A 55,676-nucleotide genomic window follows, 5' to 3' on the forward strand; every position below is an offset into this window, starting at 1 on the left:
CATCTGGATCGAGCTGACGGTCAAGAAGCCGCTGGTAAAGCTGCGGCTGCTCACTCAGCGCAATTTCGGCATCGGCGTGCTGGTCAACGTTCTGGTCGGCGTCGCGCTCTTTGGCACAGTCTATATCCTGCCGCAATATCTCGGCCAGGTGCAGCGTTATAATGCCGAGCAGATCGGCAACGTACTCGCCTGGACCGGCCTGCCGCAGCTGTTGCTCATTCCGCTGGTGCCTGTTCTCATGAAGCGTTTCGACGCCCGCTATATCGGCTTCCTCGGTATCTCGATCTTCGCGATCAGCTGCTTCATGAACATCATGCTTTCGGCTGACAATGCCGGCGACCAGTTCTGGATCCCGAATATTGTCCGTGCCGTTGGCCAGGCCCTGGTGCTGACCCCGATCACAGCCATTACGACGGCCGGCATTGCTCCATCAGATGCCGCCGCCGCCTCTGGCCTGACCAACATGCTGCGCAATCTTGGCGGCGCGGTCGGCACCGCCTCTCTCGGCACCATCCTGACGAAGCGCGAACAGTTCCATTCCAATATCATCGGCCAGTCGATTACGCTGAGCCGTGACGAAGTTCGCGATCGCCTGGGCAAGCTTACCGGCTACTTCATCCAGCATGGCGTCACCGATCCGGCTGTTGCATCGCAAAAGGCGGTCGTTGCGATGGGTCAGATCGTCAAGCGCCAGGCATTGATCTTGGGCTTCAGCGATACTTTCGCTATCATCGGCGTGGTGCTTGCAGTGGCGGCATTTGCCCTGCTCCTCACCAAAAAGCCTCAGGCCGGCGCCGGTGCGGGCGCCCATTGAAACCCGGCGGACGCCGCAGGAAGATCCTCCGTAGGGAAAGCCCCCTTTGCCGTCATGCGAAGGGGGGCTTCACACGTGAACGCTAATGGCCGATCTCGACCGTGAAGGCGAAACGCGCAACAGCGCCCGGTGCAAGCAGCGTCGTCGAGGGCCGCTTCGACAACTCGCTCGATGCTCCGGCTTGCGCAGCCGTGCCATGCCATGGCTCGACGCAAAGGAAGGGCGCGCCCGGCTTGGTCCAGAGAGCGAGGTTGGGCAGGTTTTCAAAGCGGAACCGCAGGATTGGCCCGCCTTCGGCCCCGTAGCGCAGCCCTTCGCCCGCACCCTTGGGGAAGATCATCGCATCCTGCTCGAAAAGCGCGTGATCCAGAACCAGACGTCCGGCATGAAACGGCGAAGGCAGCGCTGGGGGATTGATAAGGCCGCCCGCCAGCCGCACGAGTTCCGGCTCGCCCTGATTGTCGAGCGTGATGATGTGGGCGCGTCCGGTAGCGCCGGGCAGCGGCCAGGCGAAGGCGGAGTGGAATCCAAGCCCGAAGGGCATCGTCTTCCGGTCGCGGTTGGTCACCTCGGCGCTGACCGTCAGCGCCCGGCCTTCCACCGCATGCTCCACGGCCAGCAGGAATTCGAACGGATAGACCGCCCGGGTACTCTCCGAGGCGGCAAGCTCGTACCGACACATCGTTGCCGCGGATGCCGCGAGGGAAAACTCGCTGCGGCGGGCAAAACCATGCTGGGCCATCGGATAGATCGTGCCGTCGATTGCGATCTTGTCGTCCGGGGCCTTGCCGACGATCGGAAACAGGATCGGCGAACGCCCGGTCCAGAAGGCGGCGTCGCCCGTCCATAGCCACGAGCGTCCGTCGCTTGATTTAAGTGCCTGCATCTCGGCGCCGAGGGAGGAGACATCGACGGTGAGGTCCTGATTGCCGATCCGGATTGAGGCTGGCATCGCAATTTCTCTTTCGTAGGTTGGTACCAAGTCATCTCATTTCCGCACCGTTAGTTTCGACTCAATCGGTGAGGGTGGTAATCACACGCAAGCTGGCGCTCATTCGTTACTTCCGTATCGCGCCCAACCTTGCGATCACTTCGTTCGGAATTCCGTAGCGCTGAATGGCGTCGCGGTTATTTTTCATTCCGCAGATTTCACGCTGGATGAAGAATGCCCAGACCGCGTCGGAGGCGTCATTGAGAAGTCTCTCGCGCTCCGCACTTTGGCGTTCGCCGGTCCAGGCTTTCAAGGCGGCGAGGGCCGCCTCCACCTTCAGCCCGTGACGCCCGAGTGAATCGGCGCGCTCCGACATCAGCTCGTATTCGAGGACGCTGAGGCCGTTCCTATCCTCCTGGGATTGTCTGAAAGACTGCGGGGGCCGAACGCTCATGGGCACGGATTCCTTATCAGCGTAGGCGACAACCTTATCCAATCCGGTCTTTGAGATCGAGAGGGCAGGGGAACGGACCTTTCCCGCCATTTCCCGGCGTGGTAAGGGCGCCGTAACTTTCTTTCAGGCCCATAGCAGACCATGATTCGTATCGAGAATATCAGCAAGCAGCTCAGCCACCGGATCCTCTTCATTGAGGCGTCGGCCGCTCTTAACAAAGGCGAGAAGATCGGCCTCGTCGGCCCGAACGGCGCCGGCAAGACGACGATCTTCCGGATGATCAACGGTGAAGAGCAGCCCGACGAGGGACAGGTCTCCTGCGAGAAGGGCGTCACCATCGGCTATTTCGACCAGGACGTCGGCGAAATGTCAGGCCACAGCGCCGTCGCCGAAGTGATGAACGGCGCCGGGCCGGTCAGCATCGTTGCCGCTGAACTGCGGGAGCTGGAGGCGGCCATGGTCGACCCCGAGAGGGCCGGCGACATGGAGGAGATCATCGAGCGCTACGGCGAGGTGCAGGCGCGTTACGAGGAGCTGGACGGTTATGCGCTCGACGGGCGCGCCCGCGAAGTGCTTGCGGGCCTGAGTTTCAGCCAGGAGATGATGGACGGTGACGTCGGTGCGCTGTCGGGCGGCTGGAAGATGCGCGTGGCGCTTGCCCGCATCCTGCTGATGCGTCCCGACGTCATGCTGCTGGACGAACCGAGCAACCACCTGGATCTCGAAAGCCTGATCTGGCTCGAAGAGTTCCTGAAGGGTTATGAGGGGGCGCTGCTGATGACCTCGCACGACCGCGAGTTCATGAACCGCATCGTCAACAAGATCCTCGAGATCGACGCCGGCTCGCTGACCTCCTATTCCGGCGACTATGAATTTTACGAGCAGCAGCGGGCGCAGAACGAAAAGCAGCAGCAGGCCCAGTTCGAGCGCCAGCAGGCGATGCTCGCCAAGGAAATCAAGTTCATCGAGCGGTTCAAGGCGCGCGCTTCGCATGCTTCGCAGGTGCAGAGCCGCGTGAAGAAGCTGGAGAAGATCGACCGGCTGGAGCCGCCCAAGCGCCGTCAGTCGGTCGCGTTCGAATTCCAGCCAGCGCCGCGCTCCGGCGAGGACGTGATCAGCTTAAAGAACGTCCATAAGAAATATGGCAGCCGAAGCATCTATGAGGGGCTGGATTTCATGGTACGGCGGCGAGAACGCTGGTGCATCATGGGCATCAACGGCGCCGGCAAATCGACGTTGCTGAAGCTGGTGACGGGCACCACGACGCCCGACGAAGGCAGTGTCGCTCTCGGCGCCAGCGTCAAGTTGGGCTATTTCGCCCAGCATGCGATGGATATTCTCGATGGCGAGCGCACGATCTTCCAATCGCTGGAAGATCGCTTTCCCCAGGCAGGGCAGGGGCCTTTGCGCGCGCTCGCCGGATGTTTCGGCTTTTCCGGTGACGATGTCGAGAAAAGGTGCCGGGTGCTGTCGGGCGGCGAGAAGGCCCGGCTGGTCATGGCTATGATGCTGTTCGACCCGCCGAACCTGCTCGTGCTCGACGAGCCGACCAACCATCTCGACCTCGACACCAAGGAAATGCTGATCAAGGCGCTCGCGCAATATGAGGGCACCATGCTCTTCGTATCCCACGACCGGCATTTCCTAGCTGCGCTCTCCAACCGCGTGCTGGAACTGACCCCGGAGGGCGTCCATCAATATGGCGGCGGCTATACGGAATATGTGGCGCGCACGGGTCATGAGGCGCCTGGCCTGCGCAGCTGACGGCTATTTTTCCGGCGGCACGGCGAAACCATTGAAATCGAAACGACCAGCAGAGCGCGTCCGCATATTGTTGGACGGCCGGCGCTTTATCGGCGGTTGTGAAAGCCGTTTATGTGAACGAAGAAGAGCGCCGGCCGACATTGCCGGCGCTCTGCCACGATGATGACCCATTTCCATGGTGTTCGGGCCTTCTTCAAACAATCGGGGCGGGCACATCAGCATGGACTGGATCAATCGTCATATCGATCAGCCGTTATTGAACGGCGCGGCAGGCTTGCTGCGGCAGTGGCACATTCGTACACGGCAGTCGCCGGAGCTGCTGGAGCCGACGTGGAACCTTGTCGTGCTATCCTTTCTCCTTATCGCGAGCGGACAGGTCATGACGGGCAAGCCTTTCGCGCTCAGCATTGCCGCGCTGATCATGCTGGCCCTGCCTTCAGCCAAGAAGTTGCTTTCGGCGGTCAAGGCAGGGGGAAGCGCCTATGGCGCCCGGGAATACAAATCGTCAAGGGCGCGCGCCGTCGCCAAACGGGAGGCGGAATGGTCGGTGCGGATCATCGTGCTGTTTTCATCCGCCTGCCTTCCGTTCATCGCCCGCATCGATGATCCGGTGGGCGCCTGTTTCATGCTCGGGGCAAGTGTCTGGTTCGTGCTGACCGGGCCGCTCAAAACTTACCTCGATGCGGCCGAACCTCCCGAACCGACCGAGGGCGACCGGATGTACAGCGGCGTCTTTCATTTCGGCTGAAAGCCGCCGATGCGACGTTCCATCGGCCGGCCATGAGAGTGAGGGAACCAAACCGGGCGGTCGCCGTTATCTCCGCAGCAACGTAAAAGGAGATTGCGATGCTTTACTACGCTCTGGTGTTTCTCGTTGTGGCCTTGATTGCCGGCGTCCTCGGATTTGGCGGCATTGCAGGGGCTTCAGCTTCCATTGCCCAGGTTCTGTTCTTCATTTTCCTGGTGTTGTTCGTCGTCTCGCTTGTCATGCGCTTCATGCGCAGAGTATAGTGAAGATGGTTCAAGTATAAAAGCCCGGTGATAATTATCGCCGGGTTTTGCTTTCCTTGATGGTCCCGCAGTGGTCGGTGAAACTCGCTTCGAGCGAATGTGCTTTTCGTGCAACCATCCCTAACAAGATCGTGAAAGACTGCATGCTGGTCGCATGTGCCTTCGAAATGTCCCAATGGGGCTGAACCGTGGGGCTGTCGCTTGCGCCTTCCCACGCGCTTTGACACGCGACGCGAAAACGGCGCCGTCCGGGATTGCACTGCGGTCCCCTCCGATATCCGGTGCCGCCAGCCGGGTGGTTCCCGTCACGATTTGAGAAGGAGAGACTTATGAAAAAAACTCTTGCGGCGGCGTTTGCCGCGGTATCGTTGACGTTTTTCGGCGCGGGGGCGGCCAATGCCGCCGACCCTGTCACCAGAACCTATGAAGAGCCGGACCTGCGCAATGGCGTAAAGATCGGTTATCTCACTTGCGATATCGGCGGCGGCACGGGATATGTGCTCGGTTCGTCCAAGGAAGCCGATTGCGTCTTTCAGTCAATTGTCGGCAATGAGCTTTTCGATCACTACACCGGCGAAATCCGAAAGCTTGGCATCGACCTCGGCTTCACCACGCGGAGTCGCTTGATCTGGGCGGTGTTTGCGCCGACGGCTGGTTATCATCGTGGGTCGCTCGCCGGACTTTATGTCGGCGCCAGCGCAGAGGCGACGGTCGGCGCCGGCGTCGGCGCCAACCTCCTGGTCGGTGGCACCTCCGGTTCAATCCATCTGCAGACGGTCAGCCTGACGGGCCAGCTCGGCCTGAATGTCGCGGCCGGCAGCGCGTCGATGACACTGACCCCGGCGGATTGACGGGTTTTGTCGCCCCCTGCCGCGACGCGGCGGGGGCGTCACGAGATTATTGGGCTGGCTTGCTGGCGACGAAACGATGGATATCCGAATTGCAACGCCGGGCGAGGATGAGATCCTGGTCGGCCACTATCTGAAAATCTGGGACAGCTATGGCACGCCGCCGGAACATTACAGGCCGGATGCGGCGGCGCGGATATTGGCGTTTTTGAGAAGCGGTCGCCAGGAGCGACGCCTCGCCTCGTTCCTCGCCGTTGTGGACAATGAAATTGCCGGTTCCGTATCTTGTCAGCTGCACCAATCGCCGTTTCCGGAAGTCATTCGGCCGGAGCAGCGGTTGCACGGTTATATCTGGTCCGTCTATGTCGCCGAGGCTTTCCGCCGGCGCGGCATTGCTTTGGCGCTGACGAACAGGGCCGTTGATTATCTGAAATCCATCGGCTGCACGACTGCCGTCATTCATGCCTCGGATGTGGGGGAGCCAGTCTATCGCAGCGCCGGCTTCGAGCTGGCGAAGGAAATGCGCCTGAAGTTTCCTGTGGAGTGAGCCGCATAGCCGAAGCGCCTACACACGGCTGAGGCATGTGCGCGGCGGCGCGTTTTCTGTTTACGCTTTCGGCTTGCCGGGCGCGATAAAGGCGTTGATCGCCGTCTCGTCATGGCCGGCTTCGCGTAGGAAGCGGCTGGCGAATTCGATGGCAGGACTTCTCAATGCATCGTCCGGCCGGATCAGGTGAAAAGCGACATGGGAATCGAGGGTGCGCTGTGACACTGCGACGACGCGCCCGGCGGCAAGCGCAGCATCCGACAACGGCGGCCGCGCAAGCGCAATGCCGAGCCCTTGCGCGCAGGCATCGACCACCAGATTGTAATCTTCGAAGCGTCGGTCCTGGCCACGCGGCGTATAGTCGACGCCCTCACGCGCTAGCCAGCGCCGCCAGCCCTCGATATTGGAGTCGTGAAGAATCGGCAGATCGAGCAGCGAAAGCGCATCCGAGCGTTGCCCGAGTCGTGCTGCCATTGTCGGTGAGGCGATCGGAAAAGATTTCTCCTGCCACAGCGGCAGGGCGCGCACGCCCGCCCATGGTCCCTTGCCGCAGCGGACGGCAAGGTCCGTGCCTTCGCCGAAGTCCGCCAGGCGGTGTTCGAGCGTCAATTCGACATGCAGCTCATTTCCTTCGAGCTTTGCCAGGCGCGGAAACAACCATAGAGAGGCGACGGACGGAGTAACGGAAAGGCGCACCACCGCCTTGTTCGGCCGTGGCAGCCAGCGCTCGCCGGTGTTCCCGAGCAGGGAAAGAGCTTCCTCGGCACGTGCGAAGAACCGCATGCCCTCCGGGGTGAGGCGCACACCGCGAGCTTCACGCGCGAAGAGCCGCACGCCCATCCAGCGCTCGAGCCGCGAGACCTGCCGCGATACGGCGCCATGGGTGATCCCGCTTTCCTCGGCCGCGGCCGAAAACGATCCGAGCCGAGCGGCGCGGGCAAAGGTCTCGAGCGTATCGAGCGGTGGGAGCACTGGCGAGCTGTGAACCATGCGCACATTTGATCATCGATTGCGGTGCTTTTCAAGCATGTATCGAAGCCCTAATTCGTTGTCGCACGCACAGAGGCGAAAATGAGCATGGCGGCAAGCGCACCGGTTTCGGCAAAACAGCAAGGCGGCTTCGATCTGATCGCCTTTGCGGCGATTGTCGTCACCATTCTCTTCTGGGCCTCTTCCTTCGTGGTGATCCGTATCTGTCTCGGGCCGCTGACGCCGATCGAACTGGCAACGGCGCGTTATGTGGCGGCAGGCGTCCTCGCCCTTGTTTATCTCGCCATCTACCGGCCGATGCCGGAAAAGCGTGAATTCGTCCGCCTCTCGGTCGCTGCCGTCCTCTTCATCGCCGCCTATGCGGTTCTCCTGAACACCGGCGAGCAGACCGTGGCGGCGGGGCCGGCGAGCTTCATCATTAATACCATGCCCGTCTTCACCGCCCTGATTGCCACATTCGCGCTCGGCGAGCGTTTCGGCCGCTGGGGCTGGGTTGGCACCGCGGTTTCCTTCGGCGGCGTGGCGCTGATCGCCGTCGCCTCCGACGGCGGCTTCACGCTCGATCCGAACGCTGTGCTGATCCTCGGTGCGGCGCTCTGCTCGGCGATCGCCAGCGTGTTGCAGAAACCGCTGCTCGCTCGCCTGCCGGCGCTTGCCGTCACCGCCTGGATCCTGCTGATCGGCTCCGTGCCACTGTTTCCGGCCGTCCCGGCGACGATCCGCGCGCTGGCGGCGGCGCCGGCAGAGGTCAATTGGGGCGTTGCCTATCTCGTCATCTTCCCGACTGCGATCGGCTATCTTACCTGGGCCATCGCCTTGAAGCGGCTGACGGCTGCGCGCGCCTCGAATTTTCTCTACGGCGTCCCGCCGGTCGCAACGCTGATCGGGTTCGTCGGGCTGGGTGAGACGCCGACCGCACTGGGTGCTGCCGGCGGCGTCATGGCGATCCTTGGCGTGCTCGTGGTCAACGTGATGCGGAAACGATAACCGTATCGCGCTGCCGCCACGTTCGGAGTGCCGCAGTCGGGCAACTGACAAATAGGCATTGCGCCGCCGTTCGCTTTCTTTAAAAACGAAAGCAGAGCGAAAGGGGCGCGGATGTTCTTGACCGACCGACAAACTGAAATCGTGGCGATTGCGAAATCGAGCGGCAGGGTCCTGGTCGAGGAGCTCGCCTCCCGCTTCTCGGTGACGCCGCAAACAATCCGCAAGGATCTGAACGATCTCTGCGACGCGCAGGTGCTGACGCGCATTCATGGCGGCGCGACATTTCCGAGCGGAACGGAGAACGTCAAATACGAGGCGCGGCGGCAGATCGCCGCTTCGGAGAAGCAGGCGATCGGTATGGCGGCAGTCGAGCTGATCCCGAGCGGAGCCTCGCTTTTCATCAACATCGGCACGACGACCGAAGCGGTGGGCGAGGCGCTCGCCAATCACCACGAGCTGATGGTGATCACCAATAATATCAACGTTGCCAACAGGTTGCGTCTCTTTCCGGCCATCGAGGTGGTGATCGCCGGCGGCGTCGTGCGCGGCTCGGACGGCGGCATCGTCGGCGAAGCGGCGGTCGACTTCATCCGGCAGTTCAAGGTCGATTATGCCGTCATCGGCGCATCGGCAATCGATATTGACGGTGCGCTCCTCGATTATGATTTTCGCGAAGTGAAGGTCGCGCAGGCGATTATCGCCAATGCCCGGCATGTCATCCTCGTTGCCGATTCGACGAAATTCGAACGCACCGCGCCGGTCCGGATCGGCCAGCTTTCCCAGGTCCATACCTTCATCACCGACCACTGTCCGGTGCCGTCCATCCGCAATCTCTGCCTCGAAAACAATGTGAAGCTGATCGAAACGAGCACCAGATCGCGCTAGGTCACGCGAATGGAACAAACATTCGTTTGACATTCGCATTCCTTTCGTTTTAACTGTTATCACTTTCGCAATCGCGCAAGTTTTGTGCGATGCGAAATCAGCAGTGGGCTCGGAGGGGCAATTGGGCCGGGAGATACACGACATATTCGTCATTGGCGGCGGCATTAACGGCTGCGGCATTGCGCGCGATGCCGTCGGGCGCGGCTATTCCGTCGCGCTGGCGGAGATGAACGATTTTGCCTCCGGCACGTCGTCCGGCGCCACCAAGCTGATTCATGGCGGCCTGCGTTATCTCGAGCATTACGAGTTCCGGCTGGTGCGCGAATCGCTGATGGAGCGCGAGATCCTCTGGGCGATGGCGCCGCACATCATCTGGCCGCTGCGCTTCGTATTGCCTTATCACAAGGGCGGCATCCGCCCGGCCTGGCTGATCCGACTCGGCCTCTTCCTTTACGATCATCTCGGCGGCCGCAAGCTGCTGCCGGCGACGTCGGTACTCGACATGCGCAAGGACCCGGCCGGCAAGCCGCTGAAGGCGCTGTTCACGAGGGCGTTTGAATATTCCGACGGCTGGGTCGATGATGCCCGCATGGTCGTGTTGAACGCCCGCGACGCAGCCGACAAAGGGGCGGCCATCCTGCCGCGCACCAAGGTGGTGTCGGCGCGGCGCGAGAATGGTCTCTGGCACATTGAAACGACCGATACGGTGACTGGCCGCAATGACAGCCATCAGGCCCGCATGCTGATCAATGCCGCCGGTCCCTGGGTCGATCATGTCATCCGTTCCGCCTTCGGCCAGAACGAGGCCCACCACGTTCGTCTCGTTCAGGGTAGCCATATCGTCGTCAGGAAGAAGTTCGACGACCCTCGTGCCTATTTCTTCCAGAATCCTGACAACCGCATCATTTTCGCCATTCCCTATGAGGGCGATTTCACCCTGATTGGCACCACCGACCGCGACTACACCGCCGATCCCAAGGACGTCCGGATCTCCGAGGAAGAGACCGTCTACCTCTGCAACGCGGCTTCGGAATATTTCAAGGAACCGGTGCGGCCGGAAGATATCGTCTGGACCTATTCGGCGGTCAGGCCGCTTTATGATGACGGCGCCTCGAAGGCGCAGGAGGCGACACGCGATTATGTGCTGAAGCTGGAAGCCGAAGGCGGGGCTGCGCCGCTGCTCAACGTCTTCGGCGGTAAGCTCACCACCTATCGCCGGCTTTCCGAGCATGCGCTGGAGAAAATCGGTGCCGCGATCGGGGTCAAGGGCAGCCCGTGGACGGCAAAGAGCCATCTGCCGGGCGGCAATTTCGCGGTCCAGGGTTATGAGGGCGAAGTCGCCAAGTTGAAGCGGCGTTACCCCTTCCTTGCCGATCCGCATGCGCGCCGGCTGGTGCGCCGCTACGGCACCAGGGCCGAGACGCTGCTCGGCGATGCCCGCGGCATTGAAGACCTCGGGCAGCTGTTCGGCGCCGATCTTTACGAAGCCGAGGTCAAATACCTCGTCGAACATGAGTGGGCCCGGCACGCCGAAGACGTGCTGTGGAGGAGAACAAAGGATGGTCTGCGCCTTTCGAAGGAACAGGCTCAGTCACTGGAGGAGTACATGGCTGCCATACCGGCGATGGCCGGATAAGGTGGCGTGTGGTCCCCGCTGCGTGGAGGCACGGGAATCGGAATGCTGGAACTGCGAAACGCCGCCAAGATGGTGGGCGCGGACTATCATATCTATCCGACCGATCTGGTCCTCGAGCGCGGCACGCTGAACGTCCTGCTCGGGCCGACGCTGTCGGGCAAGACGTCGCTGATGCGGCTGATGGCCGGGCTCGACCGTCCGACCGCCGGCTCCGTCCGTTTCGACGGCGCTGATGTCACTGGCATGCCGGTGCAGAAGCGCAATGTCGCCATGGTCTACCAGCAGTTCATCAATTATCCGGCGCTGACCGTATACGAGAACATTGCCTCGCCGATGCGCATATCGGGCAAGGATGCCGCCACCATCGACCGCGAAGTGCGCAAGGCGGCCGAGCTTCTGAAGCTCACGCCCTATCTTGATCGCACGCCGCTCAACCTGTCCGGTGGCCAGCAGCAGCGCACTGCGCTGGCGCGCGCGCTCGTCAAGAATGCCAGCCTCGTGCTGATGGACGAGCCGCTTGCCAACCTCGACTACAAGCTGCGTGAGGAATTGCGTGAAGAGCTGCCGAAGATCTTCGCCCAATCCGGCGCGATCTTCGTCTATGCCACGACCGAACCGTCCGAAGCGCTGCTGCTCGGCGGCAACACGGCGACATTGAACGAAGGCCGGGTGACCCAGTTCGGGCAGACGATCGATGTTTACCGCCGGCCTGCCGACCTCGCTACCGCCGGCATCTTCGCCGACCCGCCGCTAAACACGCTCGACGTCACCAAATCCGGCAATGCCTTTACGCGTCCGGGCGGGGCAGCCCTTCCGGTTCCCCCGCATCTGGCCGTCGTGCCGGACGGGCCGGTGACGGTCGCTTTTCACCCGCATCATCTCGGCTTCAAGCCGCAGACGGGTGACGCGGCCTGCCTGCAGGCGCGCACGCTGGTTTCGGAGATCACCGGTTCGGAGAGCTTCGTTCACCTGGAATATGATGGCGTGCGCTGGGTAATGCTGGCGCACGGGATTCACGACATCGATCCCGACATGGAGATCGAGGCCTTCCTCGACATGCGCCACCTCTTGGCCTTCGGCGCCGACGGCCGCGCCATCGCTTCGGCCGGCCGCGATGCCGCAACGACCGGAAAGGCATAGGAGAGCACAATGGCACGCATTACGCTCGACCATATCCGCCACGCCTACGGAGCCAATCCGCAGACGGAGAATGATTATTCGCTGAAGGAAGTCGACCACGAGTGGAACGACGGCGGCGCCTATGCGCTGCTCGGTCCTTCCGGCTGTGGCAAGACCACGCTGCTCAACATCATCTCCGGTCTGTTGCAGCCTTCGCATGGCCGCATCCTCTTCGACGGCAAGGATGTGACGAATCTTTCGACGCAGAGCCGCAACATCGCGCAGGTCTTCCAGTTCCCTGTCATCTACGACACGATGACCGTTTACGACAATCTCGCCTTCCCCCTGCGCAACCGCGGCGTGGCGGAAGCCGATGTCGACCGGCGCGTGCGCGACATTCTCGAAATGATCGACCTTGCCGGCTGGGCCAAGCGCAAGGCGCAGGGGCTGACGGCCGACCAGAAGCAGAAGATCTCTCTCGGCCGCGGCCTGGTGCGCAACGACGTCAACGCCATTCTGTTCGACGAGCCGCTGACCGTTATCGATCCGCATATGAAATGGGTGCTGCGCTCGCAGCTGAAACGGTTGCACAAGCAGTTCGGCTTCACCATGGTCTACGTCACCCATGACCAGACCGAGGCGCTGACTTTCGCCGAGAAGGTCGTCGTCATGTATGACGGCCAGATCGTTCAGATCGGCACGCCCGCCGAACTCTTCGAGCGGCCGAGCCACACCTTCGTCGGCTATTTCATCGGTTCGCCGGGTATGAACGTCATGCCGGCGCAGATCGACGGCAGCGCCGTCAAGGTCGGAGACGAGGTGCTGGCGCTCGATTACGCGCCGAAGACTGCAGGTAGCTCCAAGACCGAGCTCGGCATCCGCCCGGAATTCATCCGCCTCGGGCGGGAAGGCATGCCGATCACCATCACCAAGATCGAGGATATCGGTCGACAGAAGATCGTGCGCGCTCGCTTCGCCGGCCAGCCGATTGCGATCGTCGTGCAGGAGGATACGGACATCCCCACGGATGCTCGCGTCACCTTCGATCCGTCCGCCATCAGCATTTACGCCGACAGCTGGCGTGTCGGCAGGGAGGCCTGAGCCATGCAGAAGACGTGGAACAACAAAGCCTGGTTTCTGGTCCTGCCGGTGCTGTTGCTCGTGGCCTTCTCGGCCGCCATCCCACTGATGACCGTGGTCAACTATTCGGTGCAGGATACGTTCGGCAACAACGAGTTCTTCTGGGCAGGTACCGACTGGTTCGTCCAGACGCTGCATTCCGACCGCTTCTGGGAAGCGCTCGAGCGCAACCTGCTCTTCTCCTTCATCATCCTGGCGCTGGAAATTCCGCTCGGCATCTTCATCGCGCTCAACATGCCGAAGAAGGGTATCGGCGTTCCGGTCTGCCTCGTTCTGATGGCGCTGCCGCTGCTCATCCCGTGGAATGTCGTCGGCACTATCTGGCAGGTCTTCGGACGTGTCGATATCGGCCTCCTCGGCCATACGCTCGAAGGGCTCGGCCTCGATTACAACTATGTCCGCGATCCCGTCGATGCCTGGGTCACCGTCATCGTCATGGATGTCTGGCACTGGACGAGCCTCGTCGTGCTGCTCTGCTATGCCGGCCTCGTCTCGATCCCCGACGCCTATTATCAGGCCGCCAAGATCGACGGCGCCTCGCGCTGGTCCGTATTCCGCTACATCCAGCTTCCGAAGATGAAGCGGGTGCTGCTGATCGCCGTGCTCCTGCGCTTCATGGACAGTTTCATGATTTATACCGAGCCCTTCGTCGTCACCGGCGGCGGCCCCGGCAACTCGACGACCTTCCTGTCCATCGATCTCGTGAAGATGGCCGTCGGCCAGTTCGATCTCGGCCCCGCCGCGGCGATGTCGATCATCTACTTCCTGATCATCCTGCTGCTGTCATGGATCTTCTACACGGTCATGACCAGCAGCGACGCCAACGCCTGAGAAAGGAGAGATCCATGGCTGCGACAATGAAATACAAGCCCGCCGGAAATTTCTCCTGGGTGGTCACGACGCTCTACATCGTCTTTCTGCTCCTGCCGATCTACTGGCTGATCAACATGAGCTTCAAGGAGAATGCCGAGATCACCGGCGCCTTCTCGCTGTGGCCGCAAAACCCGACGCTCCGGAACTACGCCGTCATCTTCACCGATCCGTCCTGGTATAGCGGTTATATCAACTCCATCATCTACGTGGTGATGAACACTGTTATCTCGGTGCTTGCGGCGCTGCCGGCGGCCTATGCCTTCTCGCGCTACCGGTTCCTCGGCGACAAGCACCTGTTCTTCTGGCTGCTGACCAACCGGATGGCGCCGCCCGCCGTCTTCGCACTGCCCTTCTTCCAGCTCTATTCCGCCTTCGGCCTGATCGACACGCACATCGCGGTGGCGCTCGCCCACTGCCTGTTCAATGTGCCACTGGCAGTCTGGATCCTCGAAGGCTTCATGTCTGGCGTGCCGAAGGAGATCGATGAAACCGCCTATATCGACGGCTACTCCTTCCCGCGCTTCTTCGTGAAGATCTTCATGCCGCTGATTGCGAGCGGGATCGGTGTCGCCGCCTTCTTCTGCTTCATGTTCTCCTGGGTCGAACTGCTGCTGGCCCGCACGCTGACGACGACCGCGGCAAAGCCGATCTCGGCGATCATGACACGCACGGTTTCGGCGGCCGGCATGGACTGGGGCGTACTGGCGGCAGCCGGCGTGCTGACCATCATTCCCGGCGCGCTCGTCATCTATTTCGTTCGCAATTACATCGCCAAGGGCTTTGCCCTGGGCCGCGTCTGAGGAGGAGACGGCCATGAATTTTTCCTGGATGGCTTGGACACTGCCGACGGCGCTGTTCTTCCTGACGATCCTGGCGCTGCTGATAGCCATGAGCGTCTGGGAATATTTTTCGCCGGGCGGCACGCCGCGCACAGGCGTGCTGCGGTTCGAGACGACGCGCGGCGACCGGCTTTTCATTTCGCTGCTTGGGGCAGCATTCATTCATCTTGCATGGCTTGGGCTCGCTGGGCCCAACCTGTGGTGGGCTCTTGCTATTTCCGTAGTCTACGCCATTGGCGTGTTCCGCTACGTGTAACGGCAGGGAGAAGACAGATGGCCGGGGGTACTGGCCGCCTGAGACGTGACTGCAATCGCAAACCCTGGGAGGATATTATGCGACGGCACTTATTGACGACGACAGCAGGCTTGCTGCTGGCGATGACAGCATCGGCCTATGCCGGCATGGACGAGGCCAAGACGTTCCTCGACAAGGAAGTCGGTGATCTCTCGACGCTTACCCGCGCCGACCAGGAAAAGGAAATGCAGTGGTTCGTCGATGCCGCGAAGCCCTTCGCCGGCATGGACATTAAGGTCGTTTCCGAAACGATCACCACGCATGAATATGAATCGAAGGTGCTGGCTCCGGCCTTCACCGCGATCACAGGCATCAAGATCACCCATGACCTGATCGGCGAAGGCGATGTGGTGGAAAAGCTGCAGACGCAGATGCAGTCGGGCGAAAACATCTACGACGCCTACATCAACGACTCGGACCTGATCGGCACCCATTGGCGCTACCAGCAGGCCCGCTCGCTGACCGACTGGATGGCCAATGAAGGCAAGGATGTCACCAATCCTGGTCTCGACGTCGACGACTTCATCGGCAAATCGTTCACGACGGCGCCTGATGGCAAGCTTTACCAGCTGCCGGACCAGCAGTTCGCTAACCTTTACTGGTTCCGCTACGACTGGTTCAACGACGAGAAGAACAAGGCGGACTTCAAGGCGAAGTACGGCTACGATCTCGGCGTGCCGGTCAACTGGTCGGCTTATGAGGATATTGCCGAGTTCTTCACCGGCCGCGAGATCGACGGCAAGAAGGTCTATGGCCACATGGACTACGGCAAGAAGGACCCGTCGCTCGGCTGGCGCTTCACCGACGCTTGGCTTTCGATGGCCGGCAACGGTGACAAGGGCATTCCGAACGGCAAGCCGGTCGACGAATGGGGCATCAAGGTCGACGAGAACTCCCGTCCTGTCGGTTCGTGCGTCGCACGCGGCGGCGACACCAACGGCCCGGCAGCGGTCTATTCCATCCAGAAGTATCTGGACTGGATGAAGGCCTATGCACCGGCCGCCGCTCAGGGCATGACCTTCTCCGAATCCGGACCGGTCCCCTCGCAAGGTGAAGTCGCCCAGCAGATGTTCACCTACACGGCCTTCACGGCCGACTTTGTCAAGGAAGGCCTGCCGGTCGTCAATGCGGACGGCACACCGAAATGGCGCTTCGCACCAAGCCCGCACGGCGTCTACTGGAAGGACGGCATGAAGCTCGGCTATCAGGATGCCGGCTCCTGGACGCTGATGAAGTCCACACCCGTCGATCGCGCCAAGGCGGCCTGGCTCTATGCCCAGTTCGTCACTTCCAAGACTGTCGACGTGAAGAAGAGCCACATGGGCCTCACCTTCATCCGCCAGTCGACGCTCGATCATAAGTCCTTCACCGATCGCGCGCCGAAGCTCGGCGGCCTGATCGAATTCTACCGTTCGCCGGCCCGCCTGCAGTGGTCGCCGACCGGTACGAACGTTCCTGACTATCCGAAGCTCGCGCAGCTGTGGTGGCAGGCGATCGGTGACGCCTCTTCCGGCGCCAAGACGGCGCAGGAAGCGATGGACTCGCTTTGCTCCGAGCAGGAAAAGGTGCTGCAGCGCCTGGAACGCGCCAAGGTCCAGGGCGATATCGGTCCGAAACTCGCCGAAGAGCATGATCTCGCTTATTGGAATGCGGATGCGGTAAAGAAGGGCAACCTGGCACCGCAGCTGAAGATCGAGAACGAGAAGGAAAAGCCGCTGACCGTCAACTACGACGAGCTCGTCAAGAGCTGGCAGAAGAAGTAAGGCGGACCCGGCCGGAGGCGACGAGGCCTCCGGCCATCACTTCCTGCCACCGGCAGCAAGCCGGTGGCATCCCACAATCTTTCTCTCATCAAACCCGGCGTCCTGCCGCTGAGCGGCAGGCTGAGCGGTTTCGTGCGAGCCGGAGATGGATGTATGAGCGGCTATATTCTTTCGATCGACCAGGGCACGACGTCTTCACGCGCCATCATCTTCGATGGCGACATGAAAATGGCCGGCTCGGCGCAGGCGGAGATCACCCAATATTATCCGCAGCCCGGATGGGTGGAGCATGACGCCGCCGAAATCTGGCAGTCCGTCGTCGACACGGTGCGCAGCGCGATCGCCGATGCCGGCATGAACGCCGCCGCGATCGCGGCGATCGGCATTACCAATCAGCGTGAGACGGCAGTCGTCTGGGATCGCAAGTCCGGCGCGCCGCTTCACCGCGCTATTGTCTGGCAGGACAGGCGCACGGCCGAAATGTGCGAGAGCCTGAAGGCCGACGGATATGAGAAGCTGTTCAGTGCCAAGACAGGCCTGCTGCTCGATCCCTATTTCTCCGGCACGAAGCTGCGCTGGCTGCTCGACAATGTCGATGGCCTGCGGGAAAAGGCGGAGGCGGGCGAGGTCTGCTTCGGCACGATCGACAGCTGGCTGATCTACAAGCTGACTGATGGTCGCGTGCACGCTACCGATGCGACCAATGCGTCGCGAACGCTGCTCTATAATATCGATGACGGGGCATGGGACGAGGAGCTTCTCGGCATTCTCGGCATTCCCTCCGCCATGCTGCCCGAGGTCAGGGAATGCGCCGATGATTTCGGCCGAGTCGACGAGGCGCTGTTCGGCGCCGCGCTTCCGATCCTCGGTGTCGCCGGCGATCAGCAGGCTGCGGCCGTCGGCAATGCCTGTTTTGATCCTGGCATGATGAAATCCACCTATGGCACCGGCTGCTTCGCTCTGCTGAACACCGGCCGGGATCGCGTTTCCTCCTCCAACCGGATGCTGACGACCATTGCCTGCCGGCTCGACGGCGAAACGACTTATGCGCTCGAAGGCTCGATTTTCATTGCGGGTGCGGCCGTGCAATGGCTGCGCGACGGCCTCGGCATCATCAGCCAGGCTTCCGAGGCAGGGGTTCTTGCGACCAAGGCGGACCCCGGCCAGCAGGTCTATATCGTTCCGGCCTTCACCGGCCTCGGCGCGCCCTATTGGGATCCAGCCGCGCGCGGCGCGATCTTCGGCCTGACGCGCAACAGCGGGCCGGCGGAATTCGCCCGCGCCGTGCTTGAATCCGTCGCCTACCAGACGCTCGACCTGCTCGTTGCGATGAAGAAGGACTGGGGCGCCAACCAGTTGGAAACCGTCCTGCGTGTCGATGGCGGCATGGCCGCGTCCGACTGGACGATGCAGTGTCTGGCGGACATCACGGGAAATCCCGTCGACCGCTCGGCGATCCGCGAGACGACGGCGCTGGGAGCCGCCTGGCTCGCCGGCTCGAAGGCCGGCATCTGGCCCGGCAGGCGGGAGTTTGCACAGGCCTGGGCCTGCGACCGCCGCTTCAATCCCTCGATGGAGGAAGGCGAGCGGCAGACCAAGATCATCGGTTGGAAGAATGCCGTGTCGCGCATGATTTCGGACACGGCGGCAGGATAGCGGCGAGATCGATGCCGTGGGTGTCAAACCACCAATCCGCACTCATGGCGGAATAGCGGTCGCGAAGGCGCAGATATTTAACGCGGAGCCGCTTCTGGCGTTCGACTTCGTCCTTAAAGAAGGGATGGTCGAGCGTGCCGCCCATCTTATGGATGCGGCGGAGCAATTTCCGCAGAACATATCCCTGTTCCTTGTTGCCCGGCCGATAGCCGCTTTCCACGATTGTCGTGACGGTCTCGCACAATGTCTCCAGCGCATCGCTTTGCGGCGTGCCGTTGACGATCATATCGAGACGTTCCCCGCCGAAGCCGACGTCTATGCAGCTTCTGAGCGGATTGACGATGTTTCCGATCTCGACCCCATCTTTGTAGAACGCGGTGCAGTATCCCGTGATGCTGCCATCGCTCCAGATGCATTGCGAATCTGGAACGACGGGCACGCGCCCACTATAGAACGGCGTCCATTCAAGCAGGTGGTCCGGATGGATCGTTACGTGATCCGGCGTGATGCCCAGTGGTCCAGAAACGCAAGCCAGAAGTCGATGGCATCGCCGACTGTCATTTCTCTAAGCGAAAAAAGGCCAAGCATGGTGAAGTGGAGAAGATGAGTCCCGTCTGGATCAGGCGTCCCGCGGTGACATAGGCAACCTCCTTCGCTGTTCGTGTCTTTCTGCAACATAGCGGTATGACGCGCATGCAGACAGGCTATTGAACATTGGCTCATTTGAGACTAAATATAACCTCAAGTGAATTGGAGCCAATTGCATGACCGGATTTGCAGTCGTTGCCGATGTTCTCGGCTTGCCAGCCAGGGAGCCGGCCTCGCGTTCGGCCTTCGGGCTGCTTTCCAGCATCGAGGAGGGATTGCCGGTCAAGGCGCTTGACCGGATGGCGCTGCTTCTCGCCCCGAGCGATGCGCAGTTCAAGTACCGACTGGTGCCGAAGGCCACCTATGAGCGGCGCAAGTCCAAGCATCGGCTTTCCTCCGACGAGGGCATAAAGCTCGCTCGCCTCGCGCGCGTCTGGGGGCTGGCGCTCGATGTCTGGCAAAGCGACATCGAGGCGCGAGATTTCCTGTTCCGCCCCCATGCGATGCTGGAGGACAGGCGGCCGATCGACGTCGTTATCCAGAGCGAAATCGGCGGCGAACTCGTTCTCGATATCCTCGGAAGCCTGAAATACGGCAGTGCTGCGTGAGCGCGCAACGCCTGGATCGCACGCTGACATCTGTCCGCATCGGAGATCCTGACGGAACCTATCCGATCTTCGACGCCACCGGCTCGACCATCGCGCCGGGGCGGTGGAATACGGCGGGCAGCCCGATCATTTACACGAGCGAACACTATTCGACGGCGCTTCTCGAAAAGCTCGTGCATGGCAGCGGGCGGCTGCCGCCCAACCAGCATTATGTCACCATCACCATACCGCGCGGGGTTAGCTACGAGGTTTTCTCCGAGCCCGCGCTCTCGGGCTGGGACAGCATGCCGGCCAGCGTTAGCAAGGACTTCGGCGAAGGCTGGTGCCAGGAGAAGCGCAGCGCTATCCTGCTGGTGCCGAGCGTCGTCGCCCGCGTCGACCGCAACGTGCTGATCAATCCGGCGCATCCGGAATTCTCCTCGATCACGGCGAGTCTCCACGAGCCAGTGTTCTGGGATCGCCGTCTGTTCGGCATGTGACGCGGCAGCAGGAAAACGTTTCCCCCGAGCAATGGCGCTGTCGCTCCTCTCTAATGTTGCGATCAGGTCTTCTGGCGCGGCGAGCGGGCCATCAGCCTGGCATAGGCAATAGCCGACAGCATGTTGACGTGATTGGCTTTGCCGGTACCGGCGATGTCGAAGGCGGTGCCGTGATCGACCGAGACGCGGTCGATCGGCAGACCGAGCGAGACGTTGACGGCCGTATCGAAGGCAACGAGCTTGATCGGTATATGGCCCTGATCGTGATACTGGGCAATGACCAGATCAAAGGCGCCGTTATAGGCGCGGGCGAAGACCGTGTCGGCGGAGATCGGGCCGACAACGTCGATACCCCTGGCCTGCGCCTGCTCGACGGCCGGCGCCAGGAATTCCATGTCCTCGGTGCCGAACAGGCCATTTTCGCCGCAATGCGGATTGAGGCCAGCGACGGCAATGCGGGCCTTCTTGCCGAGGCGCAGGAAATGCCTGTGGCCGGCTTCGATGGTGGCGAGCACCCGCTCGGTCTTGGCGCGTTCGATCGCGCCCTTTAGCGAGATATGGGTCGAGACATGGATGGTGTTCAGCCGCTCGGAAGCAAGCAGCATGAAGGAGCTCTTCGAGCCTGTGAGGTGTGCGAGAAGCCCGGTATGGCCGTCATGGTGATGGCCGGCAAGGTTCATCGCTTCCTTGTTGATCGGGGCGGTGACGATGACATCGGCCTGTCCCGACATGGCGAGATCGACGGCGCGGGTGATGTAGCGTACCGAGGCATCGCCGGCGACCGGGCTCACCTTGCCGATCTCGGGCAGGGCGGCGCCGAGCGAGACCTCATCGACCGCGATCCTGTCGCCGGCGGCCTCGGCGGGTCCGAATTTCAGGCCCGAGCCGGTAACACGATCGGCCCGCTCCAGCGCTTCCACATTGCCGACGATAACGAAATCGCGACGCTCTTCGCTTGGAAGAGCCGCCAAGGCCTTGACGATCACTTCGGGGCCGACGCCGGCGGGATCACCGAGTGTCACGGCGACTTTCGCATTCCTGTCCATCAATCGAGTTCCTTCTGAAACCGTTGCTTAGGTCCGAAGCATGATGTCGAAAACCGCCCACTCTTTTCGGCATCATGCTTTAAAAGGCGGCCGCGTAAATCGAGCGAATGTCGGCGCGGGTTAGATCGCGCGGATTGTTGTCGAGCAGCCGGCGAATGGCAAAGGCGTCATCGACCATCGCATCGAGATCGCTTTCCGGCACGCCTAGGCCGGAGAGCTTCATTTCGATGCCGAGTTCGGCGCAGAAAGCGTAAGCCGCATCGAAGACGGAGGCGATGTTTTCCGCGGTTTCGTAGCCGAGCGCTGCCATCACCGCTTTCGTCTTCTCCGCGGCTGCCGGCGTGTTGAAGGCGAGAACATGCGGGAAGATCAGAGCATTCGCGGCACCATGAGCCACGTGCCAGCGCGTGCCGAGAGGGTAGGCGAGAGCATGGCCGCCGGCAGTATTGACCGGGCCGAGACAGAAGCCGCCGTAAAGGGAGGCGAGCGCGAGACCGGCGCGCGCCTCCGCGTCGCCGCCGTTCTTGACGGCACGGGCAAGATATCTGCCGACGAGCCGCGTTCCCTCGATCGCATAGATGTCGACCATCGGATGGGCTTTGCGGTTGGTGAAGGCTTCGACACAATGGGCCATGGCGTCGACGCCGGTTGCGGCGGTGGTGCGCGCCGGCACGCTGAAGGTCAGCGCCGGATCGACGATGGCGATGTCGGCCAGCATATGAAAGCTTTCAACGGCGAGCTTCGCCATCGTCTTGGGATCGGTGACGAGCGCGCGGATGCCGGCCTCGCTGCCGGTGCCGGACGTCGTCGGCACCTGGGCGAGCCCGACTTTGCGCGGGCCGTTGACCTTGTTCGGACCGACAACCTCGTGCAGCGTCTGCGTCGAGCCGGCAAGAACGGCGGCGAGCTTTGCCAGATCCATGGCGCTGCCGCCGCCGAAGCCGACGATCAACTCGGCATCGGCGGCGTTAGCCACTCCCAATACTTTGTCGAGGTTGGCCGTATCCGGCTCGGGCGTCACCTCGGAAAACACCGTGACCTCGCCCTTCAGTTCCAGCACATCGATGCGCGAAGCGTTGAACGCATCCGAGATCACAAGCGTGCGCCTGTAGCCCTTTTCGGCAGCCCATCTGCCGAGCTTTCCCGCCGTGCCGATGCCGAACTCGATCAAATGCGGCCGAACTATCGTGATTGGCGAACCCAAGCTGGCCATGAATCAGTCCTCCCTGCGGATCTTGCGGCAACAGTGTCGCCCTCTTTAATGTAAAGTTGTAATGTCAATGTCAAGTCGGCATTCCAGAGGGCTGAAAATTTTGTCGCCTGATATCGGAACGTTGAAGCTCTCATGCGGAGAGAATATACATAAACATCAGTTAAATCTGCAGGTTATCGGATCTCTGTCTTTGAATTCCAATAATCCGCTCAGGCCGAACCTGCCTATCGTATGTTCGAGGAGCCAGTCGAACTTGTTATCAAGCTCAAGCCGTTCGACCGGTCGAAGCCGTTGAATCCCGCGTTCTTCTCCCTCTCCGGACGCAGATTTACAATTGCTCAGCCGCCGCCTCGCTTACGGCAAGGATTGCGGGGCGAGGCGCACATATTTGATGGCGCGCCGATAGTATGTGTAGGCGATATGGAGTGTGCCGTCGCCGCCTTGGACGACTGAGGGATAGGAGAATTCGCGGTTCAGCGAATCCTTGGAATTGTTGCTGAGGCAGAAGCCATCGCCGGTATCGAGATCCATGCGATGCGGAAAGCTCTTGCCGCCATTCCTCGATATCGCGAGGCTCAGCGGCGCACGCGGGACACCCCAGACCGCCTTGCGGCCGACATCGGAAGCAGGAACGGTAGCTGTCGCTCCGGCCTCGTCGCCCTCGATTTCATCGTAGAGAGACTGGCGCCGTGCATCCGACATGGCTGCATTCGAATGGTTATAAACCATTGCAATCGCTCCATCATCCAGGACTGTGGCCTGGATCGAGGAATTGTTGTTCGGCAGGTCCGTGGGCTCCGGAGCGCTCCACGTCCTGCCGCCGTCGTTCGATCGGCTGGAAAGAACGGTCTCGGCGAAACGGTTGCGGTAGAAGGCGATCATCTCGCCGCCGCCGAGTGGAAGGATGTTCATGTGCACGGCGCCGATGCTGTCGGGAACGTCGTTCATCTGCCAGCTCGCGCCGCCGTCGCGCGAGATCAACACCGCTGCCGTATCGGCGTCGCCGCTCCAGCGCCGGCCGTCGAGGCCGACGCAGCGGAAGATTGGGAGCAGCCATTCGCCTCTGTCGTTCACGACGATCTGCTGGCGAACGAAGGTACCGGGGCTGTCGCAGAGGATACGGACCGGGCCGAACGTCCGGCCGCCGTCATCGGAGATCCGGCATTTGACAACGGAGCCGTCCTGATTGCCCGAGGTCTGCGAGGTAAAAAGCAGCCATGTCTTTCCGTCAGGAGCATTGAAAATCAACGGGTTCTGCTCGGATTTCTCCGGATCGTCGCTCATCTTCTCCGGTTCGGACCAGCGCTCGGAGCCCGGCGCCAGCCGCGACATGTAAATGGAGATATCGCCCATGCCCTCCATAGTTCCGCCGAACCAGACGCAGGTCAGCGCGCCATCGGGCAGAAAGGCGAGATTTGCCGCGTGGTTCTGGATGCAGGGCGAGGGCAGATAGGTGTCTGCGCGGCCCTCGACAGCGGGGTGGGCTGTGATGGCCCCGGTCATCAGGGCGGGAACGGCTTCGGGGGGCAGTCCGGTAAAGCGCATGGCGGGTCTCCTCAGGGCAGCTTGGCGTAGCTCTCGGCGAGTGCGGCATAATCCGCTTCGCTGAGCGGCATTAGTGGTGCGCGGGTGCGCCTCCATGCGGGATTGCCCGTCTTCAGCCCGACCATTGCCTTGATGGCCGGGATCTGGACGTAGGAGTTGGAAAGTGTGCGGTAAGCATTGATGCGCGCCTGCGCCGCCTCGACTCCGCTGGCGCGCCTCTCGTCGTGGACATGGTCGTAGACCGTGCGCAGTGAATCTGCCACGAGATTGGAGGTCGCAGTGATGCAGCCCGCGCCGCCGGCCTTCAAGAGCGGCAGCAGCAGGGGATCGGCGCCCGCCAGGACGGAAAAGCCGGGATAGGCAGCGATAATGGCCTGCATGTTGTTGAAATCGCCCGCAGATTCCTTGATGCCTACGACGGTTTCCGGGAAAGCGGCAATCAGCCGGCCGATCAGCGGAATGGAGAGCGGCACACCCGAGACCTGCGGGATATGATAGAGGATGACCTGCAGTCGCGTGTCGGCGACTTTCTCCAGCACCTGCGAATAGGCGGCAAAGAGGCCGTCGTCTGAGACGCCCTTGTAGTAGAAGGGCGGCAGCATCACCACCTTGGTGACGCCGAGCGACAGGGCGTGCCGGGTCAGTTCGACGGTCTCCGGAATGGCGACGACGCCCGTTCCCGGCAACAGCTTGTCGGAAGGAATGCCGGCCTCCAGCGCCGCTTCCAGAATGGCGCGCCGCTCGCCTCCGGAAAAGGAATTGGCCTCACCCGTTGTGCCGAGCAGGGCCACGCCATGACATCCCTCGGCCAGCAGCCGTCGGCAATGATCGGTGAAAAGGCTGAGATCCGGCGTATTGTCCGCGGTCAGCGGCGTTGCGGCCGCGCTGAAAACGCCTGTAATCCTGTGATGGCTCATTCCGCCCTCCCTTCGGCGCGCCTTGTCTTGCCGATCCGTCGAACCGTCCGACAGCACATGCGATTGTCATTTGTCTGTGGCGATGGAGTGCAAAGAACTTTTCCATCGCGGCGCTTTTGTCAAGAAGACAAAATGAGTGACTGCGGAGGCGAAATATTATCTAACTGTAATTATAGTGTTATTTTTATCAGATAATTTTCGTCGGATTAAAATCGCGTTTTTTTGTTGACATATTTACAATAACGAGGGAACGATATGACAGGGATTATGCTGCGCCTGGAGGGTGCAGGGAGAGTGCTGCCGATTAATTGTGGGAGGAATGCATGTCTTTTGATCAATCTGACAAAACCAATCTATCACGTCGCAATGCGTTGAAACTCGGCCTCGCCGCCGGCGTCGGCCTTACCGTCTTCGGGATGAATGCCCGCATCGTGCTGGCGGACGAAGGCCAGGTCCTGAAAGTCGCGCATCCGGCTTTCGACCAGGACTGGTCGCCGCTGCGTGGTGGCGGCAGGACCTTCCGCTGGAACGCGATCTGGTGGGCTTCGCCGATGTATTTCGACAGCCAGGGCAATCTCAAGCCCTATGTCTTCACCAGCTGGGAATCGGCCGACAACATCGTCTGGACCTTCAAGATCGATCCCAAGGCCGTCTTCTCCGACGGCAGCAAGATTACCTCGGCCGACGTCAAGGGGTCGTGGGAAGTCGCCTCGATGCCGAACACCAAGAGCCAGCGCGCCGACCAGGTGCTGAGCAAGGTCAAGGGTTATGCCGAGATCGCCGCCGGCTCCGGCAAAGAGCTGACCGGTGTCGCGACTCCCGACGAAGGAACGGTCGTCGTGACGCTCGCCGGCGCCGATCCGATCTTCTTCATGCGCCTGGCAAACCACATCGCGCCGATCACCAAGGCGTCGCAGTCACGCGGTAGCGACGGCGAGGAGGTCATCGATTGGTACAAGCCCGACAGCAAACCGGTCTTCTCCGGGCCTTTCAAGCTGACGAGCCTCGATATCGACGCCGGCAAGCTTACTTTCGAGCCGAATGAACATTTCTTCGGGCCGAAGCCGAAGCTTGCGCGCATCGAGATCACCTCGATCGAGGACAATGTCACCGCGACCTCGCTGATCAACTCGGGCGAGTTCAACGCCCATACAGAGCTCGTCACCTCGACCATTATTCAGGACCTTGGCCCGGAATTCTCGGCCGGCCCGCTGATCCCGACCAGCCAGCATTTCTGGTTCAATATCTCCCGCGCGCCGATGGACGATCCGAAGGTCCGCCAGGCGCTGATCATGGCGGTCGACCGTGATGGCCTGTTCAAGGCTTCTTATCCCGATGGGCCGCACAAGAAGGCCGACCAGATCCTCAACTCGGTTCCAGGCGCGGAGAATTCCGGCTTTGAACCTTTTCCCTACGACCCGGAAGGCGCCAAGAAGCTGCTCGCCGAATCGAGCTACGGCGGTCCGGAGCGGCTGCCGAAGATCATGTTCGTCGGCATTTCGGCGCCGGCGATTGAGGCGGCGGCCCAGTTCATCGCCGAGCAGTGGCGCCAGAACCTCGGCATTACAGCGGTTGACATGAAGCCGCAGCAGGACGCCTACGCCGGCCCGGACCAGAACTCGGTCCAGATCTTCCGCGACGACGTCGGCACCCGCGTTCCCGATGCCGTTTCCTATCTCACGGGCTGCATCGCCTCGACCTCGTCGAATGCGCAGAACAAGCTCGGCGGATACAAGAACGACAAGGTCGACAGCGCCCTTGCCGAAGCGGCGACCAAGGCTGCGGACGATCCGCAGCGCATCGCTCTCGCCCAGCAGGCGCAGAAGGCCTTCCGCGACGATTGGGCCTTCATTCCGTGGTATTCTCAGGCGATGTCGCGCTGGGCCACCAAGGAGGTCAAAGGCCTCGATAAGAACCTCGACTGGCAGGTTGTCGAACCCTGGAACATCTCCATCGGTTGATCTCGGAAAGCCCTGTTGGAATTGACAATGAGCGCGCGAGGGCCTTGCGGCCTTCGCGCAAGTTTCAAGAAGAGATGCGATCCGTCAGGCTGATGAGGGAAACGCATCGTATAACAGGTGGGAGGTGGCCTTGCTGCGCTACGTGCTAACCCGGTTTGCCATCTGGATTCCGTCCGTTCTCGTGGTCATGCTGGCTGTCTATGCGCTGGCTTTTTACGGCGCCGGCGACCCGATCAAGCTGATCTTCCTGCGCGCGCCGGGCGATGTCGCCTACAATCCGCAGCGCATCGAAGCCATTCGCGAAAGCGCGGGTCTCAACAGGCCCTTCATCGAGCAGTTCGGCCTTTACATCTGGAACCTGCTGCACGGCCAGTTCGGCAACTCGCTGACATCGGGCCGCGCCGTCTGGGCGATGGTCTCGGCCGCTGCGCCTGTCTCCTTCCAGCTTGCCCTCTGTTCCATCATTCTGACCGCCGTCGTCGCGATCCCGCTCGGCATGATCGCCGCGCTGAACCAGAATTCGCGCCTCGACTACGCCATTCTGGGCTCCGCGCTTTTCCTTTGGGCGATCCCAGCCTATGTCGCCGGACCACTGCTGATGGTCGGCCTCATCGTGCTGCTGCCGGGCGTGAAAGTGCCCTATGGCTGGGGCGGCATCCTCGATATCAGAATCCTGCTGCCGCTGATCGTCCTCTCCTTCCAGCCGATCGCACTCATCGTGCGCCAGACCCGTGCCGCCGTCATCGAGGTGCTGTCGGAGGATTTCGTCAGGACCGCCCGGGCCAAGGGCGTGCCCGAAATCATCGTCGCGCTGCGTCATATTCTGCGGCCGGTGCTGACGCCCGTCATCACGCAGCTCGGCCTGATCATGATTACGATCGTCAACGGCGCGATCTTCGTCGAACTCGTCTTCGGCCTGCCGGGTCTCGGCCGGCTGACGGTACAGGCGCTGATCAATTCCGATTATCCCGTCATCCTGGCGATCACGCTGATCGGATCGTTCCTGGTGATGGTGTCGAACCTGCTGGTGGACGTGCTCTATCCGCTGCTCGACCCACGCGCCAACGATGCAAGAAGGAGCCGCTGACCATGTCCGCCATCCCTCTTTCCACCGCCGAAACCGTCGACGAGCCGCCGGTCAGCCTGTGGCGCGATGCCTGGCATCGGCTGCGGCGCAACAAGCTCGCCGTCTTCGGCCTCGTCATCGTCCTGATCCTCGCCTTCACGGCGATCCTCGGGCCTTATCTCACGCCCTATGATTATCTCAGCCAGGACCTCAGTGCCCGCAACGCGCTGCCGTCGATGAGCCATCTCTTCGGAACCGACGACCTCGGTCGCGACGTTTTCAGCCGCGTTGTCTTCGGCACGCGGACCGCGTTCCTCGTCGCCGTCATCGTCACCTTCTTCGCGGTGCTGATCGGCTTGACGCTCGGCGCGGTGGCCGGTTTCTTCGGCAATCCTTTCGATCGCGCCATCATGTGGCTGACTGACGTGACGATGTCGGTTCCCAACCTGCTGCTCGTCGTCGTCATCAACGCGTCGCTGAAATCGCCGATCACCCGGTGGATGGAGGCGCGCTACCTCGAGACCCTCAACCCCTTCTACCGCCAGACCATATGGGTGGACTTCATCCTCGTCTTCGGGTCGATGGCGCTGATCTCCTGGCCGCCTTATGCCCGTCTGGTGCGCGCCCAGGTGCTGTCGATCCGCAGTCGGCCCTACATCACCGCGGCCCAGGCGCTCGGCCTGTCGAACTGGATCATCATCAAACGTTATGTCGTGCCGAATGCGCTTGGCCCGCTGATCGTCTCGGTCAGCGCCGGTCTCGGCACAGCGATGGTGCTGGAAAGCGCCTTCAGCTTCTTGGGTGTCGGCGTCAATCCGCCGACGCCGAGCTGGGGCAACATGATCTCGGACGGCCTGCGCGTCTGGCAGCATTATCCGCATCTTCTCGCCGCTCCGGCGGCCGTGCTCGGCCTCGCCTCGGTTGCCTTCAGCTTCCTCGGCGACGGCCTCAACGACGCGCTCAACCCGCGGGGCGGCAAATGATGGATACGAAAAGCACAGAACGCCTGCTCGATGTCAGGGGTCTTACCGTCGAGATCGATGGCCGCAACGGCCCGGCCGTCGTCGTCGACGGCATCGATCTCCACGTTGACAAGGGCGAGACCCTCGGCGTCGTCGGCGAATCCGGCTGCGGCAAGAGCCTTACCATGCTGAGCCTGATGCGGCTCCTGCCGAACAAGATCAAGGTCGCCAGGGGATCGGCGACCTTCGACGGCCGCGACCTGCAGACGATGTCGAACGGCGAGCTGCGCAAGGTGCGCGGCGGCGATATCGGCTTCGTCTTCCAGGACCCGATGACCTCGCTCAATCCCGTCATGCGCGTCGGCGACCAGATCTGCGAGCCGCTGATCTATCACCGCAAGATGAAAAAGGCGCAGGCCCGCGCCCGCGCCGTCGAGCTTCTGCGCCTGGTCGGCATTCCCGGTCCGGAAGAGCGCCTGCAGGCCTTTCCGCACGAACTATCAGGCGGCATGCGCCAGCGCGTGATGATCGCCATCGGCCTTGCCTGCAATCCCAAGCTCCTGATCGCCGATGAGCCGACGACGGCACTCGACGTCACCATCCAGGCCCAGATCGTCGGTCTGGTGAAGGATCTGCGCGCCAAGCTCGGCATGTCCGTCGTCTGGATCACCCACGACCTCGCTTTGATTGCCGGTCTCGTCGATCGCGTCGCCGTGCTCTACGCTGGCACCGTCGTGGAAGATGCGCCGGTGGACGAGCTCTATGCTCGTCCGAGCCATCCCTATACGCGCGGTCTGCTGTCCTCGATCCCGAAACTGTCGGATCCGCCGGCAAGCCGGCTGCGCTCGATCGGCGGCACCCCACCGGAGCCCGGCCGCCGGCCGAAAGGTTGCCCCTTTGCGCCGCGCTGTCCGCTTGTAGAGGCGGTCTGTCACGAGAAGGTGCCACGGCTCGAACCGCTGAGCGGCAGCAGCAATCATCGCGCCGCCTGTTTCGTCGTCCAGAGAATGCAGGAGGCTGCGTGATGACTGTTCAACCGCTGCTCAAGATCGAAAATCTGGTCAAGCATTTCCATGTCAAGCTCGGTGCTTTCGGTGAGCGGTCGGCGACGGTCTATGCGCTCGACAATGTCGATCTCGACATTATGGAAGGCGAGACGCTGAGCCTTGTCGGCGAATCCGGCTGCGGCAAATCGACGACCGGTTTCACCATCCTCAATCTCTATAAGGCGACCAGCGGCAAGGTCGTCTACAAAGGCCAGGACCTGGCCACCCTCGACGAGAAGCAGATGCGGCCTTTCCGCCGCGACCTGCAGATCGTCTTCCAGGACCCGTATTCGACGCTCAATCCGCGCATGACCGTGGGCGAAGCGATCGGGGAGCCGATCCTCTTCCATAAGCTCTGCGCCAAGGCCGAGCTGAAGGAGAGGGTGGCGACGCTGCTCACCGATGTCGGCTTGCCCACACGCTTTGCCCAGCGCTATCCGCACGAGCTTTCCGGCGGCCAGCGTCAGCGCGTGGTCATCGCCCGCGCGCTCGCCTGCCAGCCGAAATTCATCGTCTGCGACGAGGCGATCTCAGCACTCGACGTGTCGATCCAGGCGCAGATCATCAACCTTCTGCTCGATCTGCAGGAGAAATACGGGCTGACATACCTCTTCATCGCCCATGATCTCGCTGTCGTGCGCCACATCAGCACCCGCGTCGGCGTCATGTATCTCGGGCGGCTGGCCGAACTCGCCACCCGCGAGGAGCTCTTCGACAATCCGCTGCATCCCTATACCAAGGCGCTGCTGTCGGCCGTTCCGGAGACCGATCCGGAACTGGAGCGCACCCGCCAGCGCCAGATCCTGCAGGGCGACGTGCCGAGCCCGCTGAACCCGCCGGCCGGCTGCCGTTTCCACACGCGCTGCCCGATCGCAATGGATGTCTGCAGCAAGGTCATCCCGGCCTGGAAGGAAGCCAGGCCCGGCCATCTCGTTGCGTGCCACGCCGTCAACACGGAGCAAATCGCATGACGCTGAAGGCTGCGATCATTGCCGACGATTTGACCGGCGCGCTCGATACCGGCACGCCCTTCGTCGAAGCCGGCCTTTCGGTCGTCGTCGCGATTGATATGGAGGCGGCCCGGGAGGCGGTCGCCATCGGTTGCGATGTCGTCGTCGTCAACACCGCCTCCCGCGCGCTGGATGAGCGTGAAGCCGCCGAACGAGTACACTCGGCGGCGGAGGTCTTTCGTGGCGAGAAGCCGGCGGTCGTCATGAAGAAGATCGATTCCCGGCTGAAGGGCAATGTCGCGGTGGAAAGCATGGCGCTGGCGAAGGCATTCGGCCTTAAGACCGTCCTCGTCGCGCCCGCCATTCCCGATCAGGAGCGTTTGACCTACCGGGGCTGTGTCGTCGGCCGCGGCATCAACCGGCCGCTGCCGATCGCTGAGCTGTTCAAAACTGGCGCGGACCGCATTGTCGTTGCAGATGCCGAGGACGATGTCGATCTTGACCGGATCGCCGAGGGTCATGACTGGCAGACGACCCTTGCGGTCGGCGCACGGGGTCTTGGCGCCGCACTTGCGCGCCACCTCGGCGAGAGAGGTCCATCGACCAAGAGGGAATTTGCAGCAAGCCCGCGGACCCTGTTTGCCTTCGGATCGCGCGATCCGATCACTGCCGCTCAGATGAACCGGCTTGAAAGTGCAGGCGCCTTGCGCATGGTAGTGGACGCGCCGATGGGCGAGATCGAATGTGGAGAGGGTCTGGCGCTGCCGGTGCTGTTGCGTTGCACAGGCGATATGGCGGCCGATGCGCGGCTCGTCGCCCGCAGCTTTGCGGCAGGCGTCAAGGCTGTCATCGACGACACGAGGCCGGATATGCTGATGGTCGGCGGTGGCGATACGGCTCTTGCCGTTTTCCGTATACTGGGTGTGAGGGTATTGACGCCCAAGGGCGAGATCGAGGCGGGCATTCCCTGGTTCGATGTGACGGCCGCCGATGGCCGGCTATTTCGGTGCGCCGTCAAGTCGGGGGGCTTCGGCAAGCCTGATAGTCTGCTAAAACTGGTTCTTCGGAATCAGGCGGCATAGAACAGGATGATTTAGGCCAACCAGCCTAAATCATCCTGTTCTAAATTCTGTAGTGAGAGCATGATGTCATCCGAAAACCGCTCACACTTTTCGGCGTCATGCTCTAGTAAGATACCGTCGGGGAGAATGACGTGGTTGAAGCGAATAGCGAATCTTTGAACGCGGAAGCCGGCCCGCCGGGCAAGCCCGAACGCGGCAAGGCCGTCAAGCTGGTCGATCGTGTCTTCGACCAGCTGCTCGAGCGGATTCGTGGCGGAAACTACCCACCGGATTCACGCCTTCCCGGCGAACATGAACTTGCTGCGATGCTGGGGGTTTCCCGGCCGATCGTCCGCGATGCGCTGGCGCGGTTGCGTGATCAGGGCATGGTCTATGCCCGACAGGGAGCTGGGACCTTCGTCAGCGCGCATGGATCGCCGACGACTCAGCTTGCCTATTCGCCGGTCAAGACGATCGCCGATATTCAGCGCTGCTACGAATTCCGGCTGACCATCGAACCGGCCGCGGCCTATTTCGCCGCCAAACGCCGCAATGAGCAGGCGATCCAGAAGATCGCCAGCGCCCTTGCGGATCTGCGCGAAGCGACCAGCCATCAGCTTCACCGCACCGACGCCGATTTCATCTTCCATCGCGCGGTGACGGAGGCTGCCAACAACCATTACTACACCGCCTCGATCGATGCGCTGAAAGCCCATATCGCCGTCGGCATGCACCTTCATGGTCTTTCCCTGCTCGGCCCCCGCCAGGGGCTGGAACAGGTCTATGAAGAGCATAACGCCATCTACAAGGCGATCGCTGATGGCCGGGCTGATGATGCACAACGGCTGATGAAGGCACATCTCGAAGGCTCCCGGGACCGTCTGTTCGAGGGCAGGGTGCTGGATCTTTCCTTCTGAGACGCCTTCGGGATTGGATCAGACAATTCGTAACGGTGAGAGACAATGTCGTCAGCTACCGTCGCGACAGGATGCCGGCAAAGAGCTGGCGGAAGGTACCGGCAATGACGCCCGTCTCATGCGGATCCCCCGTCATCAACGCCGAGGTGAGATTCCGCATCTGCTCGAAGGTGATGTGCGGCGGCAGCGGCGGCACTTCCGGGTCGGTCTTCACCTCGAGGATGACGGGGCAATCGGAGGTCAGGGCTGCTTCCCATGCGGCGCTGAGCTGAGCCGGCCGATCGACGAAAATGCCGCGCAATCCGATGAGGTCGGCGAACTTGTGATAGGCTATGTCAGGAATGGACTGCGACGCGTCGAATTTCGGATCGCCCTCCATCACCCGCTGCTCCCACGTCACCTGGTTCAGATCCTGGTTATTGAAGACGCAGATGACGAAAGTCGGATCGGCCCAGTCCTTCCAGTATTTGGCAACGGTGATCATCTCGGCGAGATTGTTCATCTGCATGGCGCCGTCGCCGACCAGGCCGATGACGGGGCGATCGGAGTGAGCGAATTTGGCGGCGATCGCATAGGGCACGGCAGCTCCCATCGAAGCCAGTCCGCCGGAAAGCGATCCCTTCATGCCGCGGCGCATCTTCAGGTCCCGGGCATACCAGTTTGCGCAGGAGCCGGAATCGCTGGTGACGACGGCGTTTGCCGGCAGCCGCGGCGACAGCTCGCTGACCACGCGCTGCGGATTGACCGGATCGGCGTCGACGTGGGCGCGCTCGTCCAGGGTCTTCCACCAGAAGGCGACGTCTTTCTCGATCGTTTGCCGCCAGCTGCGATCCGGATTTTCCCGCAAGAGAGGCAACAGCGCCCTGAGCGTTTCGGCCGCATCACCGGTCAGGTTGAGCTCCATCGGATAGCGCAGCGACAGCATGTCGGGATTGATGTCGATCTGCACGCCGCGCGCCCGGCCTTCCTCCGGCAGGAATTCGGAATAGGGAAAACCGGAACCGATCATCAGCAGCGTGTCGCAGTCACGCATCAGGTTCCATGAGGGTTCTGTTCCGAGAAGGCCGATCGAACCCGTCACCCATGGCAGGTCATCCGGCAGCGCGGCCTTGCCGAGCAGGGCTTTGGCAGCGCCCGCCTGGAGGCGGTCCGCAACGGCAATGACTTCGTCCGTGGCGTTGAGCGCGCCGGCGCCGACGAGGATCGCCACTTTCTTCCCAGCGTTCAGAATATCGGCCGCAGCCTGAAGATCGTCTCCATGCGGAAAGACCCGCGGCGGGTGGTAACCCGGACCCGAATGCACGGTTCCATGCTTTCGCGCTGGCTCCTCATAGGGCATTTCCTGCAGATCGTTCGGCAAAATGATCGCTGTCACCGTTCGGTTTGCGAGCGCGATGCGAACCGCGCGGTCGATCAGATGGCGCACTTGCGCCGGAGCGGAAGCCTGTTGCACGAAATCGCTCGCGACGTCCTTTAGGAGGGCGGCTAGGTCGAGTTCCTGCTGGTAACGTCCGCCGAGCGCGCGACGCGCCTGTTGGCCGACAATGGCGAGAACTGGCTGATGGTCCATGCGAGCGTCGTAAAGACCGGTGATCAGATGGGTGGCGCCAGGTCCCGAGGTTGCGATGCAGACGCCAAGTTCGCCTGAGAACTTCGCATAGGCGCTGGCCATGAAAGCCGCCATTTCCTCGTGTCGTGCCTGGATGAACTCCATCTTGTCGGATGCGCGATGGAGCGCCCCGAAGACGCCGTTGATGCCGTCGCCGGGATAGCCGAACATACGTCGCACGCCCCATTCGCGAAGCCGTGCCACAAGGAAATCGCCGACTGTTTTCGCCATGGATGCTGTTCTCCCGAGATCGTGTGAGATGCGCTGGAAGCGGATCTACTCCGGATCAAGCCGCAGTTTCAGTGCCGGGCTAATCGATGCGACCCGGTCTGCTTCCGTGGGTTAATAGCTGAGCCGGCCCCAGGAGGGATCCCATTCGACGTCCTCGACAAGTTCGACGAAGACGGGGCTGTTGCTGTTGCCTCTATGGGACTCTGCCAGTTGGAATGCCGCCTCAGGCTCCATTTCCTCGCCGGGATAGACCGTGTCGTCCAGGTCGCTTTCCGCGACCTTGCGAACATATCCCCGGATCTGGTTGCCCGATCGATAGAGTTTGATGATCAGCGACCCTGCCGGCGCCGAGCCATGGGAATATCGGATGTATTCCCGACCATCTTGCGCCGGGTCACCCGCTCGATACCAATGTGCGAGGTCCTGACCTTCCGGGCGCCCCTCGCTTTCCCAAATCCGGTAGGCACGGATCCTTCGTGTCTCCTCATCGATCATTCTTGCCTCCCGTCGGGCCTCATGATCACCTTGACCATGCGGTCCTGCCGCTTACTTGTTGAGCTCTTTGGCCATCTGCAGATGATGTTCCAGAGCGGGGCGCGTACTTGCAGCCCATGCCTTCAGTTCGGGATTGTCCCCTTCGTCGCCATAGCGCTTGAAGAGATCGACCGCGTCCTCATGGGCAGATTCCTGGTCGGAGTGATACTGCTTGTTGAAATCGGCTCCTTGCAGGCCGTTCAGCTTGTCGAGCATGCTTTGCTGATCCGACGTCATGGTGCTCGGAAGCGCCGCCTTGACCTTGCCGCTGGAAACCAGTGCCTTGAGTTCCTCGCTGGTCTTCTGGTGGTCGGTGAGCATCTGCTGCGCGAAGGCCTTCGTCGCATCGTCGCCACGCTCGGTCGCAAGCTTGCTGGAGGCGATTTCGAACATGTCGCTCACGGCTGCTTCCTTGACGAAATCTTCGGTTTTCGGCGGCACACCGATCAGGGAATTGACCCCGCTCTTTTCGGCAGCCGATTGGGCGAAGGCCGGGACAGCAAGCGAGAGGGCGAGCGAGGCGATAACACAGCGTTTCATAAGGATCTCCTGGGTTGGTGATCGCCAAACTTGCGCACAGGCGCAGAGTTCCCGCCTTATCGCGTTGTTGATGATCGCTCTTCGTTCGACACAGCCGGGGCTTAGAGCCCAAAGGGAAAAGTTTCCGGATCCGATGTACCGGACTCCGGTGCCATGAGCGGCGAAAGCGCCCGGGTTTCATCGAACCAAAGATATGCATCATATTGCCGCGACAGTGATGCCGACATGTAATGGCTCAGCCGTTCCGTTTCCGGCCGGTAGATGACGCCGATGAAGCGCTGAAGCCGCTGGTCGACGAGGCTTGCATGCAATTCTTCATCGGCCGCGAGGTCGAGGAGAAATCGCGGCTTTCCGGAATCGTGACAGAGACGCTCGCAGCTTTGCGGCAGGGACGGATTGACTTGCTTCTTCTCGGCCTGTCCATCCCAGTCGCTTGCCGCAATCACCTCGCCGGAATGCGTACCCAGTCCTATGAGGCTTGTCATTCCATCGAAACGCTGCCGACACAGCTGGCCAAGATTCAGTTCGTCGCGGGCGGCTGCCATATCGGTATAGCGGGCATCGCCGATATGCGAGTTGTGCGCCCATATGATGATCTTTGCCGTCGGACCGTGGAAGTCGAGGAGGTGCTCGACGGTATCGGCCATGTAGGTGTCGCGGAGATTCCAGGCCTGAGAACCGCCGTAATACATGATCCGGTAATACCGCTCGGCTGCGGCAAGCAACCGCGCCGACTGGGCGGCGTTCAGAAAGTCATGACCGTCTGAGGCAGCGTCGTCCAGGGATCGCGCCAGGAGCTCCGTGCATTGCTTGAGCACCGCCTCCTCGCATGACCTATAGGCATCGGTGAGCACGGCTCGGCCATAAGTCGCCGGATCGCTCTGCCAGGGGCTGAGGCAGCCATAGCGTTCCCTGGCAATCTCGGCGGTCTCCGGGCTGACATCTTCGAGATAGTCGAGGACCGAGCGGATCGATCCCGACATGTTGTAGAGATCCAGGCCGTAGAACCGGATCGGATCGGCGTGTAAAGCCTTGCGACGCTCATTATGCCCCTTCAGCCAGCCGAGGAATCGCGAAAATTCCAGGTTCCGCCACATCCACCTGGGAAAACGGCTGAACGGTCGATCGCCTTTCGACGGCTGGCCGTTTATCCAGCGGTCGACCGCCGCGGCGTCCGGCCAATCCGCTTCGACCGCCACCATTTTAAACCCGTGATGTTCGATCAGGTGACGGCTGATGGCCGCGCGTGCCTCGTAGAATTCGGCCGTGCCATGGGTGGATTCACCCAGCAGAACGATGCGGCTTTCGCCAAATCGATCGAAAAGGGCGGCAAAGCTCCGGTCGTCGACCGAGGGAAATTCTTCCGCCATGGTCGCGATGAGTTTGTAAGGCGTTTCCTCCATGCGCGATGACGGGGCTGCCGCCGTGTACATCGGATGTGCGGCAGTCCAGGCATCCTCGCCGATGAGGGGAACGAAGAAGACGCCGCCGAGATCCTCCTCCTCGAAGGTGGTTGCACCGGTGCGCGTGATGCGTTTCAGGCGCTGCTCTTCACCTCGGCCGACCGGGATGACGAGCCGCCCTCCGAGATCCAGCTGCTCCTTCAAGGCGGCCGGCACCTCGGGTGCGCCCGCGGAAACGATAATGGCATCGAAGGGAGCGGCTTTGGCCCAGCCCTTGCTGCCGTCGCCGACTCGGACGTCTATGTTGCGGTATCCAAGCTTCTCGAATCGCTCCCGAGCCTGAACCGCCAGCCTTTCATGCCGTTCGATGGAATAGACGTGCCTTGCGATCCGGCTGATGAGGGCCGAGGCGTAGCCCGAACCGGTTCCGACCTCCAGAACCTTGTCGCCGGCGTCCAGATCGGCTTTTTCGATCATCAGTGCGACAATGTAGGGCTGCGAAATTGTCTGGCCCTCGCCGATCGATAACGGCGCATCCTCATAGGCGAATTCCTCGAAACCAGGATCGACGAATTTTTCGCGCGGCACCATCCGCATCGCCCTGGTAACGCCTCGATCGCGAATGCCGCGCCGCATGACATGATGTTCCACCATGTGGTCTCGGATGCGGGTCATATCCATGGGTCACCTCCAGTCTCGGGGAGAACAGCTGAAAGCAGGTGGTTGTTCCCCGGCAGTGCGGCCATGGCCTTGCTAGGGCTTACACTCGTTTGCGGCCATGGCTTGCGGGTTCAACCGGATCGCAGCGCCCGTCAGCACGGCATCGATATCAGGCGCGCGTCGCAGATGGCCAATTGTTCCGCACAGTTCGCGAGTTTTGCAATATGAGCGGATGGGATCGGCGGCAGAGGGACGGCCAGATGCCTGGGTCCTTCTATGCCCTTGGCTCCGGGAACCCGAGCGGCCGCTGGTTGTTGGTTATCGCCCCAGCCCCCGGATAAGGAATAGAGATTGAACCTCAGTACCCTCCTGTTGGGTCGGCGTCTCGCCAATCGCGAGCACGAAGACAAGAAGATCGGTTGGATAGAAGCCGTGCCCGCCATGGGGCTGGATGGCCTCGGCTCATCATCCTATGGGCCGGAGGCAGCGCTCACCGTCCTCATTCCACTCGGCGCGCTCGGCCTGGCCCATATCGGCCCGGTGATCTTCTGCATCGTTGCTCTGCTGGGGGTTCTCTATTTCTCCTACCGGCAGACGCTCGCCGCTTACCCGACGAATGGCGGCGCCTATGTGGTGGCGAAGGAGAACCTCGGAGAATATCCGAGCCTGCTTGCCGCCGCAGCGTTGATGATCGATTACGTCCTGAATGTCGCTGTTGGCGTTTCGGCAGGGGTTGGGGCACTCGTCTCGGCGGTGCCGAGCCTTCACCCCTACATTCTGCCCCTCTGCCTTGGCATCGTCCTCCTCGTCATGCTGGCCAATTTGCGAGGAACGGGAGAGGCCGGCTGGCTATTCGCATTGCCGACCTACCTCTTCATCCTCTGTTTCCTTGGCGCCATCGGCTATGGGTTGGTGGGCATCGCTTTGGCGGAGAAGCCCACCACCCTCATTCCGCCGCCTGCCCTGGGCCCAGTCACACAGGGTGCGACCGTCTGGCTCCTCATGCACGCCTTTGCCAGCGGCTGCACGGCCATGACGGGAGTGGAAGCCGTTTCCAACGGGATGGGGTCTTTCAGAGAGCCTGTCATGCGCAACGCTTATTTCACGCTGACGATCATTGTCGTCATTCTCGGCCTGCTTCTTGGTGGTGTCGCTACCATCGCAACCGTCTTCGAGATCGGCGCAATGGATCAGACGAAGGAAGGTTATCAGAGTGTGCTGTCGCAATTGCTTGCCGCCGTCGCCGGCCACGGCGCCTTCTATTATATCGCAATGGCCAGCCTTCTCAGCGTTCTTTGCCTGTCGGCCAATACCAGCTTCGTCGGCTTTCCGCGTCTTTGCCAGATGGTTGCCGCCGACGGCTATCTGCCGAGGGCTTTCGCCCAGCCGGGCCGCCGCCTGGTGTTCACCGTCGGCATCGTGTTTCTTTCCGGCTTCGCCGCACTGCTTTTGATCGTCTTCGGAGGAATAACCGACCATCTCATACCGCTCTTTGCGATCGGCGCCTTCTTGACATTCACGATCTCTCAGGCGGGCATGACGATGCATTGGCGCCGTCAGCCCAAGAGGTACACCGCAAAGCTGGCGATGAACGCGGTCGGCGCGGTTTCGACAGGTGCGGCGCTCATCATCATCCTGATCGCCAAGTTTGCGGAGGGCGCGTGGATCACCCTCATCACGGTCCCGGTGACCATTGCCATTCTGAAATCGATCAAGAGCTACTACCGCGCGCTTCAACGCGAACTCAGGACGCCTGGTCCTATCACCGTCGAAGATATTGAGCCGCCGACCGTTCTCGTCGTAACCGAAACATGGAACAGGTTGAGCGAACGCGCCATCAAGTTCGCACTGACGATCTCGCCCGACGTTGTCGCCGTCCATTTCATCCGTCTCGGTGGGCCTGATCTGGAGGAAGGTGAAAAAGCGCTTCGCGAGGAATGGCGCGTCGAGGTGGAAGAGCCGATCGCCGCCCACGGGCTGAAGCCGCCGCGGCTCATGCTCATCCCAGCGCCTTATCGGCAACTGCATGAGCCGCTTCTGCGGCTGATCGAAAGGCTTGATGCCGATAGTCCGGAGAGGCGGGTCGCGGTTCTGATCCCTGAAACGGTGAAAGACAAATGGTGGCAGAAGCTGCTGCACATGAACAGGGCAGGGCGGCTAAGGGCAAAACTGGTCAAGCTTGGAGGTCCCCGCCTGACGGTGGCGACGGTTCCCTGGCGACTATATCGGGAGGAGCAGGCGGCGACATGAGCGTTTTCTCACCGTGCAGCGGCGGAACTTAGTGTCCGGAGCGAAGTTGGACAGGCACCAGCAAAGAGGCGCCAATGTCCCCGAATCCACTTATATCTGAACCGGTCGAAGAGCTTGCCAGACGCCTCGAGGCGATGACCGACGACGAGTTGTTTCTGACCATGAGTGAACTGGAAACAGCGAGCAACGCTGCCGAGAACGACGCGGCGGCGGAGGTTCTCTCCCGGATCGCTTTGACCGAGGACGAGATCGAGCAGCGTTATCCTGGCCAGGTGCTCGCGCCGTATCGCGACTGGAAGCAAAGGCAGCCGCTGCTGTAACCGCGTGAGCCATGGCAGCACCATCGCTCAAAACCAAGAGGAATGGAGGCTTCAATGAGCAGTTCTGAGACGACGACGGATCACAAGAAAATCCGTAAATGGGCGGAGGAAAGAGACGGCAGGCCGGCAGCTATCCGGACCCGCGGCAAAGGCGGCGTTCTCCGGATCGATTTTGGAGAAAAGGAAGAGGAATTCGACGAGATCGACTGGGACGAATTCTTCAAGATCTTCGACGAAAACAAGCTCGCCTTCCTCTACCAGGACAAGACCAAGGACGGAAAGACGAGCCGCTTTAACAAGTTTGTCGAGCGCGACTGAGCGCTCAACCTTCTTGCCTTCTGGTCGCTGCCGTGATGACGGCGGCGACCGGTCGTTTAGGGAAACTGCCATCTATTTTATGCCCGAACCGGGCTTTGCCATCTTCGAATGCTGGTCGGCGAGCACGCTTGCCGGCGTGACGTTGGCGACGGCCGCCTGAAGCTTGTTCTTCCAGCCGCTGACGACATCACCTTCGCCATCCATCATTGCGTCATAGCCGATGCGCGCGACTTCGCCGGCATCGTCCTTCTTCGCCTGACCGATCGCCGTATCCGTAAGTCCGGCTCGCTTGAAGAATTCAGTTTCCGTCGCGCCGGGCATAAGACAACTGACAGTGACGCCGGAATCCTTCAGTTCCTCACGCAGTGCAAAGGAGAAGCTGTTGATGAAGGCTTTGGTGGCGTTATAGACGGCCTGGTAGGACCCCGGCATGAAGCCTGCGATCGAGCCCGTCAGCAGGATGCGCCCTTCGCCGCGGCTGCGCATCTGATTGCCGATCGCATGAATGAGGTGGATCGTTCCGGTGACATTGGTATCGACGACCCTGCGCGCCGCGGTGAAGTTCTGGTCGAGAAAGGCCTTGCCGAGGCCGCATCCCGCGTTGGCCATCAGCAGGTCCACCGACCGGCCGCTGGCCGTGATCCGTTCCACAAGCCGGTCCACGCCCTCGGGCGTTGAAAGGTCGGCTTCCACGGCATCCACTGCCGTGCCGAATTCCTTCAGCCGGGCCGCCGCCTGGTTGATGCGGTTCTCATCGGCGGCAATGATGAGATCATATCCATCGCGGGCTGCGCATTTCGCCAGTTCGTAGCCGATGCCCGTGGAGGCGCCGGTGACGACGGCGAGGCCCTTGCCTGCTTCCTTATCAGCCATGATCCTTCTCCTTTAGAGCCTTCCGTTCGAAGGAAGCGCAGGAAGTTTAGGGTTTCAGGACGACCTTGATGCATCCGTCCTGTTTGTCGCGGAACGTCTTGTAGAGGGCCGGACCGTCTTCCAGCGTGCCGCGATGGGTGATGACGAAGGACGGGTCGATGTCGCCCTTTTCAATACGCTCCATCAGGATGGGCAGATAATGCTGGACAGGCGTCTGGGCCATCTTGAACGTCAGGCCGCGGTTGATTGCCGAACCCATCGGGATCTTGTCGAGAAAACCGCCATAGACGCCGACGATCGAGACCGTTCCGAAGTTGCGGCAGCAGTGGATGGCCTGACGCAGCACATGCGGCCTGTCCGTTCCCATGAACATGGCGACCTTGATGCGGTCGAGGCGCGAATCCCAGCTGGCGGCCGCCTCGGCTTCGGTTCCCACCGCGTCGATGCAGGCATCCGCACCGCGGCCATCGGTCAGTTCCATGATCTGGTCGTAGACGTCCTTGTCCATAAAATCGAGGGTAATGGCGCCGGCCGCTTGCGCAAGCGCCATCCGTTCGGGCACTGCATCGATGGCGATCACCCGTTCGGCGCCGAGCAGGAAGGAAGAGCGTATTGCCATCTGGCCGACCGGGCCGCAGCCCCAGATCGCGATCGTGTCGCCAGGCTGGATGTTGCAGAAATCGGCCGCCATATAACCGGTCGGGAAAATATCGGACAGGAAGAGCACCTGCTCGTCGGAAAGCCCCGCCGGCACCTTGATCGGCCCGACATCGGCATAGGGCACGCGCAGATATTCCGCCTGTCCGCCGGCATAGCCGCCGAGCAGATGCGAGTAGCCGAACAGGCCCGCCGGCGAATTGCCCCAGAGTTTCGCGACCTTGGCTCGATCGGGATTTGAGCGCTCGCAGCCGGAATAGAAGCCGCGCTTGCAGAAGAAACATTCGCCGCAGGAAATGGTAAAGGGCACGACGACGCGGTCGCCGACCTTGAGTTTGGTATTGTCCTTGCCGACTTCCACCACTTCGCCCATCGTCTCATGACCCATGACGTCGCCGCTGTGCATCTCCGGCATGACGCCGTCGTAGAGATGCAGATCCGATCCGCAGATCGCGCAGGCCGTGACCTTGATGATGGCATCGCGCCCGTCCTGGATCTGAGGATCGGGGACGCTGTCACAGCGGATGTCGTGCTTGCCGTGCCACGTCAGAGCTCTCACGGTGGTTCTCCTCGCCGGTCGCCGGCGCATCGGCCCGAAAATCGGAATCGATTTCGGAAAAGCCCGATGCGCGGATTCAAGGTGTTAGAGCGCCTTTGAGCGTCCGAAAGGACGCGCAACGCTCTCATGGCGCTTCAACATCAGCTTCGGAAAAATGTTCCCGGCAATGCAGGGCTTTTCATGGTCACGGGTTCATAGGCTGATTCAGGGGAACCCCGGACTATGCCGTGAGTTCACTCAAAAGGGTCGCAACGTTGCAAGGAGAAGATGATGACCTCCCCCAAACATGCCAAGACCATGAAGCCAAGCGATATTGACCTTACCGACGATCCGGGCATTAGCCGCTCGCGTGGCATCGTCTCGCCGCCGGACGACGAAGCAACGCAGGCCGAAAACACCGTCGAAGGCGACACAGCCAACGATACGACGCCCCAGGGCGGTGTGGATCCGCGCCAGCGTGGACGCACCAACAAGTAGCCGTGACGCTCGGCTCAGTCAGAGCTCAAGCAACGCGTAGGGCTTTCCCGTAGGCTTCTCGATATGGGCCGCGACATTGTAGACGGGGGCGCCGCCCGGCGTCCGGCCCTCATAGGACCCCCGGTGGGCGTGGCCATGCACGACCGCACTGACGCGGAATCGGTCGATTGTTTCCGCCAACCGTGAAGAGCCGAGAAACGGATAGATTTCCAGGGGCTCGCCGGCCACCGTTTCGGCAATGGGCGCGTAGTGCAGCACGACGAGGGAGCGATCGGAGCGGACCTGGCGCATCGCGTTTTCGAGGCGCATCGACTCCTCGACGCTTTCGGCCACCATCGCCTTGATCGCCGCCTCGCCGAACGAGCCGAGCATGTGTCGCCCGAAGCCGCCCGCAAAGCCCTTGACGCCAACGAAGCCGACGCCGGCGACTTCGGCCGCCTGACCGTTGAGCAGTTTCACGCCGGCATCGGTCAGGACCCGGCAGACGTCATCGACCTGGCCGCTCTCGTGATCATGGTTGCCGAGGACGGCGACTGTCGGCACCGTGCAATGGCGCAGATCGCTCGCAAGCAGTTCGGCCTCCTTGGGCTTGCCGAGATCGGTGAGGTCGCCGGCGATGACGAGAACGTCGGCCACGGAGGAAATCTCCGCAAACAGATCCTTGTAGGACTTGGCGCCGTCTTCGGTCACATGAAGATCGGCCACCGCCGCAATTCTCACGCTCCTTCGCTGTTCATCCATTATGGTTCTCCTAATCTCCTCGCAATTCGCCTTCGCCGCCGACATCGGCAAAACCCCATTCCTTCACGTCGATTTCGAAATCCACGCGGGAATACATCCGGCCACGGCATATTTTCATTTGCGGCAACGGCAGCTCCTGCTGCGCCTTGAGCCGGTCCAGCAGTTCTTCCAGCAGCCATTGCGGAATCTTGTCTCGCTCGGTCGGGTAGATCCACCGGAAATTGAGGAGATGGATGAGGAGGACTTCCCAGTGAACTTCCAGATAAGCCAGCAGCTTGCGCCAATCGATGGAATCATGTGCCTTCAAGAGGACGTGCGCGATATCGGCGCCATCATAGCGGTGGCGCAGTTGGACAAAGCACTTCGACCAGACGAGTTCGGTCGGGCTGACGATCCTGACCGTGTGGCCGCACATCTTGACCCTGCGCGCATCCTCGAACCAGTCGTCGCCGACCGGCATCGTTCCGTTGGAGGAGGCAAAGATGACGTCGAAGAAATGGTTGCCCTTGAAGACCTTTCCGAGCCAGCGCTCGTCCTCGACTTCGACCGTGTAACCCTTTGCCTTGAAGTGGCCGAGGATGCGCGCGTAGTCGCCCGCTTTGCAAAAAATGTCGAAGTCCTTCGTCTGGCGCGAAATGCCCGTATAGGCGCAGACAGCATAGGTGCCGGCGACCAGAAACGGGATCTGCGATCCGACGAGTTCTCGGACGGCCTGGGTCACGAACGGCTCGGCGTCGGGATCGATGAGTTCCGGAACCGCCTTCACTTTCATGAGCGAATTGTCGTTTTTGTCTCTTTCGGCACTTCGAGCGGTCATCGTCGATCCCAGCAATTGATACGCAAAGCAACACCTGGATGGCTTCTATGTTCCGCCGAGCCCGTCGGGGCGATGTACACGCGATAATCGCAGGGGGGCGACAAAAGCTGCCGAATTATCCGGAACTTCGCTACCGGCGCGTCGTTTGGACCATGACAAGCATCGCAGAAATGTTCCCGAGATCTGAACGGAGGATGTCATGGACAAGCGAGCGAAAATATCCACCGGCACCAATGACAGGCCCAGAAACGAGACTATTGCTGAAAGCGGCCCCGGCATTCCCGATGACAGCGGCCGGATGGTTGAGGTGCCGGATGCGGAAGCAAGGCGCATGAAAGCGTCGCTGCTGCGCGATCGGCTCGACAAACTCAAGGAGAAGCTCGATGAGGAGACGGAGCTTCCGCAACGGGGCGCGCCATGAGCGAGGTGAGGAAAGGCGGCTCTTTTCCTTCAGGAATGAGCCACGATAACTCCCAACCGCCACGGCGCATGCTGATATGCGTGGTCACCATTTTTATGATCGCCTGCCTTGTCGCACTCGCATTCACATGGATGAGGCATCCCGGCAAACCCGGCGAGACATCACCTGCGGCCACGACGGAGCAGACACGATGAGCGAGGGGGATAAAGATCCGGTTCAGCGGCCGTCGTCCTCTTCCGTCGGCAGGCGCGCCAGGCTCAATGCCGGCAGAATAGCCCTGATCCTGGTCGGCACGGTCGCCGTTGTCGCATTCACCCTTTATGCGACGATCGTTCTCTATGGCCTTGTCAAAGGCTCCTAGATCGATCACATGCCGGCGCCATAGATGCCGTCGATTGCCTCCGCGACCGCGATGAAATTCTCGCACACGGGATCGTGGCGCTGGCCTCCGGCGAGCTTTCTTGCCCAATCCACGGCAGCCCGTCCGCCCCATTCATCGGGAGGGAGGGCCAGAGTTTCGCTCGAAGTGCCGGACATCCTGACGGCCGTAAAATCATAGAATGAGCCATCGACATTTCTGAGCGAGGCGCCTCCCTCGGTTCCGAAGAAATCAGCGCGGATCTCGGCGTCACAGCCGGCGTTGAGGCGCCAGGAGCATGTCAGACGGATGATTTCGTCGCCTGCAAGCGTCAGCGTTGCGGTCGCAAAATCCTCGACCTGACCCTTGCTTTCGAGCCTTTTCCCACCCGCTCTCAATGCGCTCGTGACGTTGGTGACGGAGGGAAAATCGAGGCACCATAAGGCCAGGTCGACGAGGTGAACCCCGAGATCGATGACGCAGCCGCCGCCGGACTGGTTCTTGTCGTAGAACCAGGGCTTGTCGGGGCCATAGGCGTTGTGGAAGGTCAGATCGGCCGCAAAGATCTTTCCAAGAGCGTTCGCGCGGATGAGCTGACGGATCTGCTGCATGCCCTGCGTGTGTCGATAGGAAAGGTCGACGCCAAGCAGCCTGTCGGCGGTTCTGGAAGCATCGACGACGGCCCTGACCTCGGACGCCGTTCGGCCAAGCGGCTTTTGGCAGAAGACGGCAAAGCCCGCACCGAGGGCGCGGATGGACTGTTCGGCATGACAGGCGCTTGGCGTGGCGATCACGATGCCGTCGAGCTCCTGTTCCAACAGCGCGTCCAGATCGGCGACGATCCTGGCATCCGGGGCAAGCGCCAGGGCCTCTCGTGCCATATTTGCGGAGGGGTCGGCGACGGCGACGGCCTCGGCAACGCCGCTCCCGAGGATCGCTTTCATCCGATGCCGGCCGATCCAGCCTACGCCGAGAAAGCCGAGCTTCAGCCGTCTGGCGGTCGCCGCATGTTCTCCGGAGATCCACGTCCTCATGAATATTGCACCAGAGCCTTGAGGAAACCGTCCGGCCGGTCGCGCGTCGTGTTGAGGGCGTCGTCCAGCCTTTCCAGCGGATAGCTATGGGTGTAGAGCGGCTGCGGATCGATCCGACCTTGGCGCACGGCTTCTATGGCGTCGCGAATGCCTTTGATATAGACGGCCGGCTCGCGCTCATGAGCGTTGATGACATCGAGGCCGCGCCAGTTCCAAAGCTGCATGTTGATTTGGCGGGGCCCATCCTGGTGATAACCGGCGATGATCAGTCGCCCCCGTTCCTTCGTAAGCTCGCCCGCCAGGTCGAGCGGCCATTGTTTGCCGACGGCTTCAATGACGCAATCGCAGAATTTTCCGTCCGTGAGTGCTTTAACCTGTTCGATGATGCGCCAATGATCGTCCATGGGAATAGTCTCGGCCGCTCCCATCTCTCTCGCCACCTCAAGGGAATAGGGCCGGCGCGAGATGGCGATCACCCTTGCGCCCGCAGCCGCGGCAAGCCGGGTGAGGAGGGCGCCCAAGAATCCGATGCCGATGATGGCGACGGATTGGCCGCTCTCGATGTTGCTGCGGCCGAAGATGTTCATGGCGCAGCCGAGCGGTTCGCCCGGAAAGGGCTTGCCATCCAGCTCCTTCGGCAGTGATGCGACCATCGAGGCATCGGCAATGTCGTGCGTGGCGTAGGCATGGTAGGAAAGAGCAGCAACCCGCTCTCCCATCCGGATTCCCGTCACATCGGGGCCTATGGCGTCGACAATGCCCCAGCCCTCGTGACCTAACCCGCCAGCTTCGGTGGGGAACGTCATCCAGTCCGGCCCGGCCCAGGGCGTGAGGTTCGAGGCGCAGACGCCGCATCCTTCCAGTTTCACCCTGACCTGGCCCGGACCGGGTTCCGGCAAGGGGCGGGTATCCACCGAGATACGTCCGGGGCCGGTGACGATGGCCGCCCGCATGAGCCCGGTCTTCTGTGTCGCCGCAATGTCCATAAGATGTCCTCCAATGTGGCATCCCTAGAACAAAAGGCCTCCCGAAGAGTTCCGGTAGAGGTCAAAGAAGCATAGATGATGAAGTCAATAAAGATGTCATTGAAGAAGGAACTTTTCCATTCGCGTTCGGTTCGGCGCCTATCTCCGAAGCCAATTATTCAACCGGACGGATCTCATAATGACGATTTTGATAACTGGAGGATGCGGCTTCATTGGTCGCCACGTTGCCGAAGAACTTCTGAAAAATGGCTACGACGTGCGCATTCTCGATGCGCTGATCGACCAGGTGCATGGCGACGCCGAAGTCAGCCTGCCTGATGGAGCCGAGATCATCCAAGGCGATGTCAGAGACAAGGACGCCGTGCGCGCGGCGCTTGCCGGTGTGAACGGCGTCATCCATCTCGCCGCCGAAGTCGGCGTCGGACAGTCGATGTACGAAATTGCCCGCTACGTCGGCTGCAACGATCTCGGCACCGCGGTGCTCCTGGAAGCCATAATCGGCCTTCCCGTCAAGACGATCGTCGTCGCCTCATCGATGAGTGTCTATGGAGAAGGGCTCTATCGGACGGTCGATGGAAAGCGGCTCGGCTATGTCAGGCGGCGCATGCAGCATGTCAAGCAGGGCCGGTGGGATCCGCTTGACCAGGACAACCGGCCGCTGACACCGGTCGCCACCGACGAGGAGAAACCGGTCGATCTTGCGTCCATCTACGCTTTGACGAAATACGCCCAGGAGAGGCAGGTTCTGATTTTCGGTGAAGCCTACGGGCTTGATGCCGTCGCCCTGCGTCTCTTCAATGTTTTCGGCGCGGGCCAGGCGCTTTCCAATCCTTACACCGGCGTGCTCGCCAATTTCGGTTCGCGTCTGGCCAACGCTCAGCCGCCGATGATCTTCGAGGATGGCAGGCAGCGGCGCGATTTTGTCCATGTCCGCGACGTGGCGACAGCTTTCCGCCTGGCTCTGGAAAAACCCGCAGCCGCCGGTCACGTGCTCAATATCGGCAGCGGCCAGGCCTATTCGATCGCCGATGTCGCAACGCTTCTCGCCGATGCCATGGGCGTGCCCGAGATTGGCCCGGACATCATGAACAAGGCGCGTTCGGGAGACATCCGCAATTGCTTCGCCGACATTTCCAAGGCGCGCGAACTGCTCGGCTTCGAACCGAAATATCGTCTCGAAAATGCCCTCGCTCCCTTCGCCGAATGGGTGCGGCAGACCGGGGCGGTCGACCGTGGCGCCGAAATGAAGCGGCAACTGGAAGAGCGGGGGCTGGTTTCATGAACAAGGCCGGTTCTCGAGCATCCGATCACCAGGAGACGAGGCAGTTCGGTTTCGTCGAATGGTTCCGGCCCGGAGAATATGAGCGGGCTGAGGTCGCGCTGCCGGATATTCTGGAAAGTGGCGCCAGTTATCTCCGCACGCATCTTTCCTGGGCGGAATATCTGGCGCCCGGCGGCCAGCAATGGTTCGATTGGCTGATCCCGCGTATCGGCAGTGAAATCGACCTTCTGCCGTGCATACACTATACCCCGCCTTCCCTGTCCCGGACGGGCAGGTCTTCGGGCCCGCCGATCGATCTCAAATCCTATGCCGACTTCGTTGATCATGTCCTGACGCGCTATGGCCGCTATATCAGCCATATCGAGCTCTGGAACGAACCGAACAACCTGCTTGACTGGGACTGGCGCCACGACAGCGACTTCCTGCTTTTCTGCGAAATGGTCGGAGGCGCCGCCTACTGGGCGAAGCAGAGGGGCTACAAACCGGTGCTTGGCGGCCCGTGCCCCTTCGATCCCTATTGGCTCAATCTGATGGGTACGCGCGGCGTGCTCGGCGTGGTCGATGCGGTCGGCTTCCATGGCTTTCCCGGAACCTGGGACAGCGAGGAGGCAAGCTGGGGCGGCTGGGACATGCATCTCGGAGAGATGCGTGGGATTATCGATCGTTATAATGCCGATGCGGAAATATGGATCACCGAAACCGGCTACTCCACCTGGCGCAATGACGAGATCGAACAGGCGCGGCGCTTCATCAAGGCCCTGAACGTGCCGGCCGATCGCATGTACTGGTATTCCTGGTGCGACGTGCCGCCGGATGTTCCGGTTCAGGAAGGCCTGTGGTTTGATCCCAGGCATTATCATCTGGGGGCTGTCAGCCACGACAACAAGCCGAAGCTGCTTGCCCGCCTTCTCACGGAAGGAGGCGTCAAGAGGCTGGAGGAGGTCGCGGCCCTTGCCGCTCCCAACATCGCCTCCGGCGCCGCGCCGATCGTCGTCACGGGCGGCAGCGGGTTTGTCGGTTGCAATCTCGCCGACAGCCTGCTCAGCGACGGCGAGGACGTCATCATTCTCGACAGTCTGGCACGATCGGGAGTCGATCAGAATCTTTCATGGCTGAAGGAGCGGCATGGCGGACGGGTGCATCCGGTGCTCGCCGACGTTCGCGATCTGCTGGGCATCGAGGCAGCCTTCAGGGATGCCAAGGCCGTGTTCCACTACGCTGCACAGACGGCGGTGACCACCAGCCTCGTCGACCCGCTCGAGGATTTCGAAACGAACGCGCGCGGTACCCTCAATGTGCTGGAATCGGTGCGCAGGGCAGGCAAACGGGCTCCGGTCATCTTTGCCAGCACCAACAAGGTCTATGGTGCTCTCGACGATCTCGGCCTGGTCGAACTCGGCGATCGTTATCTTCCCGAAGACGAGACCGTCAGGACGCAAGGAATCGGCGAGGATCGGCCGCTTGATTTCTGCACGCCTTACGGATGTTCGAAGGGTGTGGCCGATCAGTATATCCTCGACTACGCGAAATCCTACGGCATCCCTGCCGCCGTCCTGCGGATGAGCTGTATCTATGGGCCGCGCCAGTTCGGCACCGAGGACCAAGGCTGGGTGGCGCATTTCCTGATCCGGGCGCTCGGCGGGGAACCCATTTCAATCTACGGAGACGGCAAGCAGGTGCGGGACATTCTGCATGTCGATGATGCCGTCGCTGCCTATCGGGCGCTGCTTTCCAATATCGAGCGGGTTAGCGGCAAAGCATTCAACCTCGGTGGCGGACCGCGCAACGCCGTCAGCGTGCTCTCGGTGCTGCGCGAGATCGAAGTGTTTGCGGGTCGGCCTGTCGAAACCAGCTTTGGCCCATGGCGCGCCGGCGACCAGTTCTATTTCGTGGCCGACACGACGAGACTTGAACAGGAAACCGGCTGGCAAGCCGGAATCGGATGGCGTCATGGTTTGCGGCACCTCGCCGAATGGCTGATCGCCCATCGTTTCGGCGGCCGGCAGATCCGCAGGGAAAAGCGGAAGGTGTCGGCATGAGCGGACACGACCGGAGCAACAGGCACCGCCGCGTGCTGATGACGGTCGACGCCATCGGCGGCGTCTGGCGTTACGCCATGGACTTGGGCGCAGCCCTGAAATCGAACAACATCGAGGTTGTCTTTGCCGGGCTGGGGCCTTTCCCTGCAGACGACAAGGTCGCCGAGGCCGGCCGGGTCGGCAAGCTCGTCTGGCTGGATGCGCCGCTCGACTGGACGGCCCAGACTGAAGAGGCCGTTGCCGAAGTTCCGCGGCTGATCGCCGATCTCGCGCGCCGCGAACAGGCCGATCTTCTGCATCTCAATCTGCCGTCGCAAGCGGCGGGCATGCAAACAAACCTGCCGATTGCGGTGGTTTGCCATTCCTGTGTCGTCACATGGTTTGCCGCTGTCCGCGGACGCGAAGTGCCGCCGGACTGGCAGTGGCAGTACCGGCTGAACCAGGAGGGCTTTGCATGCGCGGACACGGTCATCGCGCCAAGCCACAGCCATGCGAGAGCGATGGAAGCGGCCTATGGAACGATCGGAAATCTCCAGGTCGTTCACAACGCCAGCGCCCTTGCGGTTTCCGACGAACCCAAGCAGGACTTTGTTCTTGCCGCCGGGCGCTGGTGGGACGACGGCAAGAACGGGGCCGTGCTGGATGAGGCTGCAGCGATGACGCGCTGGACGGTGGCGGCGGCCGGCGCGACCACCGGTCCCAATGGGCAGAACATGCGATTTCGCCATGCCGATCACCGCGGCGAGCTTTCGCATGAGCGGATGAGCGCCTTGACGCGGCAGGCGGCCATCGTCGCCTCGCCGTCGCTCTACGAGCCTTTCGGTCTAGCCGCTCTCGAAGCGGCGCGGGCGGGCGCGGCCTTGGTGCTTTCTGATATTCCCACCTATCGCGAGATCTGGGACGGAGCCGCTCTCTTTGCCGATCCGCATCGCCCCGATGTCTTCGCCGATGCTTTCAATTCTTTTGCCGGCGATCCGCAGCAGCGCGCCGCGCTCGGACGAAAAGCGCGTGCTCGCTCTGCCGGCTTCAGTGTCAAGGCTCAGGCAGAGGCGATGCGCTCGATCTATTCCGGCATGTGCGCCCGCGGTTTTTCAACAGCAGCGGAGTGACCATGAAGTTCCTTTTTTACACTCATTCACTGGTCTCCGACTGGAATCACGGCAATGCCCATTTTCTTCGCGGCATCATGCGCGATCTCCAGCGGCGCGACCATGAGACGCTGGCGCTGGAGCCGCAGGATGCCTGGAGCCGGGCCAATCTGGTGAGGGACCAGGGGCCGGCTGCGGTCGAGGCATTTCACCAGGCATTTCCGCAGCACCGTTCGCGAACGTATGGTGTCGAATTCGACCATGAAGCAGCGCTTGCCGATGCCGACGTCGTCATCGTCCACGAGTGGACGGAACCGCAATTGGTCGAGAGGCTCGGCCGCATCCGGCGCAATGGCGCAACCTTCACCCTGCTTTTCCACGATACGCATCATCGGGCCGTCTCCGCCGAGGGCGATATCGCAGGGCTGGCGCTTGAAGACTATGATGGGGTGCTGGCCTTCGGACAGACGCTGCGCGAACGTTATCTCAGAGCCGGCTGGGGGAAATCCGTCTTCACTTGGCACGAGGCGGCCGACGACACGCTGTTTCGACCGTTGCCGGAGATCGAGAGAGCCGGAGACCTCATCTGGATCGGCAACTGGGGCGACGATGAACGGTCCGCCGAAATCGGCGAATTCCTGGTCCGCCCCGCAAAAGATCTCGGCTTGAACACGGTCGTGCGCGGCGTCCGCTATCCCGGCCATGCATTGGACGAGCTTCGCGAGGCCGGCATCGCCTATGACGGCTGGATCGCCAATGCCGATGTGCCCATGGCCTTTGCCCGTCACAAAGCAACGATTCACATTCCGCGGCGGCCCTATATCGAACATCTGCCGGGGATTCCGACCATCCGCGTCTTCGAGGCGCTCGCCTGCGGAATACCCCTGATCTCGGCGCCCTGGAATGACGCTGAACATCTCTTCGAACCTGGCAGGGACTATTTGGTCGTCGGTGATGGCGAGGAGATGAAGAAAAGTCTGCGTGACGTCCTCGCCGATACCGATCTGGCTGCGAACCTTGCCGCTGCCGGCCTCGAAACGATCAAGGCTCGTCACACCTGCCGCCACCGCGTCGACGAGCTTTTTGCCATCCTGGCGCGCTGCGGCACGCATAGGGTCACCGCAAACCTGCAATCCAGGGAGGCTGCCGAATGAAGATCGCCTTTTACGGATCGAGTCTCGTCTCCGCCTATTGGAACGGCGCCGCCACTTATTATCGCGGCCTTCTGCGAGCGCTGGCGGAGAAAGGTTACGACATCACCTTCTACGAGCCCGATGTCTATGATCGGCAGAAGAACCGCGACATGGATCCGCCGGACTGGTGCAGGGTCGTCGTCTACGAAGGGACGATCGACGCCCTCAAGGCCGTCACCAGCGAGGCGTCCGAAGCTGATATCGTCGTCAAGGCGAGTGGTGTCGGCTTCGAGGACGATCGGTTGCTGGAAGAGGTGCTTCGCAACGCACGGCCGCACGCGCTGAAGATCTTCTGGGACGTGGACGCGCCGGCGACGCTTGCCGAACTCAGGACCAACCCCGATCATCCGTTGCGCCGCGCGCTCGCCGGGCTTGATCTCGTGCTGACCTATGGCGGCGGCGACCCCGTCGTGAACGCATATCGTTCCGTCGGAGCGGCCGAATGCGTGCCGATCTACAATGCGCTGGACCCGCAAACGCATCATCCGGTGCCGCAGGATGACCGCTTCGCCGCCGACCTCGGGTTCCTTGGCAACCGCCTGCCGGACCGCGAGGCGAGGGTCGAGCATTTCTTCCTGGAAACGGCGTCGCGTCTGCCGAACCGAACGTTCCTGCTTGGCGGTTCCGGCTGGCAGGGCAAGCCGATCTCGTCAAACGTCCGCTATATCGGTCATGTGCCGACGCGCGATCACAACGCTTTCAACGTGACGCCGATGGCGGTCCTCAACATATCGCGCGCCAGTATGGCGGAGAATGGTTTTTCCCCTGCGACACGGGTCTTCGAGGCGGCCGGCGCCGGGGCTTGCCTCATCACCGACTACTGGGAAGGCATCGATGTCTTTCTGAAGCCCGGGGAGGAGGTCCTGGTCGCGCGCGACGGACAGGACGTGGCTGCCTTGCTCAGCGGCCTGTCGCACCAAGCCGCACGGGAAATTGGGGAAAGGGCGCGCCGGCGCGTTCTGGCCGAACACACCTATGTCAATCGCGCCGAAACGGCAGACGAGATTTTTCGCGCCCGTCTTGGCGCGCGGGAGGCGGCTGAATGACGAGATCGCTCGATATCGTTTTCCTCGGACTCTCCCTTTCCTCTTCCTGGGGGAACGGTCACGCCACGACCTATCGCGCCCTGATCAAGGGGCTTCGGCAGGACGGCCATCGGGTCCTGTTCCTGGAGCGGGACGTGCCCTGGTATGCCAGCCACCGGGACCTGCCATCGCCGGGCTTCTGCGAGCTTGCCTATTATTCCGATATCGGCGCAATGATCGAGCGTCACGGTGAAAGGCTCGGCAAGGCCGATGCCGTCATCGTCGGATCCTACGTCCCCGATGGTGTGCCGCTCATCGACAGGCTCGAGGCGCTGGAGCCGAAACGCCTCTGCTTCTATGACATTGACACGCCGGTCACCCTCGCCAAGCTCGATCGCGGTGACGAGGAATATCTGGCGCTGCGCCAGATTCCTTTATTTGACACCTACTTCTCCTTCTCCGGAGGAAGGGTGTTGACGCGGCTCGAACAGAGATATGGCGCGCGCAGGGCCATCGCGCTCTATTGTTCGGTCGACGAGGGCCGCTATGCCGATACCGGCGAGCCCACTTGTTGGGATCTCGGCTACCTCGGAACCTATAGCCCCGACCGCCAACCGACACTGGAGCGGCTTCTGCTGGAGCCGGCGCGCCGCCTGCCGTCGATGCGCTTCGTTGTCGCCGGGCCGCAATATCCCGCCGGGATCGAATGGCCGGCCAATGTCGAGCGCATCGAGCATCTGCCGCCTGCCGATCACGCAAGCTTTTACAGCCGGCAGCGGTTCACGCTGAACGTGACCCGCAGCGATATGATTGCCGCGGGCTGGTCTCCCAGCGTGCGGTTGTTCGAGGCTGCCGCCTGCGGTGCGCCGATCATCAGCGATTTATGGCAGGGTCTCGACGAGCTGCTGCCGGACGGTAAGGCCTTGTTCGTTGCGCGCGCGCCGGAGGATGTCGTGGCGCTGCTGACGGAGCTTCCCGACAGCGACCGCCTGGCCGCCGCCGCAGCAGCGAGAAAGCTGGTGATGAGCAGTCATACCGGTGTCGCACGTGCCGGCGAGCTCGTCCGGGCTCTTTCCGATCGGCCCGCCAAGCGAGCTTTCGACCGTATCTCAGCGTGAAGGAGAGTATCGATGCTTCAAGCCAATCGTCGCGGAAAAGGCAAGACTGTTCTGGTGGCAGGAGGCGCCGGCTTTGTCGGCTCGCATCTATGCGATGCTCTGCTCGGCCGTGGCGACAGCGTCATTTGCGTCGACAGCTATATTACCGGCTCGCGGGACAATGTCAGGCCGTTGATGAACCATCCGGGCTTCCGGCTCATCGAACAGGATATCTGCAAATTCATTGAAATCG

The 55,676-nt window shown here is 61.6% G+C and carries 55 protein-coding genes and 2 pseudogenes (2 of these 57 cut by a window edge); 38 read left to right on the forward strand and 19 right to left on the reverse strand.

The window, feature by feature from the left end; translation table 11 throughout:
• Positions 1-814, forward strand: partial view of a DHA2 family efflux MFS transporter permease subunit gene (locus tag HJB91_RS24400; RefSeq protein ID WP_210633680.1) — the 3' portion only. The gene continues 770 nt to the left of window position 1, outside the view; only the last 814 of its 1,584 coding nucleotides appear in the window; the start codon falls outside the window, past its left edge; the stop codon is at positions 812-814.
• An 82-nt stretch (positions 815-896) separates the two neighbouring features.
• Here the strand turns inward: HJB91_RS24400 and HJB91_RS24405 are convergent, their stop codons facing one another.
• Together HJB91_RS24405 and HJB91_RS24410 are read right to left on the reverse strand one after the other, a co-directional pair.
• Positions 897-1,766, reverse strand: coding sequence for an aldose 1-epimerase family protein (locus tag HJB91_RS24405; protein WP_221156018.1), 870 nt, complete (start codon positions 1,764-1,766; stop codon positions 897-899).
• Positions 1,767-1,872: 106 nt separating this feature from the next.
• Positions 1,873-2,199: a DUF6665 family protein gene (locus HJB91_RS24410; protein WP_210633683.1), complete on the reverse strand. Its 327-nt coding sequence runs from the start codon at positions 2,197-2,199 to the stop codon at positions 1,873-1,875.
• Between the two features lie 141 nt (positions 2,200-2,340).
• On the opposite strand from HJB91_RS24410, the gene HJB91_RS24415 reads away from it, so the two are divergent.
• The 5 genes from HJB91_RS24415 (at position 2,341) to HJB91_RS24435 (ending at position 6,369) form a co-directional block, all read left to right on the forward strand.
• A complete protein-coding gene (locus HJB91_RS24415) occupies positions 2,341-3,963 on the forward strand; it encodes an ABC-F family ATP-binding cassette domain-containing protein (protein WP_221156019.1) in 1,623 nt (540 codons plus the stop codon).
• A 220-nt stretch (positions 3,964-4,183) separates the two neighbouring features.
• Positions 4,184-4,711 (forward strand): hypothetical protein, encoded by a 528-nt coding sequence (locus tag HJB91_RS24420; protein ID WP_085781420.1) that lies wholly within the window; start codon positions 4,184-4,186, stop codon positions 4,709-4,711.
• A gap of 98 nt (positions 4,712-4,809) precedes the next feature.
• Positions 4,810-4,974 (forward strand): DUF1328 domain-containing protein, encoded by a 165-nt coding sequence (locus HJB91_RS24425; protein ID WP_003571841.1) that lies wholly within the window; start codon positions 4,810-4,812, stop codon positions 4,972-4,974.
• 329 nt (positions 4,975-5,303) lie between these two features.
• Positions 5,304-5,825, forward strand: coding sequence for a DUF992 domain-containing protein (locus tag HJB91_RS24430; protein ID WP_221156020.1), 522 nt, complete (start codon positions 5,304-5,306; stop codon positions 5,823-5,825).
• Between the two features lie 76 nt (positions 5,826-5,901).
• Complete coding sequence (locus tag HJB91_RS24435) at positions 5,902-6,369, forward strand: GNAT family N-acetyltransferase (RefSeq protein ID WP_221156021.1); 468 nt, start codon at positions 5,902-5,904, stop codon at positions 6,367-6,369.
• A gap of 60 nt (positions 6,370-6,429) precedes the next feature.
• Here the strand turns inward: HJB91_RS24435 and HJB91_RS24440 are convergent, their stop codons facing one another.
• Entirely contained in the window at positions 6,430-7,359 is a 930-nt protein-coding gene (locus HJB91_RS24440) for a LysR substrate-binding domain-containing protein (protein ID WP_210633690.1), read from the reverse strand.
• An 81-nt stretch (positions 7,360-7,440) separates the two neighbouring features.
• On the opposite strand from HJB91_RS24440, the gene HJB91_RS24445 reads away from it, so the two are divergent.
• The 10 genes from HJB91_RS24445 (at position 7,441) to glpK (ending at position 18,552) form a co-directional block, all read left to right on the forward strand.
• Positions 7,441-8,346 (forward strand): DMT family transporter, encoded by a 906-nt coding sequence (locus tag HJB91_RS24445; protein WP_221156022.1) that lies wholly within the window; start codon positions 7,441-7,443, stop codon positions 8,344-8,346.
• A gap of 111 nt (positions 8,347-8,457) precedes the next feature.
• Complete coding sequence (locus tag HJB91_RS24450; RefSeq protein WP_085781425.1) at positions 8,458-9,231, forward strand: DeoR/GlpR family DNA-binding transcription regulator; 774 nt, start codon at positions 8,458-8,460, stop codon at positions 9,229-9,231.
• Between the two features lie 121 nt (positions 9,232-9,352).
• Positions 9,353-10,867, forward strand: a complete 1,515-nt coding sequence (gene glpD / locus HJB91_RS24455) for a glycerol-3-phosphate dehydrogenase (RefSeq protein ID WP_221156023.1) — start codon at positions 9,353-9,355, stop codon at positions 10,865-10,867.
• 42 nt (positions 10,868-10,909) lie between these two features.
• Positions 10,910-12,007: an ABC transporter ATP-binding protein gene (locus HJB91_RS24460; RefSeq protein WP_210633692.1), complete on the forward strand. Its 1,098-nt coding sequence runs from the start codon at positions 10,910-10,912 to the stop codon at positions 12,005-12,007.
• Between the two features lie 9 nt (positions 12,008-12,016).
• On the forward strand, positions 12,017-13,087 hold the full coding sequence (locus tag HJB91_RS24465) for an ABC transporter ATP-binding protein (RefSeq protein ID WP_210633694.1): 1,071 nt from the start codon (positions 12,017-12,019) through the stop codon (positions 13,085-13,087).
• 3 nt (positions 13,088-13,090) lie between these two features.
• Complete coding sequence (locus HJB91_RS24470; protein WP_210633696.1) at positions 13,091-13,957, forward strand: carbohydrate ABC transporter permease; 867 nt, start codon at positions 13,091-13,093, stop codon at positions 13,955-13,957.
• Between the two features lie 14 nt (positions 13,958-13,971).
• A complete protein-coding gene (locus HJB91_RS24475; RefSeq protein ID WP_210633698.1) occupies positions 13,972-14,799 on the forward strand; it encodes a carbohydrate ABC transporter permease in 828 nt (275 codons plus the stop codon).
• Between the two features lie 13 nt (positions 14,800-14,812).
• Complete coding sequence (locus HJB91_RS24480; protein WP_064806467.1) at positions 14,813-15,094, forward strand: DUF2160 domain-containing protein; 282 nt, start codon at positions 14,813-14,815, stop codon at positions 15,092-15,094.
• 77 nt (positions 15,095-15,171) lie between these two features.
• Complete coding sequence (locus HJB91_RS24485; RefSeq protein ID WP_210633699.1) at positions 15,172-16,896, forward strand: ABC transporter substrate-binding protein; 1,725 nt, start codon at positions 15,172-15,174, stop codon at positions 16,894-16,896.
• Between the two features lie 153 nt (positions 16,897-17,049).
• Positions 17,050-18,552 carry a glycerol kinase GlpK gene (glpK, locus tag HJB91_RS24490; RefSeq protein WP_210633701.1) on the forward strand — a complete coding sequence of 501 codons (1,503 nt, stop codon included), beginning with the start codon at positions 17,050-17,052 and terminating at the stop codon, positions 18,550-18,552.
• Here glpK and HJB91_RS30915 read toward each other — a convergent pair.
• Positions 18,497-19,167: pseudogene (locus tag HJB91_RS30915) on the reverse strand (hypothetical protein); the annotation flags it as partial. The gene glpK and the pseudogene HJB91_RS30915 sit on opposite strands and share 56 nt — an antisense overlap.
• 149 nt (positions 19,168-19,316) lie before the next feature.
• On the opposite strand from HJB91_RS30915, the gene HJB91_RS24500 reads away from it, so the two are divergent.
• Together HJB91_RS24500 and HJB91_RS24505 are read left to right on the forward strand one after the other, a co-directional pair.
• Positions 19,317-19,748 carry an antitoxin Xre-like helix-turn-helix domain-containing protein gene (locus tag HJB91_RS24500; RefSeq protein ID WP_221156024.1) on the forward strand — a complete coding sequence of 144 codons (432 nt, stop codon included), beginning with the start codon at positions 19,317-19,319 and terminating at the stop codon, positions 19,746-19,748.
• Positions 19,745-20,227 carry an RES family NAD+ phosphorylase gene (locus HJB91_RS24505; RefSeq protein WP_210633704.1) on the forward strand — a complete coding sequence of 161 codons (483 nt, stop codon included), beginning with the start codon at positions 19,745-19,747 and terminating at the stop codon, positions 20,225-20,227. The genes HJB91_RS24500 and HJB91_RS24505 overlap by 4 nt, the downstream gene beginning before the upstream one ends.
• 62 nt (positions 20,228-20,289) lie before the next feature.
• Here the strand turns inward: HJB91_RS24505 and pdxA are convergent, their stop codons facing one another.
• From pdxA to HJB91_RS24525, 4 genes are all read right to left on the reverse strand, one after another.
• On the reverse strand, positions 20,290-21,273 hold the full coding sequence (pdxA, locus tag HJB91_RS24510) for a 4-hydroxythreonine-4-phosphate dehydrogenase PdxA (protein WP_221156025.1): 984 nt from the start codon (positions 21,271-21,273) through the stop codon (positions 20,290-20,292).
• 79 nt (positions 21,274-21,352) lie between these two features.
• Positions 21,353-22,486 carry an iron-containing alcohol dehydrogenase gene (locus HJB91_RS24515; protein WP_221156026.1) on the reverse strand — a complete coding sequence of 378 codons (1,134 nt, stop codon included), beginning with the start codon at positions 22,484-22,486 and terminating at the stop codon, positions 21,353-21,355.
• Positions 22,487-22,840: 354 nt separating this feature from the next.
• Positions 22,841-24,031, reverse strand: a complete 1,191-nt coding sequence (locus HJB91_RS24520) for an exo-alpha-sialidase (protein ID WP_210633709.1) — start codon at positions 24,029-24,031, stop codon at positions 22,841-22,843.
• Between the two features lie 11 nt (positions 24,032-24,042).
• Complete coding sequence (locus tag HJB91_RS24525) at positions 24,043-24,948, reverse strand: dihydrodipicolinate synthase family protein (protein ID WP_210633711.1); 906 nt, start codon at positions 24,946-24,948, stop codon at positions 24,043-24,045.
• Between the two features lie 323 nt (positions 24,949-25,271).
• On the opposite strand from HJB91_RS24525, the gene HJB91_RS24530 reads away from it, so the two are divergent.
• The 7 genes from HJB91_RS24530 to HJB91_RS24560 all read left to right on the forward strand — a co-directional run bounded on the left by HJB91_RS24530 (position 25,272) and on the right by HJB91_RS24560 (position 32,911).
• A complete protein-coding gene (locus HJB91_RS24530) occupies positions 25,272-26,909 on the forward strand; it encodes an ABC transporter substrate-binding protein (RefSeq protein ID WP_210633713.1) in 1,638 nt (545 codons plus the stop codon).
• Positions 26,910-27,039: 130 nt separating this feature from the next.
• On the forward strand, positions 27,040-27,996 hold the full coding sequence (locus HJB91_RS24535; protein ID WP_221156027.1) for an ABC transporter permease: 957 nt from the start codon (positions 27,040-27,042) through the stop codon (positions 27,994-27,996).
• 2 nt (positions 27,997-27,998) lie between these two features.
• Positions 27,999-28,958: an ABC transporter permease gene (locus HJB91_RS24540; RefSeq protein ID WP_210633716.1), complete on the forward strand. Its 960-nt coding sequence runs from the start codon at positions 27,999-28,001 to the stop codon at positions 28,956-28,958.
• Positions 28,955-29,962 (forward strand): ABC transporter ATP-binding protein, encoded by a 1,008-nt coding sequence (locus tag HJB91_RS24545; RefSeq protein ID WP_210633718.1) that lies wholly within the window; start codon positions 28,955-28,957, stop codon positions 29,960-29,962. The genes HJB91_RS24540 and HJB91_RS24545 overlap by 4 nt, the downstream gene beginning before the upstream one ends.
• Positions 29,962-30,954 carry an ABC transporter ATP-binding protein gene (locus HJB91_RS24550; RefSeq protein ID WP_221156028.1) on the forward strand — a complete coding sequence of 331 codons (993 nt, stop codon included), beginning with the start codon at positions 29,962-29,964 and terminating at the stop codon, positions 30,952-30,954. Before HJB91_RS24545 ends, HJB91_RS24550 begins: the two co-directional genes overlap by 1 nt.
• Positions 30,951-32,015 carry a four-carbon acid sugar kinase family protein gene (locus HJB91_RS24555; RefSeq protein WP_221147552.1) on the forward strand — a complete coding sequence of 355 codons (1,065 nt, stop codon included), beginning with the start codon at positions 30,951-30,953 and terminating at the stop codon, positions 32,013-32,015. Before HJB91_RS24550 ends, HJB91_RS24555 begins: the two co-directional genes overlap by 4 nt.
• A 131-nt stretch (positions 32,016-32,146) precedes the next feature.
• Positions 32,147-32,911, forward strand: coding sequence for a FadR/GntR family transcriptional regulator (locus tag HJB91_RS24560; RefSeq protein ID WP_210633722.1), 765 nt, complete (start codon positions 32,147-32,149; stop codon positions 32,909-32,911).
• Between the two features lie 55 nt (positions 32,912-32,966).
• On the opposite strand, the gene HJB91_RS24565 is transcribed toward HJB91_RS24560, so the two are convergent.
• The 5 genes and pseudogenes from HJB91_RS24565 to HJB91_RS24580 form a co-directional block, all read right to left on the reverse strand.
• Positions 32,967-34,751: a thiamine pyrophosphate-requiring protein gene (locus tag HJB91_RS24565; RefSeq protein ID WP_221147553.1), complete on the reverse strand. Its 1,785-nt coding sequence runs from the start codon at positions 34,749-34,751 to the stop codon at positions 32,967-32,969.
• Positions 34,752-34,862: 111 nt separating this feature from the next.
• Positions 34,863-35,120, reverse strand: coding sequence for a hypothetical protein (locus HJB91_RS30920; RefSeq protein ID WP_247241827.1), 258 nt, complete (start codon positions 35,118-35,120; stop codon positions 34,863-34,865).
• Between the two features lie 39 nt (positions 35,121-35,159).
• A pseudogene (locus HJB91_RS31285) lies at positions 35,160-35,246 on the reverse strand (DUF2934 domain-containing protein); the annotation flags it as partial.
• A 51-nt stretch (positions 35,247-35,297) separates the two neighbouring features.
• Positions 35,298-35,825 (reverse strand): DUF4142 domain-containing protein, encoded by a 528-nt coding sequence (locus tag HJB91_RS24575; protein WP_221147555.1) that lies wholly within the window; start codon positions 35,823-35,825, stop codon positions 35,298-35,300.
• Between the two features lie 101 nt (positions 35,826-35,926).
• Positions 35,927-37,909: a protein-L-isoaspartate(D-aspartate) O-methyltransferase gene (locus HJB91_RS24580; protein ID WP_221147556.1), complete on the reverse strand. Its 1,983-nt coding sequence runs from the start codon at positions 37,907-37,909 to the stop codon at positions 35,927-35,929.
• A 330-nt stretch (positions 37,910-38,239) separates the two neighbouring features.
• Here HJB91_RS24580 and HJB91_RS24585 point away from each other — a divergent pair, with 330 nt between their 5' ends.
• From HJB91_RS24585 to HJB91_RS24595, 3 genes are all read left to right on the forward strand, one after another.
• Entirely contained in the window at positions 38,240-40,138 is a 1,899-nt protein-coding gene (locus HJB91_RS24585; RefSeq protein ID WP_221147557.1) for an APC family permease, read from the forward strand.
• Positions 40,139-40,212: 74 nt separating this feature from the next.
• Entirely contained in the window at positions 40,213-40,458 is a 246-nt protein-coding gene (locus tag HJB91_RS24590) for a hypothetical protein (RefSeq protein WP_210633733.1), read from the forward strand.
• Positions 40,459-40,512: 54 nt separating this feature from the next.
• Entirely contained in the window at positions 40,513-40,776 is a 264-nt protein-coding gene (locus HJB91_RS24595) for a hypothetical protein (protein WP_064712032.1), read from the forward strand.
• Positions 40,777-40,848: 72 nt separating this feature from the next.
• Here HJB91_RS24595 and HJB91_RS24600 read toward each other — a convergent pair whose 3' ends face one another.
• Both HJB91_RS24600 and HJB91_RS24605 read right to left on the reverse strand, forming a co-directional pair.
• A complete protein-coding gene (locus HJB91_RS24600; protein WP_210633734.1) occupies positions 40,849-41,649 on the reverse strand; it encodes an SDR family oxidoreductase in 801 nt (266 codons plus the stop codon).
• 46 nt (positions 41,650-41,695) lie between these two features.
• The gene (locus HJB91_RS24605) at positions 41,696-42,865 is read right to left on the reverse strand and encodes a zinc-dependent alcohol dehydrogenase (protein ID WP_210633736.1); all 1,170 of its coding nucleotides are present in this window, start codon (positions 42,863-42,865) and stop codon (positions 41,696-41,698) included.
• Between the two features lie 270 nt (positions 42,866-43,135).
• Here HJB91_RS24605 and HJB91_RS24610 point away from each other — a divergent pair, with 270 nt between their 5' ends.
• A complete protein-coding gene (locus HJB91_RS24610; protein WP_221156029.1) occupies positions 43,136-43,342 on the forward strand; it encodes a hypothetical protein in 207 nt (68 codons plus the stop codon).
• An 18-nt stretch (positions 43,343-43,360) separates the two neighbouring features.
• Here the strand turns inward: HJB91_RS24610 and HJB91_RS24615 are convergent, their stop codons facing one another.
• A complete protein-coding gene (locus tag HJB91_RS24615; RefSeq protein ID WP_210633740.1) occupies positions 43,361-44,083 on the reverse strand; it encodes a metallophosphoesterase in 723 nt (240 codons plus the stop codon).
• A gap of 10 nt (positions 44,084-44,093) precedes the next feature.
• A complete protein-coding gene (locus HJB91_RS24620) occupies positions 44,094-44,900 on the reverse strand; it encodes a nucleotidyltransferase family protein (protein WP_221147559.1) in 807 nt (268 codons plus the stop codon).
• 199 nt (positions 44,901-45,099) lie between these two features.
• On the opposite strand from HJB91_RS24620, the gene HJB91_RS24625 reads away from it, so the two are divergent.
• On the forward strand, positions 45,100-45,321 hold the full coding sequence (locus HJB91_RS24625) for a hypothetical protein (protein ID WP_221156030.1): 222 nt from the start codon (positions 45,100-45,102) through the stop codon (positions 45,319-45,321).
• Between the two features lie 190 nt (positions 45,322-45,511).
• Positions 45,512-45,682: a hypothetical protein gene (locus HJB91_RS24630; protein WP_210633745.1), complete on the forward strand. Its 171-nt coding sequence runs from the start codon at positions 45,512-45,514 to the stop codon at positions 45,680-45,682.
• Positions 45,683-45,687: 5 nt separating this feature from the next.
• Here HJB91_RS24630 and HJB91_RS24635 read toward each other — a convergent pair whose 3' ends face one another.
• Together HJB91_RS24635 and HJB91_RS24640 are read right to left on the reverse strand one after the other, a co-directional pair.
• A complete protein-coding gene (locus tag HJB91_RS24635; protein WP_221156031.1) occupies positions 45,688-46,713 on the reverse strand; it encodes a Gfo/Idh/MocA family protein in 1,026 nt (341 codons plus the stop codon).
• Positions 46,710-47,699 carry a zinc-binding dehydrogenase gene (locus tag HJB91_RS24640; protein ID WP_210633748.1) on the reverse strand — a complete coding sequence of 330 codons (990 nt, stop codon included), beginning with the start codon at positions 47,697-47,699 and terminating at the stop codon, positions 46,710-46,712. Before HJB91_RS24640 ends, HJB91_RS24635 begins: the two co-directional genes overlap by 4 nt.
• 178 nt (positions 47,700-47,877) lie before the next feature.
• Between HJB91_RS24640 and HJB91_RS24645 the strand changes: the two genes are divergently transcribed.
• The 7 genes in view from HJB91_RS24645 to HJB91_RS24675 are tightly spaced (at most 12 nt apart) and all read left to right on the forward strand, a layout consistent with a single transcriptional unit that may run on beyond the window.
• On the forward strand, positions 47,878-48,981 hold the full coding sequence (locus tag HJB91_RS24645) for an NAD(P)-dependent oxidoreductase (RefSeq protein WP_221156032.1): 1,104 nt from the start codon (positions 47,878-47,880) through the stop codon (positions 48,979-48,981).
• Positions 48,978-51,020, forward strand: coding sequence for an NAD-dependent epimerase/dehydratase family protein (locus tag HJB91_RS24650; RefSeq protein ID WP_210633752.1), 2,043 nt, complete (start codon positions 48,978-48,980; stop codon positions 51,018-51,020). Before HJB91_RS24645 ends, HJB91_RS24650 begins: the two co-directional genes overlap by 4 nt.
• Positions 51,017-52,129, forward strand: coding sequence for a glycosyltransferase family 4 protein (locus HJB91_RS24655; RefSeq protein ID WP_259669941.1), 1,113 nt, complete (start codon positions 51,017-51,019; stop codon positions 52,127-52,129). The genes HJB91_RS24650 and HJB91_RS24655 overlap by 4 nt, the downstream gene beginning before the upstream one ends.
• A 2-nt stretch (positions 52,130-52,131) precedes the next feature.
• Complete coding sequence (locus HJB91_RS24660; RefSeq protein WP_221156033.1) at positions 52,132-53,262, forward strand: glycosyltransferase; 1,131 nt, start codon at positions 52,132-52,134, stop codon at positions 53,260-53,262.
• Entirely contained in the window at positions 53,259-54,347 is a 1,089-nt protein-coding gene (locus tag HJB91_RS24665; protein WP_210633755.1) for a glycosyltransferase, read from the forward strand. Before HJB91_RS24660 ends, HJB91_RS24665 begins: the two co-directional genes overlap by 4 nt.
• Positions 54,344-55,444, forward strand: a complete 1,101-nt coding sequence (locus HJB91_RS24670) for a glycosyltransferase (protein WP_221156034.1) — start codon at positions 54,344-54,346, stop codon at positions 55,442-55,444. Before HJB91_RS24665 ends, HJB91_RS24670 begins: the two co-directional genes overlap by 4 nt.
• Positions 55,445-55,456: 12 nt before the next feature.
• Positions 55,457-55,676 carry the start of a UDP-glucuronic acid decarboxylase family protein gene (locus HJB91_RS24675; RefSeq protein WP_221147565.1) on the forward strand. It continues 827 nt past the right edge of the window, so 220 of the gene's 1,047 nt are visible here — the first part of the coding sequence; its start codon is at positions 55,457-55,459; its stop codon lies off the right edge, out of view.

Origin of the sequence: Rhizobium sp. NLR10b (genome assembly GCF_019685435.1) — a bacterium.
In the GTDB taxonomy this organism is placed as follows: Bacteria; Pseudomonadota; Alphaproteobacteria; order Rhizobiales; family Rhizobiaceae; genus Rhizobium.

What these genes read in the sequence shown, in the direction of transcription:
- HJB91_RS24405 (WP_221156018.1), bottom strand. Translation starts at nt 1,766, where the DNA reads ATGCCAGCCTCAATCCGGATCGGCAATCAGGACCTCACCGTCGATGTC.
- HJB91_RS24410 (WP_210633683.1), bottom strand. Translation starts at nt 2,199, where the DNA reads ATGAGCGTTCGGCCCCCGCAGTCTTTCAGACAATCCCAGGAGGATAGG.
- HJB91_RS24415 (WP_221156019.1), top strand. Translation starts at nt 2,341, where the DNA reads ATGATTCGTATCGAGAATATCAGCAAGCAGCTCAGCCACCGGATCCTC.
- HJB91_RS24420 (WP_085781420.1), top strand. Translation starts at nt 4,184, where the DNA reads ATGGACTGGATCAATCGTCATATCGATCAGCCGTTATTGAACGGCGCG.
- HJB91_RS24425 (WP_003571841.1), top strand. Translation starts at nt 4,810, where the DNA reads ATGCTTTACTACGCTCTGGTGTTTCTCGTTGTGGCCTTGATTGCCGGC.
- HJB91_RS24430 (WP_221156020.1), top strand. Translation starts at nt 5,304, where the DNA reads ATGAAAAAAACTCTTGCGGCGGCGTTTGCCGCGGTATCGTTGACGTTT.
- HJB91_RS24435 (WP_221156021.1), top strand. Translation starts at nt 5,902, where the DNA reads ATGGATATCCGAATTGCAACGCCGGGCGAGGATGAGATCCTGGTCGGC.
- HJB91_RS24440 (WP_210633690.1), bottom strand. Translation starts at nt 7,359, where the DNA reads ATGGTTCACAGCTCGCCAGTGCTCCCACCGCTCGATACGCTCGAGACC.
- HJB91_RS24445 (WP_221156022.1), top strand. Translation starts at nt 7,441, where the DNA reads ATGAGCATGGCGGCAAGCGCACCGGTTTCGGCAAAACAGCAAGGCGGC.
- HJB91_RS24450 (WP_085781425.1), top strand. Translation starts at nt 8,458, where the DNA reads ATGTTCTTGACCGACCGACAAACTGAAATCGTGGCGATTGCGAAATCG.
- HJB91_RS24460 (WP_210633692.1), top strand. Translation starts at nt 10,910, where the DNA reads ATGCTGGAACTGCGAAACGCCGCCAAGATGGTGGGCGCGGACTATCAT.
- HJB91_RS24465 (WP_210633694.1), top strand. Translation starts at nt 12,017, where the DNA reads ATGGCACGCATTACGCTCGACCATATCCGCCACGCCTACGGAGCCAAT.
- HJB91_RS24470 (WP_210633696.1), top strand. Translation starts at nt 13,091, where the DNA reads ATGCAGAAGACGTGGAACAACAAAGCCTGGTTTCTGGTCCTGCCGGTG.
- HJB91_RS24475 (WP_210633698.1), top strand. Translation starts at nt 13,972, where the DNA reads ATGGCTGCGACAATGAAATACAAGCCCGCCGGAAATTTCTCCTGGGTG.
- HJB91_RS24480 (WP_064806467.1), top strand. Translation starts at nt 14,813, where the DNA reads ATGAATTTTTCCTGGATGGCTTGGACACTGCCGACGGCGCTGTTCTTC.
- HJB91_RS24485 (WP_210633699.1), top strand. Translation starts at nt 15,172, where the DNA reads ATGCGACGGCACTTATTGACGACGACAGCAGGCTTGCTGCTGGCGATG.
- glpK (WP_210633701.1), top strand. Translation starts at nt 17,050, where the DNA reads ATGAGCGGCTATATTCTTTCGATCGACCAGGGCACGACGTCTTCACGC.
- HJB91_RS24500 (WP_221156024.1), top strand. Translation starts at nt 19,317, where the DNA reads ATGACCGGATTTGCAGTCGTTGCCGATGTTCTCGGCTTGCCAGCCAGG.
- pdxA (WP_221156025.1), bottom strand. Translation starts at nt 21,273, where the DNA reads ATGGACAGGAATGCGAAAGTCGCCGTGACACTCGGTGATCCCGCCGGC.
- HJB91_RS24515 (WP_221156026.1), bottom strand. Translation starts at nt 22,486, where the DNA reads ATGGCCAGCTTGGGTTCGCCAATCACGATAGTTCGGCCGCATTTGATC.
- HJB91_RS24520 (WP_210633709.1), bottom strand. Translation starts at nt 24,031, where the DNA reads ATGCGCTTTACCGGACTGCCCCCCGAAGCCGTTCCCGCCCTGATGACC.
- HJB91_RS24525 (WP_210633711.1), bottom strand. Translation starts at nt 24,948, where the DNA reads ATGAGCCATCACAGGATTACAGGCGTTTTCAGCGCGGCCGCAACGCCG.
- HJB91_RS24530 (WP_210633713.1), top strand. Translation starts at nt 25,272, where the DNA reads ATGTCTTTTGATCAATCTGACAAAACCAATCTATCACGTCGCAATGCG.
- HJB91_RS24540 (WP_210633716.1), top strand. Translation starts at nt 27,999, where the DNA reads ATGTCCGCCATCCCTCTTTCCACCGCCGAAACCGTCGACGAGCCGCCG.
- HJB91_RS24545 (WP_210633718.1), top strand. Translation starts at nt 28,955, where the DNA reads ATGATGGATACGAAAAGCACAGAACGCCTGCTCGATGTCAGGGGTCTT.
- HJB91_RS24550 (WP_221156028.1), top strand. Translation starts at nt 29,962, where the DNA reads ATGACTGTTCAACCGCTGCTCAAGATCGAAAATCTGGTCAAGCATTTC.
- HJB91_RS24555 (WP_221147552.1), top strand. Translation starts at nt 30,951, where the DNA reads ATGACGCTGAAGGCTGCGATCATTGCCGACGATTTGACCGGCGCGCTC.
- HJB91_RS24565 (WP_221147553.1), bottom strand. Translation starts at nt 34,751, where the DNA reads ATGGCGAAAACAGTCGGCGATTTCCTTGTGGCACGGCTTCGCGAATGG.
- HJB91_RS24575 (WP_221147555.1), bottom strand. Translation starts at nt 35,825, where the DNA reads ATGAAACGCTGTGTTATCGCCTCGCTCGCCCTCTCGCTTGCTGTCCCG.
- HJB91_RS24580 (WP_221147556.1), bottom strand. Translation starts at nt 37,909, where the DNA reads ATGGATATGACCCGCATCCGAGACCACATGGTGGAACATCATGTCATG.
- HJB91_RS24590 (WP_210633733.1), top strand. Translation starts at nt 40,213, where the DNA reads ATGTCCCCGAATCCACTTATATCTGAACCGGTCGAAGAGCTTGCCAGA.
- HJB91_RS24595 (WP_064712032.1), top strand. Translation starts at nt 40,513, where the DNA reads ATGAGCAGTTCTGAGACGACGACGGATCACAAGAAAATCCGTAAATGG.
- HJB91_RS24600 (WP_210633734.1), bottom strand. Translation starts at nt 41,649, where the DNA reads ATGGCTGATAAGGAAGCAGGCAAGGGCCTCGCCGTCGTCACCGGCGCC.
- HJB91_RS24610 (WP_221156029.1), top strand. Translation starts at nt 43,136, where the DNA reads ATGACCTCCCCCAAACATGCCAAGACCATGAAGCCAAGCGATATTGAC.
- HJB91_RS24615 (WP_210633740.1), bottom strand. Translation starts at nt 44,083, where the DNA reads ATGGATGAACAGCGAAGGAGCGTGAGAATTGCGGCGGTGGCCGATCTT.
- HJB91_RS24620 (WP_221147559.1), bottom strand. Translation starts at nt 44,900, where the DNA reads ATGACCGCTCGAAGTGCCGAAAGAGACAAAAACGACAATTCGCTCATG.
- HJB91_RS24625 (WP_221156030.1), top strand. Translation starts at nt 45,100, where the DNA reads ATGGACAAGCGAGCGAAAATATCCACCGGCACCAATGACAGGCCCAGA.
- HJB91_RS24630 (WP_210633745.1), top strand. Translation starts at nt 45,512, where the DNA reads ATGAGCGAGGGGGATAAAGATCCGGTTCAGCGGCCGTCGTCCTCTTCC.
- HJB91_RS24635 (WP_221156031.1), bottom strand. Translation starts at nt 46,713, where the DNA reads ATGAGGACGTGGATCTCCGGAGAACATGCGGCGACCGCCAGACGGCTG.
- HJB91_RS24640 (WP_210633748.1), bottom strand. Translation starts at nt 47,699, where the DNA reads ATGGACATTGCGGCGACACAGAAGACCGGGCTCATGCGGGCGGCCATC.
- HJB91_RS24645 (WP_221156032.1), top strand. Translation starts at nt 47,878, where the DNA reads ATGACGATTTTGATAACTGGAGGATGCGGCTTCATTGGTCGCCACGTT.
- HJB91_RS24650 (WP_210633752.1), top strand. Translation starts at nt 48,978, where the DNA reads ATGAACAAGGCCGGTTCTCGAGCATCCGATCACCAGGAGACGAGGCAG.
- HJB91_RS24655 (WP_259669941.1), top strand. Translation starts at nt 51,017, where the DNA reads ATGAGCGGACACGACCGGAGCAACAGGCACCGCCGCGTGCTGATGACG.
- HJB91_RS24660 (WP_221156033.1), top strand. Translation starts at nt 52,132, where the DNA reads ATGAAGTTCCTTTTTTACACTCATTCACTGGTCTCCGACTGGAATCAC.
- HJB91_RS24665 (WP_210633755.1), top strand. Translation starts at nt 53,259, where the DNA reads ATGAAGATCGCCTTTTACGGATCGAGTCTCGTCTCCGCCTATTGGAAC.
- HJB91_RS24670 (WP_221156034.1), top strand. Translation starts at nt 54,344, where the DNA reads ATGACGAGATCGCTCGATATCGTTTTCCTCGGACTCTCCCTTTCCTCT.